At 73.0% G+C, this 52,479-nt stretch carries 64 protein-coding genes and 1 pseudogene (2 of these 65 only partly in view); 38 read left to right on the plus strand and 27 right to left on the minus strand.

What is annotated here, in order from left to right:
* Positions 1 to 771: the 3' portion of a spermidine synthase gene (locus ABTZ03_RS13710; protein WP_350513196.1), read on the plus strand. The gene continues 24 nt to the left of window position 1, outside the view; the window shows 771 of its 795 coding nt (coding positions 25-795); its start codon lies off the left edge, out of view; the stop codon is at positions 769 to 771.
* Positions 772 to 837: 66 nt separating this feature from the next.
* Here ABTZ03_RS13710 and ABTZ03_RS13715 read toward each other — a convergent pair whose 3' ends face one another.
* Positions 838 to 1,182 (minus strand): ArsR/SmtB family transcription factor, encoded by a 345-nt coding sequence (locus ABTZ03_RS13715; protein WP_350513105.1) that lies wholly within the window; start codon positions 1,180 to 1,182, stop codon positions 838 to 840.
* A 134-nt stretch (positions 1,183 to 1,316) separates the two neighbouring features.
* Between ABTZ03_RS13715 and ABTZ03_RS13720 the strand changes: the two genes are divergently transcribed.
* On the plus strand, positions 1,317 to 2,546 hold the full coding sequence (locus ABTZ03_RS13720) for an MFS transporter (RefSeq protein ID WP_350513106.1): 1,230 nt from the start codon (positions 1,317 to 1,319) through the stop codon (positions 2,544 to 2,546).
* A 44-nt stretch (positions 2,547 to 2,590) separates the two neighbouring features.
* Here ABTZ03_RS13720 and ABTZ03_RS13725 read toward each other — a convergent pair whose 3' ends face one another.
* Positions 2,591 to 3,418, minus strand: a complete 828-nt coding sequence (locus tag ABTZ03_RS13725) for an oxidoreductase (RefSeq protein ID WP_350513107.1) — start codon at positions 3,416 to 3,418, stop codon at positions 2,591 to 2,593.
* Positions 3,419 to 3,566: 148 nt separating this feature from the next.
* Here ABTZ03_RS13725 and ABTZ03_RS13730 point away from each other — a divergent pair, with 148 nt between their 5' ends.
* The 4 genes from ABTZ03_RS13730 (at position 3,567) to ABTZ03_RS13745 (ending at position 6,851) form a co-directional block, all read left to right on the plus strand.
* On the plus strand, positions 3,567 to 4,022 hold the full coding sequence (locus tag ABTZ03_RS13730; RefSeq protein WP_350513108.1) for a MerR family transcriptional regulator: 456 nt from the start codon (positions 3,567 to 3,569) through the stop codon (positions 4,020 to 4,022).
* Positions 4,023 to 4,179: 157 nt separating this feature from the next.
* The gene (locus tag ABTZ03_RS13735; protein ID WP_350513109.1) at positions 4,180 to 4,998 is read left to right on the plus strand and encodes a class I SAM-dependent methyltransferase; all 819 of its coding nucleotides are present in this window, start codon (positions 4,180 to 4,182) and stop codon (positions 4,996 to 4,998) included.
* A gap of 203 nt (positions 4,999 to 5,201) precedes the next feature.
* Positions 5,202 to 5,867, plus strand: coding sequence for a DedA family protein (locus ABTZ03_RS13740; RefSeq protein ID WP_350513110.1), 666 nt, complete (start codon positions 5,202 to 5,204; stop codon positions 5,865 to 5,867).
* 84 nt (positions 5,868 to 5,951) lie between these two features.
* On the plus strand, positions 5,952 to 6,851 hold the full coding sequence (locus tag ABTZ03_RS13745) for a Gfo/Idh/MocA family protein (RefSeq protein WP_350513111.1): 900 nt from the start codon (positions 5,952 to 5,954) through the stop codon (positions 6,849 to 6,851).
* A 97-nt stretch (positions 6,852 to 6,948) separates the two neighbouring features.
* On the opposite strand, the gene ABTZ03_RS13750 is transcribed toward ABTZ03_RS13745, so the two are convergent.
* Both ABTZ03_RS13750 and ABTZ03_RS13755 read right to left on the minus strand, forming a co-directional pair.
* Positions 6,949 to 7,455 (minus strand): GNAT family N-acetyltransferase, encoded by a 507-nt coding sequence (locus tag ABTZ03_RS13750; protein WP_350513112.1) that lies wholly within the window; start codon positions 7,453 to 7,455, stop codon positions 6,949 to 6,951.
* Positions 7,456 to 7,678: 223 nt separating this feature from the next.
* On the minus strand, positions 7,679 to 8,788 hold the full coding sequence (locus tag ABTZ03_RS13755) for a hypothetical protein (RefSeq protein WP_350513113.1): 1,110 nt from the start codon (positions 8,786 to 8,788) through the stop codon (positions 7,679 to 7,681).
* A gap of 209 nt (positions 8,789 to 8,997) precedes the next feature.
* Here ABTZ03_RS13755 and ABTZ03_RS13760 point away from each other — a divergent pair, with 209 nt between their 5' ends.
* A complete protein-coding gene (locus ABTZ03_RS13760; protein WP_350513114.1) occupies positions 8,998 to 11,079 on the plus strand; it encodes a transglycosylase domain-containing protein in 2,082 nt (693 codons plus the stop codon).
* Between the two features lie 52 nt (positions 11,080 to 11,131).
* Here the strand turns inward: ABTZ03_RS13760 and ABTZ03_RS13765 are convergent, their stop codons facing one another.
* The gene (locus ABTZ03_RS13765; RefSeq protein WP_350513115.1) at positions 11,132 to 11,581 is read right to left on the minus strand and encodes a MarR family winged helix-turn-helix transcriptional regulator; all 450 of its coding nucleotides are present in this window, start codon (positions 11,579 to 11,581) and stop codon (positions 11,132 to 11,134) included.
* 117 nt (positions 11,582 to 11,698) lie between these two features.
* On the opposite strand from ABTZ03_RS13765, the gene ABTZ03_RS13770 reads away from it, so the two are divergent.
* Positions 11,699 to 13,021, plus strand: coding sequence for an aldehyde dehydrogenase family protein (locus ABTZ03_RS13770; protein WP_350513116.1), 1,323 nt, complete (start codon positions 11,699 to 11,701; stop codon positions 13,019 to 13,021).
* 52 nt (positions 13,022 to 13,073) lie between these two features.
* Here ABTZ03_RS13770 and ABTZ03_RS13775 read toward each other — a convergent pair whose 3' ends face one another.
* From ABTZ03_RS13775 to ABTZ03_RS13790, 4 genes are all read right to left on the minus strand, one after another.
* Positions 13,074 to 14,288, minus strand: coding sequence for a polysaccharide deacetylase family protein (locus ABTZ03_RS13775; protein ID WP_350513117.1), 1,215 nt, complete (start codon positions 14,286 to 14,288; stop codon positions 13,074 to 13,076).
* A 138-nt stretch (positions 14,289 to 14,426) separates the two neighbouring features.
* Positions 14,427 to 15,017: a hypothetical protein gene (locus ABTZ03_RS13780; RefSeq protein WP_350513118.1), complete on the minus strand. Its 591-nt coding sequence runs from the start codon at positions 15,015 to 15,017 to the stop codon at positions 14,427 to 14,429.
* A gap of 282 nt (positions 15,018 to 15,299) precedes the next feature.
* Complete coding sequence (locus ABTZ03_RS13785; protein WP_350513119.1) at positions 15,300 to 15,680, minus strand: hypothetical protein; 381 nt, start codon at positions 15,678 to 15,680, stop codon at positions 15,300 to 15,302.
* Positions 15,677 to 16,024 (minus strand): recombinase family protein, encoded by a 348-nt coding sequence (locus ABTZ03_RS13790; RefSeq protein WP_350513120.1) that lies wholly within the window; start codon positions 16,022 to 16,024, stop codon positions 15,677 to 15,679. Before ABTZ03_RS13790 ends, ABTZ03_RS13785 begins: the two co-directional genes overlap by 4 nt.
* A gap of 106 nt (positions 16,025 to 16,130) precedes the next feature.
* On the opposite strand from ABTZ03_RS13790, the gene ABTZ03_RS13795 reads away from it, so the two are divergent.
* From ABTZ03_RS13795 to ABTZ03_RS13805, 3 genes are read left to right on the plus strand one after another with little or no spacing between them, the layout of a single operon-like run.
* Positions 16,131 to 16,955, plus strand: a complete 825-nt coding sequence (locus ABTZ03_RS13795; RefSeq protein ID WP_350513121.1) for a helix-turn-helix domain-containing protein — start codon at positions 16,131 to 16,133, stop codon at positions 16,953 to 16,955.
* A 3-nt stretch (positions 16,956 to 16,958) separates the two neighbouring features.
* A complete protein-coding gene (locus ABTZ03_RS13800) occupies positions 16,959 to 17,168 on the plus strand; it encodes a DUF397 domain-containing protein (RefSeq protein WP_350513122.1) in 210 nt (69 codons plus the stop codon).
* A gap of 51 nt (positions 17,169 to 17,219) precedes the next feature.
* Positions 17,220 to 17,492, plus strand: coding sequence for a DUF397 domain-containing protein (locus tag ABTZ03_RS13805; protein ID WP_350513123.1), 273 nt, complete (start codon positions 17,220 to 17,222; stop codon positions 17,490 to 17,492).
* A gap of 73 nt (positions 17,493 to 17,565) precedes the next feature.
* On the opposite strand, the gene ABTZ03_RS13810 is transcribed toward ABTZ03_RS13805, so the two are convergent.
* The gene (locus tag ABTZ03_RS13810) at positions 17,566 to 18,093 is read right to left on the minus strand and encodes a GNAT family N-acetyltransferase (RefSeq protein ID WP_350513124.1); all 528 of its coding nucleotides are present in this window, start codon (positions 18,091 to 18,093) and stop codon (positions 17,566 to 17,568) included.
* Positions 18,090 to 19,355, minus strand: a complete 1,266-nt coding sequence (locus tag ABTZ03_RS13815) for a helix-turn-helix domain-containing protein (protein ID WP_502894459.1) — start codon at positions 19,353 to 19,355, stop codon at positions 18,090 to 18,092. Before ABTZ03_RS13815 ends, ABTZ03_RS13810 begins: the two co-directional genes overlap by 4 nt.
* Before the next feature lie 224 nt (positions 19,356 to 19,579).
* Between ABTZ03_RS13815 and amcB the strand changes: the two genes are divergently transcribed.
* The 6 genes from amcB to ABTZ03_RS13845 all read left to right on the plus strand — a co-directional run bounded on the left by amcB (position 19,580) and on the right by ABTZ03_RS13845 (position 23,014).
* Entirely contained in the window at positions 19,580 to 20,722 is a 1,143-nt protein-coding gene (amcB, locus tag ABTZ03_RS13820) for a cyclophane-forming radical SAM peptide maturase AmcB (RefSeq protein WP_350513126.1), read from the plus strand.
* Positions 20,719 to 20,895, plus strand: a complete 177-nt coding sequence (gene amcA, locus ABTZ03_RS13825; RefSeq protein ID WP_350513127.1) for a multiple cyclophane-containing RiPP AmcA — start codon at positions 20,719 to 20,721, stop codon at positions 20,893 to 20,895. Before amcB ends, amcA begins: the two co-directional genes overlap by 4 nt.
* A 67-nt stretch (positions 20,896 to 20,962) precedes the next feature.
* Positions 20,963 to 21,652 carry a pentapeptide repeat-containing protein gene (locus tag ABTZ03_RS13830; RefSeq protein WP_350513128.1) on the plus strand — a complete coding sequence of 230 codons (690 nt, stop codon included), beginning with the start codon at positions 20,963 to 20,965 and terminating at the stop codon, positions 21,650 to 21,652.
* Between the two features lie 22 nt (positions 21,653 to 21,674).
* Complete coding sequence (locus tag ABTZ03_RS13835; RefSeq protein ID WP_350513129.1) at positions 21,675 to 22,391, plus strand: hypothetical protein; 717 nt, start codon at positions 21,675 to 21,677, stop codon at positions 22,389 to 22,391.
* 45 nt (positions 22,392 to 22,436) lie between these two features.
* Positions 22,437 to 22,583, plus strand: a complete 147-nt coding sequence (locus ABTZ03_RS13840) for a hypothetical protein (RefSeq protein ID WP_350513130.1) — start codon at positions 22,437 to 22,439, stop codon at positions 22,581 to 22,583.
* Positions 22,580 to 23,014, plus strand: a complete 435-nt coding sequence (locus ABTZ03_RS13845; protein WP_350513131.1) for an NUDIX domain-containing protein — start codon at positions 22,580 to 22,582, stop codon at positions 23,012 to 23,014. Before ABTZ03_RS13840 ends, ABTZ03_RS13845 begins: the two co-directional genes overlap by 4 nt.
* A gap of 156 nt (positions 23,015 to 23,170) precedes the next feature.
* Here the strand turns inward: ABTZ03_RS13845 and ABTZ03_RS13850 are convergent, their stop codons facing one another.
* Complete coding sequence (locus ABTZ03_RS13850; protein ID WP_350513132.1) at positions 23,171 to 23,788, minus strand: TetR family transcriptional regulator; 618 nt, start codon at positions 23,786 to 23,788, stop codon at positions 23,171 to 23,173.
* A gap of 154 nt (positions 23,789 to 23,942) precedes the next feature.
* Here ABTZ03_RS13850 and ABTZ03_RS13855 point away from each other — a divergent pair, with 154 nt between their 5' ends.
* The 3 genes from ABTZ03_RS13855 (at position 23,943) to ABTZ03_RS13865 (ending at position 27,201) form a co-directional block, all read left to right on the plus strand.
* Positions 23,943 to 24,803: an enoyl-CoA hydratase/isomerase family protein gene (locus ABTZ03_RS13855; RefSeq protein WP_350513133.1), complete on the plus strand. Its 861-nt coding sequence runs from the start codon at positions 23,943 to 23,945 to the stop codon at positions 24,801 to 24,803.
* 136 nt (positions 24,804 to 24,939) lie between these two features.
* On the plus strand, positions 24,940 to 25,968 hold the full coding sequence (locus tag ABTZ03_RS13860; RefSeq protein ID WP_350513134.1) for a phosphotransferase family protein: 1,029 nt from the start codon (positions 24,940 to 24,942) through the stop codon (positions 25,966 to 25,968).
* Between the two features lie 3 nt (positions 25,969 to 25,971).
* Positions 25,972 to 27,201 carry an acyl-CoA dehydrogenase family protein gene (locus ABTZ03_RS13865; protein WP_350513135.1) on the plus strand — a complete coding sequence of 410 codons (1,230 nt, stop codon included), beginning with the start codon at positions 25,972 to 25,974 and terminating at the stop codon, positions 27,199 to 27,201.
* On the opposite strand, the gene ABTZ03_RS13870 is transcribed toward ABTZ03_RS13865, so the two are convergent.
* Positions 27,185 to 28,048 (minus strand): nuclear transport factor 2 family protein, encoded by an 864-nt coding sequence (locus ABTZ03_RS13870; RefSeq protein WP_350513136.1) that lies wholly within the window; start codon positions 28,046 to 28,048, stop codon positions 27,185 to 27,187. The genes ABTZ03_RS13865 and ABTZ03_RS13870 overlap by 17 nt on opposite strands.
* A 345-nt stretch (positions 28,049 to 28,393) precedes the next feature.
* Between ABTZ03_RS13870 and ABTZ03_RS13875 the strand changes: the two genes are divergently transcribed.
* Complete coding sequence (locus ABTZ03_RS13875; RefSeq protein WP_350513137.1) at positions 28,394 to 28,807, plus strand: DUF2690 domain-containing protein; 414 nt, start codon at positions 28,394 to 28,396, stop codon at positions 28,805 to 28,807.
* A 71-nt stretch (positions 28,808 to 28,878) separates the two neighbouring features.
* On the opposite strand, the gene ABTZ03_RS13880 is transcribed toward ABTZ03_RS13875, so the two are convergent.
* The gene (locus ABTZ03_RS13880; RefSeq protein WP_350513138.1) at positions 28,879 to 29,451 is read right to left on the minus strand and encodes a TetR/AcrR family transcriptional regulator; all 573 of its coding nucleotides are present in this window, start codon (positions 29,449 to 29,451) and stop codon (positions 28,879 to 28,881) included.
* Positions 29,452 to 29,593: 142 nt separating this feature from the next.
* On the opposite strand from ABTZ03_RS13880, the gene ABTZ03_RS13885 reads away from it, so the two are divergent.
* The 3 genes from ABTZ03_RS13885 to ABTZ03_RS13895 all read left to right on the plus strand — a co-directional run bounded on the left by ABTZ03_RS13885 (position 29,594) and on the right by ABTZ03_RS13895 (position 32,720).
* Positions 29,594 to 30,331, plus strand: a complete 738-nt coding sequence (locus ABTZ03_RS13885) for an SDR family oxidoreductase (protein WP_350513139.1) — start codon at positions 29,594 to 29,596, stop codon at positions 30,329 to 30,331.
* Between the two features lie 113 nt (positions 30,332 to 30,444).
* On the plus strand, positions 30,445 to 31,671 hold the full coding sequence (locus tag ABTZ03_RS13890; protein ID WP_350513140.1) for an alpha/beta hydrolase family protein: 1,227 nt from the start codon (positions 30,445 to 30,447) through the stop codon (positions 31,669 to 31,671).
* A 56-nt stretch (positions 31,672 to 31,727) separates the two neighbouring features.
* Positions 31,728 to 32,720, plus strand: a complete 993-nt coding sequence (locus tag ABTZ03_RS13895; RefSeq protein ID WP_350513141.1) for a serine/threonine dehydratase — start codon at positions 31,728 to 31,730, stop codon at positions 32,718 to 32,720.
* Between the two features lie 67 nt (positions 32,721 to 32,787).
* On the opposite strand, the gene ABTZ03_RS13900 is transcribed toward ABTZ03_RS13895, so the two are convergent.
* Entirely contained in the window at positions 32,788 to 33,201 is a 414-nt protein-coding gene (locus tag ABTZ03_RS13900) for a winged helix-turn-helix transcriptional regulator (protein WP_350513142.1), read from the minus strand.
* 80 nt (positions 33,202 to 33,281) lie between these two features.
* Between ABTZ03_RS13900 and ABTZ03_RS13905 the strand changes: the two genes are divergently transcribed.
* Entirely contained in the window at positions 33,282 to 34,100 is an 819-nt protein-coding gene (locus tag ABTZ03_RS13905) for an NAD(P)H-binding protein (RefSeq protein ID WP_350513143.1), read from the plus strand.
* Between the two features lie 17 nt (positions 34,101 to 34,117).
* On the opposite strand, the gene ABTZ03_RS13910 is transcribed toward ABTZ03_RS13905, so the two are convergent.
* The 7 genes from ABTZ03_RS13910 to ABTZ03_RS13940 all read right to left on the minus strand — a co-directional run bounded on the left by ABTZ03_RS13910 (position 34,118) and on the right by ABTZ03_RS13940 (position 37,324).
* Positions 34,118 to 34,444: a hypothetical protein gene (locus tag ABTZ03_RS13910; protein WP_350513144.1), complete on the minus strand. Its 327-nt coding sequence runs from the start codon at positions 34,442 to 34,444 to the stop codon at positions 34,118 to 34,120.
* A gap of 94 nt (positions 34,445 to 34,538) precedes the next feature.
* Positions 34,539 to 34,850, minus strand: coding sequence for a hypothetical protein (locus tag ABTZ03_RS13915; protein WP_350513145.1), 312 nt, complete (start codon positions 34,848 to 34,850; stop codon positions 34,539 to 34,541).
* Between the two features lie 19 nt (positions 34,851 to 34,869).
* The gene (locus ABTZ03_RS13920; RefSeq protein WP_350513146.1) at positions 34,870 to 35,184 is read right to left on the minus strand and encodes a hypothetical protein; all 315 of its coding nucleotides are present in this window, start codon (positions 35,182 to 35,184) and stop codon (positions 34,870 to 34,872) included.
* A 73-nt stretch (positions 35,185 to 35,257) separates the two neighbouring features.
* Positions 35,258 to 35,593 carry a hypothetical protein gene (locus tag ABTZ03_RS13925; protein WP_350513147.1) on the minus strand — a complete coding sequence of 112 codons (336 nt, stop codon included), beginning with the start codon at positions 35,591 to 35,593 and terminating at the stop codon, positions 35,258 to 35,260.
* A 167-nt stretch (positions 35,594 to 35,760) separates the two neighbouring features.
* A complete protein-coding gene (locus tag ABTZ03_RS13930; protein WP_350513148.1) occupies positions 35,761 to 36,075 on the minus strand; it encodes a hypothetical protein in 315 nt (104 codons plus the stop codon).
* A gap of 192 nt (positions 36,076 to 36,267) precedes the next feature.
* On the minus strand, positions 36,268 to 36,579 hold the full coding sequence (locus ABTZ03_RS13935) for a hypothetical protein (RefSeq protein WP_350513149.1): 312 nt from the start codon (positions 36,577 to 36,579) through the stop codon (positions 36,268 to 36,270).
* 337 nt (positions 36,580 to 36,916) lie between these two features.
* A complete protein-coding gene (locus ABTZ03_RS13940) occupies positions 36,917 to 37,324 on the minus strand; it encodes a DUF3291 domain-containing protein (RefSeq protein WP_350513150.1) in 408 nt (135 codons plus the stop codon).
* Between the two features lie 103 nt (positions 37,325 to 37,427).
* On the opposite strand from ABTZ03_RS13940, the gene ABTZ03_RS13945 reads away from it, so the two are divergent.
* On the plus strand, positions 37,428 to 38,063 hold the full coding sequence (locus ABTZ03_RS13945; protein ID WP_350513151.1) for a MerR family transcriptional regulator: 636 nt from the start codon (positions 37,428 to 37,430) through the stop codon (positions 38,061 to 38,063).
* 45 nt (positions 38,064 to 38,108) lie between these two features.
* Here ABTZ03_RS13945 and ABTZ03_RS13950 read toward each other — a convergent pair whose 3' ends face one another.
* The 3 genes from ABTZ03_RS13950 to ABTZ03_RS13960 form a co-directional block, all read right to left on the minus strand.
* Entirely contained in the window at positions 38,109 to 39,092 is a 984-nt protein-coding gene (locus tag ABTZ03_RS13950; protein ID WP_350513152.1) for an NADPH:quinone oxidoreductase family protein, read from the minus strand.
* Positions 39,089 to 39,862: an SDR family NAD(P)-dependent oxidoreductase gene (locus ABTZ03_RS13955; protein WP_350513197.1), complete on the minus strand. Its 774-nt coding sequence runs from the start codon at positions 39,860 to 39,862 to the stop codon at positions 39,089 to 39,091. The genes ABTZ03_RS13950 and ABTZ03_RS13955 overlap by 4 nt, the downstream gene beginning before the upstream one ends.
* Positions 39,863 to 39,939: 77 nt before the next feature.
* The gene (locus ABTZ03_RS13960) at positions 39,940 to 40,698 is read right to left on the minus strand and encodes an SDR family oxidoreductase (protein WP_350513153.1); all 759 of its coding nucleotides are present in this window, start codon (positions 40,696 to 40,698) and stop codon (positions 39,940 to 39,942) included.
* 171 nt (positions 40,699 to 40,869) lie between these two features.
* On the opposite strand from ABTZ03_RS13960, the gene ABTZ03_RS13965 reads away from it, so the two are divergent.
* Complete coding sequence (locus ABTZ03_RS13965; RefSeq protein ID WP_350513154.1) at positions 40,870 to 41,496, plus strand: TetR/AcrR family transcriptional regulator; 627 nt, start codon at positions 40,870 to 40,872, stop codon at positions 41,494 to 41,496.
* A 29-nt stretch (positions 41,497 to 41,525) separates the two neighbouring features.
* Here ABTZ03_RS13965 and ABTZ03_RS13970 read toward each other — a convergent pair.
* Positions 41,526 to 41,843: pseudogene (locus ABTZ03_RS13970) on the minus strand (lysine transporter LysE); the annotation flags it as partial.
* Positions 41,844 to 41,903: 60 nt separating this feature from the next.
* On the opposite strand from ABTZ03_RS13970, the gene ABTZ03_RS13975 reads away from it, so the two are divergent.
* The 3 genes from ABTZ03_RS13975 (at position 41,904) to ABTZ03_RS13985 (ending at position 43,663) form a co-directional block, all read left to right on the plus strand.
* Complete coding sequence (locus ABTZ03_RS13975) at positions 41,904 to 42,533, plus strand: maleylpyruvate isomerase N-terminal domain-containing protein (RefSeq protein WP_350513155.1); 630 nt, start codon at positions 41,904 to 41,906, stop codon at positions 42,531 to 42,533.
* Positions 42,534 to 42,606: 73 nt separating this feature from the next.
* Positions 42,607 to 42,978: a hypothetical protein gene (locus ABTZ03_RS13980; protein ID WP_350513156.1), complete on the plus strand. Its 372-nt coding sequence runs from the start codon at positions 42,607 to 42,609 to the stop codon at positions 42,976 to 42,978.
* Positions 42,979 to 43,051: 73 nt separating this feature from the next.
* Positions 43,052 to 43,663 (plus strand): YbaK/EbsC family protein, encoded by a 612-nt coding sequence (locus tag ABTZ03_RS13985; RefSeq protein ID WP_350513157.1) that lies wholly within the window; start codon positions 43,052 to 43,054, stop codon positions 43,661 to 43,663.
* A 58-nt stretch (positions 43,664 to 43,721) separates the two neighbouring features.
* Here the strand turns inward: ABTZ03_RS13985 and ABTZ03_RS13990 are convergent, their stop codons facing one another.
* Entirely contained in the window at positions 43,722 to 44,582 is an 861-nt protein-coding gene (locus ABTZ03_RS13990; RefSeq protein WP_350513158.1) for a helix-turn-helix transcriptional regulator, read from the minus strand.
* Between the two features lie 513 nt (positions 44,583 to 45,095).
* On the opposite strand from ABTZ03_RS13990, the gene ABTZ03_RS13995 reads away from it, so the two are divergent.
* From ABTZ03_RS13995 to ABTZ03_RS14030, 8 genes are all read left to right on the plus strand, one after another.
* Complete coding sequence (locus ABTZ03_RS13995; protein ID WP_350513159.1) at positions 45,096 to 46,685, plus strand: nitroreductase family protein; 1,590 nt, start codon at positions 45,096 to 45,098, stop codon at positions 46,683 to 46,685.
* 117 nt (positions 46,686 to 46,802) lie between these two features.
* Positions 46,803 to 47,981: an acyl-CoA dehydrogenase family protein gene (locus ABTZ03_RS14000; RefSeq protein ID WP_350513160.1), complete on the plus strand. Its 1,179-nt coding sequence runs from the start codon at positions 46,803 to 46,805 to the stop codon at positions 47,979 to 47,981.
* A complete protein-coding gene (locus tag ABTZ03_RS14005; protein WP_350513161.1) occupies positions 47,974 to 49,491 on the plus strand; it encodes a class I adenylate-forming enzyme family protein in 1,518 nt (505 codons plus the stop codon). Before ABTZ03_RS14000 ends, ABTZ03_RS14005 begins: the two co-directional genes overlap by 8 nt.
* The gene (locus tag ABTZ03_RS14010) at positions 49,488 to 49,796 is read left to right on the plus strand and encodes a hypothetical protein (protein WP_350513162.1); all 309 of its coding nucleotides are present in this window, start codon (positions 49,488 to 49,490) and stop codon (positions 49,794 to 49,796) included. The genes ABTZ03_RS14005 and ABTZ03_RS14010 overlap by 4 nt, the downstream gene beginning before the upstream one ends.
* On the plus strand, positions 49,793 to 50,806 hold the full coding sequence (locus ABTZ03_RS14015) for a hypothetical protein (protein WP_350513163.1): 1,014 nt from the start codon (positions 49,793 to 49,795) through the stop codon (positions 50,804 to 50,806). Before ABTZ03_RS14010 ends, ABTZ03_RS14015 begins: the two co-directional genes overlap by 4 nt.
* Entirely contained in the window at positions 50,803 to 51,603 is an 801-nt protein-coding gene (locus ABTZ03_RS14020; protein WP_350513164.1) for a 4-hydroxy-tetrahydrodipicolinate reductase, read from the plus strand. The genes ABTZ03_RS14015 and ABTZ03_RS14020 overlap by 4 nt, the downstream gene beginning before the upstream one ends.
* A 5-nt stretch (positions 51,604 to 51,608) precedes the next feature.
* A complete protein-coding gene (locus ABTZ03_RS14025) occupies positions 51,609 to 52,301 on the plus strand; it encodes a 4'-phosphopantetheinyl transferase superfamily protein (protein WP_350513165.1) in 693 nt (230 codons plus the stop codon).
* A gap of 35 nt (positions 52,302 to 52,336) precedes the next feature.
* Positions 52,337 to 52,479, plus strand: the beginning of a protein-coding gene (locus ABTZ03_RS14030) for an AMP-binding protein (RefSeq protein WP_350513166.1). The gene runs 1,789 nt beyond the window's last position; 143 of the gene's 1,932 nt are visible here — the first part of the coding sequence; the start codon lies at positions 52,337 to 52,339; its stop codon lies off the right edge, out of view.

Below are 52,479 nucleotides of genomic sequence, written 5' to 3' on the forward strand. Positions count from 1 at the left end.
GGCTGGCTGCTCACCCTGGACGGCACCCCGCAGTCGTACGTCGACCTGGCCGACCCGACCCACCTGGAGTTCGAGTACACCCGCCGGCTCGGCCACCTGGCCGACGCCCTGGCCCCCGCCGGACGGCCGCTGGACGCCCTGCACCTGGGCGGGGGCGCGCTCACCATGCCGCGCTACCTGGCGGCCACCCGGCCCGGCTCCCGCCAGCGGGTGGTGGAGGTGGACGGGCCGCTGCTCGACCTGGTCGCCGGGCAGCTGCCCTGGCAGGGCCCCGGCGCGGACATCACCGCGACGGTCGGCGACGCCCGGGCGGCGCTGGCCGACGTCCCGGCCGGCTCGCAGGACCTGGTGATCGCGGACGTCTTCCACGGCTCCCGCACCCCGGCGCACCTGACCTCGGTGGAGTTCCTGCGGCTGGCCGCGCGCGCCCTGCGCCCCGGCGGCTGCTACGCCGCCAACCTGGCGGACGGCCCGCCGCTGGCCTTCGCCAAGGCGCAGGCGGCGACGGTGCGGGCGGTGTTCCCGTACGTCTGCCTGGTGGCGGAGGCGCCGGTGCTGCGTGGGCGCCGGTACGGCAATGTGCTGCTGGCCGGTTCGACGGCGCCGCTGCCGGTGGCGGAGCTGACCAGGCTGCTGGCGGGTGACATCTTCCCGGCCCGGCTCACCGCGGGCGAGGAACTGGCCGCCCTGGTGGGCCGCACCGCGCCGGTCACCGACGCGGAGGCCACCGACTCGCCGCCCCCGCCGGACGGGGCCTTCAGCGTCGGCTGAGCGGGGCGGAAGGCTACGGCGGGACGGCGGGAGTCACGGACGGCGGGAGTCGCGGACGGCGCGGCCTCAGGCGGCGCCGTTCGCGCCGTTCGCCTTGTCCACGCCGTCCACGTTGTCCAGCACCGCGCGGAGCAGCCCCGGGAACCGCTCGTCGAACTCCTCGGCGCGCAGCCGGGCGCTCTGCTGCTGCCCCTGATGGGTGCGCAGGATGAGGCCGCACTCGCGCAGCACCCGGAAGTGGTGGGAGGCGTTCGACTTGCTGATCCCGAGGGCGTTGTAGATCACCGAGCACTCGGTCTCGCCCTGGCGGGCCAGCAGGTCGACGATCCGCAGTCGCAGCGGGTCGCTGAGACCGTGCATGGCCGCGGCCAGGGTGACGGTCGCCAGTTCGGCGTGGAACGCATCGCGCATGCCCTGATTCTACTTTCCGTGGTGACGGAGGCTCCGGGCGCATGGATCCGTCGCCCCGGCACCGTGATGCTCCGTCATTTCCGTGTGGAGGAGAGCCCTTTCCAATGGTTCAACGGATGTTGTACCGTCGGACCATGAACCCACGGATCTACCTCCTGGCCCTCGGCACGTTCACCGTGGGCACCGAGGGCTATGTGATCGCCGGGGTGCTCCCGAGCGTGGCGCACGACATGCACACCTCGGTCTCCCTGTGCGGCCAGCTGGTCACGGTGTTCGCGCTGGTCTACGCCCTGGCCGGACCGCCGCTGATCGGCCTGTTCCACCAGGTCGAGCCCAGGCGGCTGCTGACCGGCGCCGCCCTGTTCTTCGCCGCCGCGAACGCCCTCGCCGCACTCGCCCCCGACTACGCCGTCCTGGTCGCGGCCCGGGTGCTCGCCGCCCTGGGGGCCGCCCTCTTCGCAGCCCCCGCCGCCGCCACCGCGGCCGCGCTCTGCGCGCCCGACGAACTGCCCAGGGCGATCTCGGTGACCGCCGGCGGCAACGCGGTGGCACTCACCCTGGGCGCCCCGATCGGCACCGTCATCGGCTCGGCCCTCGGCTGGCGCGCCTCGTTCTGGTTCGTGACACTCCTCGCGGTGGCCACCGCCGTCGCGGTCCGGACCGGCCTGCCCGCCGTCCCCGCGGGCGGCAACCCCGCCGCCGGGCGGCTCAACCTGCTGCACCGCACCCCGATCCGCTGGGGCCTGGCGACCACCTTCGGGCTCTTCCTGGCCGCCTACTGCGTCTACACCTACCTCGACCCGGTGGCCCACCGGGCGGCCGGGTTCGGCAGCACCGGGGTGGCCGCGCTGATGATCGTGTTCGGCGCCGGCGGCCTGCTCGCGGGCCGCGCCGTCAGCGGGCTGATCGCCCGCCACGGCCTCGCCCGGGTCCTGCGCGGCGCGCTCACCCTGATCGCCGGGCTGCTCACCGTGCTGGCCGCGCTCACCGCCACCCGCACGCCGCTGCTCGCCACGGCGGTCGCGTTCCCGCTGATGTTCACCTTCGGTGCGGCCTGGTGGTCCGGTGGCATCAGCCAGCAGACCCGGCTGGCCGGCCTGGCGCCCGCCCAGCGCGCCCAGGCCCTGGGACTGCACTTCTCGGCCCAGGCCCTGGGACTGCACTTCTCGGCCCAGTTCCTCGGGGTGGCGGTCGGCGGCGGACTCGGCGGCCTCGCACTGTCGGGCGTCGGACCGGCCGCCGTACCGGTGGTCGGTGCGGCCGTCGCGCTGCTCACCGTCCTGAGCATCCGCCGGGTCACCCCCGAGCCGGTGCCGGCACCGGGGTCGGAGCGGGAGCCCGCGGCGGCCGAGACGTCCGGGTGAGCGGCGAGACGTCCGGGTGAACGGCCGCGGTCCGAACTCGGGCCTCAGAGGGCGGTGGAGAGCGCCACCCCGCGCCACCGGTCGAGCTCCTGCCGGACGAACTCCAGCTTCGCCTCCACCCGTTCGACCGCGTCCGCGCCCAACTGCAGCCGCAGCGGCGGCTCGTCGACCTCGGTGATGTCGACGACGGCCCGGGCGGCCTTCGCCGGGTCTCCGGGCTGACGGCCGTCGAAGCCCGCCAGCGCCTCGCGCACCGGGCCCGCGCCGGCCGCGTAGTCGGCGATGACGGCCGGCTCGGCGCGCAGGCTGGAGCCGCTCAGGAAGTCGGTGCGGAAGCCGCCCGGTTCGACGACGGTGACCCGGACGCCGAGCGGGGCCAGTTCGCCGTGCAGGGCCTCGGAGATGCCCTCGACGGCGAACTTCGAGGCCCCGTACAGCCCGGTGGCCGGCGCGGTCGCGAACCCGGCCACCGAGCCGATGTTCAGTACGTGGCCGGACCGCTGGGCGCGCAGCGTCGGCAGGGTGGCCCGCAGGGTGTTGAGCACGCCGAACACATTGACGTCGAACTGCGCCCGGGCGGCCTCGTCCGAGACCTCCTCGATCGCGCCGACCACGCCGTAACCGGCGTTGTTGACCACCACGTCGATCCGGCCGAACCGCTCCAGCCCGGCCGCCACGGCGGCCGCCGACTGCGCCGGGTCGGTCACGTCCGCGGTCACCGCCAGCAGTTCGGCCGACCGCCGCGGATGCGCCGCGCGCACCGCCGTCACGTCCCGCGCGGTGGCGATCACCCGGTGGCCGCGCTCCAGCGCCTCGCGGGTGATCTCCGCGCCGAGCCCGCGCGACGCCCCGGTGACGAACCAAACGCCCATCTGCTCTCCTGCTTCCGCCAGTTGGGAGGGGCTGACCCGGTCGGATCGGCCGACGGCTCGACGGTAGGTCCTAGAGTCCTGTCTAGATCAACTGTCGGGATCGGTCGGGATCGGTCGGGATCGACGGTCGGACGAGGGAGGGGTGGTCATGGACCTGAGCATCGGTGAGGTGGCCCGGCGCAGCGGACTGAGCGTGCACGCCCTGCGCTTCTACGAGCGGGAGGGGCTGTTCGCCAACCCGGTGCGCCGGCTGTCCAACGGCCGCCGGGTCTACCACGAGGAGGACCTGGAGTGGCTGGCGATCTGCCTGCGGCTGCGCTCCTCCGGTATGTCGGTGGCGATGATCCGCGGCTACATCGACCTGGTCCGGGCGGGCACCGGCAACGAACGGGAGCGGCTGGAACTGCTGCGCCGGCACCAGGACGACGTCGCGGCGCAGATCCGGGACCTCCAGGTGACCCTGGAGGTGATGCGGGAGAAGGTGCGGGTCTACGAGGAGCACGTCGCCCGCGGTGAGGCCGACCGGCTGTGGAACCCGTCCCACCCGGACGGCGGCCGGGACTCGGCGGAAGTGATCCGGGTCTGCGAGGCCGCCTCGTCCTGAGCGCCGTCCCGTCCTGAGCGCCGTCCCGCCCGCCGGGGCGCCCGGGGCCCGCCGCGGCGCCCGGGAACCGGCGCGTCGGCGGGAGAGGGGGCGCGCGGCGGGTGTCAGAATCGGCGGGTTCATGCCGGAGCGCGGTGCACGTCCGAAGGAGTGAGCGATGAGCGGCGGGGAACGGCCGGAGCTGGGGCAGGTGCCGGAGACGGCGTTGTGGACGCTGTGGCACCGGGCGCTGGAGGCACGGCGGCCGGACACGGTGCTGCACGACCCGGTGGCGGTCGAGCTGGTGGAGCGGATCGACTTCCCGTTCGCGGAGCGGTTCGGGACGGCCGCGACGGTGGGCCAGCTGCAGGGGCTGCGGGCGGCCTGCTTCGACCGGGAGGTGGCGGACTTCCTGACCAGGTTCCCGCGCGCCACGGTGGTCGGGCTGGGGGACGGACTGGAGACCCAGTCCTGGCGGGTGGACAACGGACGGGCCGAGTGGCTGTCGGTGGACCTGCCGGAGACGGCCGGGCTGCGCGAGCGGCTGCTCCCGCCGGACGGGCGGCGCCGGATCCTGGCCTGCCTGGCCACCGACCTCCGCTGGACGGACGCGGTGGACCCGGACCCGGAGCGCGGGGTGCTGATCAGCACCGCCGGGCTGCTGATGTACCTGCGGCCGACCGAGGTCCGGGAGCTGATCGCGGCCTGCGCCGCACGCTTCCCGGGCGGGGCCATGGTGCTGGACGCGGTGCCGCGCTGGATGAGCCGGCGGGCCGTCGAGGGCAAGCTGCGGGACCGCCACTACCAGGCGCCGCCGATGCCGTTCGGGATGGACGCGGACGAGCTCGGCAAGCTGGCCGGCGCGCACCCGGCGGTCACCGGGATCCGGGAGGTCTACCCCGAGGGCGGCCGCGGTCTGCTGCGGGTGCTGCTGCCGGTCGTCCGCCGGATGAAGCAGAGGCCTTCGGTGGCCGCCCTGCGTTTTACCAATTCTTGAAGAAACGCCGGTCGGCCTGGAACTATTGGCGCGGGGGCGTACGTCGTAACCACGGGTGATCGGCCGGGGGACAGGCCCACCCGGCACGTTAGGCTGCGCCCCGGGGGAGCGGCCCGGGTGCCGCCATCGGATGACCGCCGGACCGCACGTCCGGCTCCACGGGGAGCCGGGCCCGGTTCCGACCTGCCACGGAGGTACTGGCCTTGCACATCGACGCCTGGATCGAGAGCGTTCCACCGACCGCGGTGTACGCCCTGATCGGCCTGATCATCGGCATCGAATCGCTGGGCATCCCGCTGCCCGGCGAGATCGCCCTGGTCACGGCGTCCCTGATGGCCGTCAAGGGCGTGGTGAGCCCGTGGGGGATCGCGGCCTGTGCGATCGCGGGCGCGATCATCGGCGACTCGATCGGCTACTCGATCGGCCGCAAGGGCGGCAAGCCGCTCTTCGAGAAGCTGGGGCGCAAGTTCCCCAAGCACTTCGGGCCCGCGCACCTGGCGACCGCCGAGCGCTCGTTCCAGAAGTGGGGCATGTGGGCGGTCTTCTTCGGCCGCTTCATCGCCCTGCTGCGGATCTTCGCCGGTCCGCTCGCGGGCGCGCTGAAGATGCCGTACTGGAAGTTCCTGATCGCCAACGTGCTGGGCGGCATCGTCTGGGCCGGCGGTACGACGCTGCTGGTCTACAAGGTCGGCAAGGCCATCGAACCGTGGCTGGCCCGGTTCTCCTGGGCGGGCCTGGCGGCGGCCGTGCTGATCGGGGCGATCTCGGCCTGGGTGATGAAGCGCCGCGCGGCGAAGACCCACGCGAAGATCGAGGCGGAGGAGGCGGCCAAGGCCGCCGCGGCAGCGAACGCCGCCACCGCGGAGTGACCTCCCTGCCCGGTCACGGAGCGTGACCGGGCAGTTCAGAGGTCGGCAGTGCAGAGGCCGGCGGTACAGAGGAACGGAGACATCGTGCGGATCGGACTGCTGGGCACCGGCACCTGGGCGGAGCGGGTGCACGCACCCGTGCTGGCCGAGCACCCCGGGGTGGAGTTCACCGGCGTCTGGGGCCGCCGCCCGGAGGCCGCCGAGGCACTGGGCGCGGCCCACGGCGTGCCCGGTCTCGCCGACCTCGACCGGCTGCTCGCCGAGGTGGACGCGGTCTCCATCGCCCTGCCGCCGTCCGTCCAGGCCGGGCTCGCGGTCCGGGCCGCCGAGGCCGGCTGCCACCTGCTGCTGGACAAGCCGGTCGCGTTCACCGTGCCGGACGCCCGCGCGGTGGCCGAGGCGGTGCGCGCCCACCGCCGCGCATCGGTGGTGTTCTTCACCGTCCGCTTCGGCGGCGAGCAGATCCCGTGGCTGGAACACCACGCCGAACTGGGCGGCTGGTTCACCGGCCGCTCCGACTGGCTCGGCTCGGTGTTCGCCCCGGGCAGCACCAGCCCGTACGCGGCCTCGGCCTGGCGCCAGGACAAGGGCGCGCTCTGGGACGTCGGCCCGCATGCGCTGTCCGTGCTGCTGCCGGTGCTGGGCGACGCGACCCGGGTCACCGCCGTCGCCGGACCGCTGGACACCGTCCACCTGGTGCTGCGCCACGCCGGCGGCGCCTCCAGCACGCTCGCGCTCAGCCTGACCGCCCCCCGGGCGGGCGGCGGCATCGCGATGGAACTGCGCGGCGAACACGGGGTGGCACAGCTGCCCGAGCGAGGCGAGGGCCCGACCGTCGCCCTCCACCGGGCGCTGGACGCCCTGCTGGCCTCCGCCGCCTCGGGCCGGCCGCACCCGTGCGACGCGGACTTCGGCCTGCGGGTGGTGGAGATCCTGGCGGCCGCCGAGCGCTCCCTCGCCGAGGGCACCGCGGTCGAGGTCTGAGCGGTCGAGGTCTGAGAGGTTGGGGCCTGACGGCGTTGACGGTCGAAAGTCGAAAGGGGCCGGGCGGGGCGGTCGACGCCCCGCCCGGCCCCGTCCGTCAGATGCCGAACGGTGCCGCGTAGCGGACGGTACCGGCGGGCAGCGGGTGCCCCGGGTCCAGGGCGAGGGCCATCAGGGCCTCGTCCGGGACCTCGATGCTCAGGCCGATGCCGTGGGTGGAGGCCCGGCCGAAGCCGAACCGGGGGTAGTAGTCCGGGTGCCCGAGGACGACCACGTACCGCTCGCCGAGGTCCGTCGCCGCTGCGAGGGCGGCGCGGATCGCGGCGGAGCCGGCGCCGGTGCGCTGGTACTCGGGGAGCACGGCGCAGGGGGCCAGGCACAGGGCCGGGACGTCGCCGATGTGGCAGCGGGTCAGCAGGGCGTGGCCGACGACGGTGCCGTGCTCGTCGGCCGAGAGGAGCGACAGACCCTCGATCCAGGCGGGGTCGGCCCGCAGGGCGTCGACGAGGTCGGCCTCCCCGGCGGTGTCGAAGGCGGCGAGGTTGATGTCGCGGACGGCGGGGATGTCGGCGCCGGTCTCGGCGCGCGTGGTCCAGTTGCGCATGGTGGACGGGATTCCGTTCCTGAAGGGGTACGTACGGTGCCCCGCGAGCTCACGCTCCCAGCGGGACGGGACAGGACGACGTCAGGCCGCGGCCCGGGACGTGAGGGAGACCCGGACGCTGCGCACGGCGGCCATGAGCGCGGTCATCAACCCCACCTCCCTCTTTCTCCACGGAACATCCTGTTTCGGCACGTACGATCCACCACCCTACCGGATCGGCCGGTCAGGCGTCCGGCGGGCCCGGGCGGAGGGCTTCCGGGCGGCGGTCGGTCGGGCGGGCCGGGGGGATGACCGGGGCGCGGAAGTCGCGGGGGCCGGTCCAGAGGGCGGGGACGGAGTCGCTGCGGCGGGCGAGTTCGTAGGCCAGGGCCTCGTAGTTGATCCGCCAGCCGTTGAAGTGCCGCCAGCCGTCCTCGACCGGGCGCTCGCGCGGGAAGCCCGCAGCGGTGATCATCGCGACCGCACCCAGGTACTCGGCGTAGGTGAGCCGGATCGGGGTGGTCGGGTCCGGGTCGGCGTCGAAGTCGATGCGCAGCGAGCGGGCGATGTCGCGCATCGCGGTGAAGCCGGCCCGGATCACCAGCCGGGCCTCGGGCGGGGCCGAGCGCGGGCAGAGGGCGAGGTGCAGGGCGGCCGCGTCCATCACCGCGATCAGCCCGACCACCCAGCTGCGGTTGGCCTGCGGGGAGCGGAAGGACAGCAGCACCGGGTAGTTGGAGTGGCTCTCGCCGATGTCGGCGGCCAGCCGCTCCCAGTCGCGGTAGAGCTGGGGGAGCGCGGTCTCGGTGTCGACCAGGGACTGTCGGGCGAGCAGCTCCGGGCCCCAGGCGGGCTCGCCGGCCCGGGACTGCAGCAGCGTCACCTCGGTCTCGCGCCGCTGGTAGGCGGCGTACAGGGTGGGCAGGTAGGCGATCTGCAGGGCGATCACCAGCGGGCCGCTGGCGGCGGCGAGGAAGTCGATCGCGGACAGCTGCAGCCGCTCCCCGCTGGCGAAGCCGAGGGTGAACAGGCTGGACCCGGCCTCCCGGACGGACACCGTCCAGCTGAGGTCCGAGGTGCCGTGCAGGATCAGTGAGTAGGCGAGCAGCATCCCGCTGAGCCACACCGCCAGCATGCCCAGCAGCACCAGCGGCGCCAGCCAGGTCAGCGCGCGGTCCTGCGCCCGGTAGGTGCCGAAGGGGGTGGCCCACAGCCGCAGCACGGTGCGCAGTACGGCCCACAGCCGGTACACCAGGGCGGAGTAGAGCCCGCGCGGGACGACCAGGGTGCGCAGGATGCTGCCCACGACGAGCAGGAGCAGCAGCACGCCGAGCAGGGTGTGGATCATCCTCATGGCGTCATTCTGGCGGTCCGCGGGGGCGGCCGCGGAGCGGGGAGGGCGTGACGGGTGCGTCCCATGAGGTCGCCGTGGGGTCCCGGTGGGGTCCCGGTGGGGTTCCCGCGTTTGCTATGACCATGATCACACCGGGTTCGGGCGCCCGTGGAACAGCCCGAACCGCATCTATCCCAGTGAGGGGGCCGTCCCAGGAGATCGGAGACCGGATGCGTGCTGCACGGCGGCAGGATGGGCAGGCCGAGGCCGAGGTCGAGGCCGGGGTCGAGGTCGAGGTCGAGGCCGGGGTCGAAGCCGAGGTCGAGGCCAGGGTCGAGGAGCGGGGGCCCGGGCGCCGCCGGTGGCGTCCGCTGCGGTGGATCGACTACCCGCGGCGCGGTCGGCGCGGGGTCCGCCGCTGGCTGCCGTCCTGGCGGCAGCTGCTGGTGGTCCTGGGGCTGCCGACGGTGGCGCTGACCGGCCTGGTGGCCTGGTTCTTCACGGTCACCAAGGTCCCGGCGGACCTCAACGCCTTCGCCACCCAGCAGAACAACGTCTACTACTGGGCGGACGGCACCGAGATGGCCCGGGTCGGCGAGACCAACCGGCAGGAGGTGCCGCTGGACCGGGTGCCCGAGCCGGTGCAGTGGGCGGTGCTGTCGGCCGAGAACGCGACGTTCTACTCGGACCCGGGGATCTCCGTCTCCGGCATCGGGCGCGCGGTCGTCGCGATGGCCACCGGCGGCGACACCCAGGGCGGCTCGACCATCACCCAGCAGTACGTCAAGAACATCTACCTCAACCAGCGCCAGGACATGTCCCGCAAGCTCAGCGAGATGGTCATCGCGATCAAGCTGGACCAACGGATGAGCAAGCAGGACATCCTGGCCGGCTACCTGAACACCAGCTGGTTCGGGCGCGGCAGTTACGGCATCGAGCGGGCCGCGGCCGCGTACTACGGCAAGGACGTGTCGCAGCTCAACCCGAGCGAAGGGGCCCTGCTGGCCGCCCTGTTGAAGGGCGCCGGGCAGTTCGACCCGGCGCTGAGCGCGGACAACCACCAGCGCGCCGAGGACCGGTGGGCCTGGATCCTGGACCGGATGGTCGACACCGGAAAGCTCTCCGCCGCCGAGCGCGCCACCTACACGGTGTTCCCCGAGCCTCGGCCGCAGCCGAAGGCGGCCGGGCTGAGCGGCCAGATCGGCTACCTGGTGGACATGGCCCGCGGCTACGTGGAGGGCCACAGCGATATCACCCCGGCCCAGTTCGACCTCGGCGGCCACCAGATCCACACCACCTTCGAGAAGACGAAGGTCGCCGCCCTCACGGCGGCGGTGCGGGACGCCACCCAGGGGATCGACCCCAACAGCCGGGAGGCCGACAAACTGCTCAAGGTCGGCGCGGCCTCGGTGGCCCCGGACGGGCGGATCGTCGCGCTCTACGGCGGTCCCGACTACCTGAAGCAGGGCTTCGACAACGCCAACACCTCGTCCGTGCCCATCGGTTCGGCCTTCACCCCGCTGGTGTACGCGGCCGGCCTCAGTCAGGGCGTGCAGCACAAGCGCGGCGGCGACCGGACCCCGGTGACGCCCGACACCGTCTATGACGGCGACAACGGGGTGAACGTGCTGACCCCGGAGGGCCCGTACTGGGGGCGGGACGGGAAGATCGTGAAGACCGCCAACGACGGCAAGCGGAACTGGGGCCGGGTCTCGCTGCGCAGCGCGGTGGAGCAGTCCGTCAACGGGCCGATGATGCAGCTCGGCATGGACGTCGGCCTGGACAAGGTCCAGCAGACCGCGGCGGCTCTGGGCCTGCTGCCCGACAGCTTGGGCGAGCTGGTGCCCGCCTTCGGGGTCGGCAACTCCAGGCCGAGCGCGATCCGGGCCGCCGACGCGTACGCCGCCTTCGCGGCCGGCGGCAGCCACACCGACCCGTACTCGGTGCTCCAGGTCACCCGCAACGGCGAGCCGCTCGCGCTGCGGCTGCCCACCGCCTCCCAGGCGCTGCCGGCGGGGGTGGCGCGGGACGTGGACGCGGCGCTCAAGGGGGCGGTGCGCGGCGGGAGCGCCAAGGCGCTGGCGGAGGCGGGCCCGGACGTGGCGGGCAAGTTCGGCACCACGCCGGACCGTACGGCCGGGTGGACGGTCGGCTACGACGGGCGGCTGGCGACGGCGGTCACGGTGTTCCGGGCGGACCTGAAGGACATGAAGCTGCTGTCGCTGGAGGGCCTCGGCGGGGCGTCGCCGGACACCCCGGACTCCGACCTGCCGGGGCGGATCTGGACGGCGTTCATGAAGGCGGCGGGGTAAGGGTTCGTGAAGGCGGCCGGGTAGGGGTTCGTGGAGGCGGCGGGGTGGCGCCCTACGCGGTCGGGGCGGTCGGGGCCGGGAAGACCCGGTCCAGCAGAGCCCCGAAGGTGCGGCGGTCGTCCTCGTCCAGTTGCTCCAGGGTGGTGGGGTCGGACAGCAGCTCGCTCCGGATCAGCCGTACGGTCCGTTCCCCCTCCTCGGTGAGGACCACGTTCTTGATCCGGCGGTCGGCGGGGTCGGTCTCGCGGCGGACCAGGTCGCGGGCCTCCAGGCGGTCCACGATGCCGGTGACGTTGGAGGCGTCGCAGCCGAGCAGGTCGGCGAGGGTGCGCATCGGGCGGGGGCCGCGGAGCAGGCTGAGCATCTTGCCCTGCATCAGGGTGAGCCCGTGCACGGTGGCCGCCGCGGCGAAGCGGCGGTAGTACGCCGCGGCCACCCGGGCGAGCTGGTCCATGAGATCGGCGGGGGTGGGGGAGGCGGGCGACTCGGACGTATCGGGCATGACACCAGCATAGGCGGAATGCTTGACATCTTCAATCATTGAGGTTTAGCGTCCATATTGCTTGAGGATATGAACCATCTACCTCTTCAAGTCATCCGGAAGGGACTGCACCACCTCATGACTCCGACCGACACCACGATGACCGTCGCGGACACCGTCGCCCGCCTGCGCGCCACCTTCGCCACCGGCCGTACCAAGCCGCTCGCCTGGCGCCGGGCCCAGCTGGCCGCCCTGCGCGCCCTGCTCACCGAGCAGACCGAGGCGCTCCAGCAGGCCCTGCACGCGGACCTGGGCAAGAGCCCGGCCGAGGCGTACCGCAGCGAGATCGGCTTCACGATCAACGAGCTCGACCACGCCGTGACGCACCTGGAGCAGTGGCTGAGCCCGAAGCCGGCCGCCGTGCCGGAGGCGTTCCGGCCCGCCGAGGCGAGCGTGGTGCGCGACCCGCTCGGCGTGGTGCTGGTCATCGCGCCGTGGAACTACCCGCTCCAGCTCGCCCTGGCCCCGGTGGTCGGCGCGCTGGCCGCCGGCAACGCGGTCGTGGTCAAGCCCAGCGAGCTCGCCCCCGCGACCTCCGCCGCGATCGCCCGCCTGCTGCCCGAGTACCTCGACCAGGAGGCGGTGGCGGTCGTCGAGGGCGCCGTCCCCGAGACCACCGCGCTGCTGGAGCAGCGCTTCGACCACATCTTCTACACCGGCAACGGCACGGTCGGGCGGATCGTCATGACCGCCGCCGCCCAGCACCTCACGCCGGTCACCCTGGAGCTCGGCGGCAAGAGCCCGGTCGTGGTCGAACCCGGCGCCGACCTGGCCGCCACCGCCCAGCGGATCGCCCGGGGCAAGTTCCAGAACGCCGGCCAGACCTGCGTCGCCCCGGACTACGTGCTCGCCATCGGCGACACGGCCGCCGCGCTGGAGGCCGAACTCGCCGCAGCAGTAGAGGAGTTGTACGGACCGGACCCGGCCGCCAGCGCGCTGTACGGGCGGATCGTCAACGAGCGTCACTTCGACCGCCTCGCCGCCCTGCTCGCCGACGGGCGGACCGTCACCGGCGGCGAACAGGACCGGTCGCAGCGCTACCTCGCCCCGACCGTCCTGGCCGACGTCTCCCCGGACGCCCCGGTGATGCGCGCGGAGATCTTCGGCCCGATCCTGCCGATCATCGCCGTGCCCGACCTGGACGCCGCGATCGCCTTCATCAACGAGCGGGACAAGCCGCTCGCGCTGTACGCCTTCACCGAGTCGGACGAGACCAAGCGGCGGCTGACCGAGGAGACCTCCTCGGGCGCGCTCTCCTTCGGCCTGCCGGTCTCCTACCTGGCCATGCCCGAGCTGCCGTTCGGCGGCGTCGGCGAGAGCGGCATGGGCCGCTACCACGGCGAGTACTCGATCGAGACGTTCAGCCACGCCAAGGCCGTCGTCCACAAGCCGCTCGCCTGAGGGCGCTACCGGCCCCCTGCCCGTCCTTCCGGGGACGGCAGGGGGCCGGCGGTCACTTCACCAGGCGGGACCAGTCGGCGGGCTGGCCCGGGTCGAGGGCGCGCAGCTTGTCCAGGACCTTCGGGTCCTGGACGTCCAGCCAGTCGGCGACCTGACGGAACGTCACACAGCGGACGCCGTCCCGGTGGCAGACGTCCTTCACCACGTCCTCGACGGCGTCCATGTAGATGCCGCCGTTCCAGTCCTCGAAGTGGTTGCCGATGAACAGCGGGGCCCGGCTGCCGTTGTAGACCCGCTCGAAGCCGGCCAGGTAGCTCTCCCGGGCCTCCTTCTCCCACATGTCGAACTTCTTCGGGTCGCCCTTGGTGCTGTTCCCGGACTGGCCGGCCAGGAAGTTGAAGTCCATCGACAGGCCCTGGCTCGACCTGGCGGGGAACGGCAGCATCTGGAGCGGGAAGTTCCAGATGCCCTCCTTGGTCTTGACCGGCCAGACCTGGAACTCCCCCGGGGAACTGGCGTCGTAGCGGAAGCCCGCCGCCTTCTCGGCCGGGAGCAGGTTCTTCTGCCCCTCCAGGCAGGGGGCCCGGCCGCCGACCAACTCCTTGGTGTAGTCGAAGGGGAGGGCCGGGAGGTCCTTGTAGCCGGTGTTGGTCTTCCAGTGGGTGACGAAGGAGACGGCCTGGTCGAGCTCGCTCTTCCACTCGTCCGTGCTCCAGTCGCCGCCGCCCTTCTTGCCGCAGAAGTGGCCGTTGAAGTGGGTGCCGATCTCGTTGCCGTCCAGCCAGGCCAGCCGCAGCTGTTCCAGGGTGTCCCTGATGTGGGGGTCGGTCGCGTAGTCGATCGAGGCGGCGCCCGGGTCGTGCTGGGGCGGGTGGTAGAGGGAGCGCTTGGCCTTGGGGAGGGTGTAGAGGCCGGAGAGGAAGTAGGTCATCTGGGCGTTGTTCTCCGCGCCGAGCTTTCGGAAGCGGGAGAACAGGTGGTCGTCGCCCTCCAGGCCGCCGTCCCAGGAGAAGACCACGAACTGGGGCGGTTTCTCCCCGGGTTTGAGCTTCTCGGGGGTGGGTTGTTTGGGCTGGGGGCCGGTGTAGGAGGTCGAGCCGTCGCCGATCAGCTTGACCTGGCCGTCCCAGGTGGGGGTGGGGGTGGGGGTGGGACTTGGTGTCGGGGCGGGTGTCGGGTCCGCTTCGGGGGCCGTGGGGTCGGGGGCGGCGGCGTGCGGTCTGCTCTCCGAGAAGGAGTCCCCCGTGGTGAGGGTGAGGGATGCCATGACCCCCACGGCCAACAGGACGGCTGCACTGCGAGCAGTCCGCACCGGGTCCCCTTCGTTCGGCCTACAGTTCGATCATTCAACTGATCGATGACTTGAGACCGTCGAAAGGTTGCGCGCCGTCGCGGATCGGTTCCGCTAGGCCCGATCCGTGGCAAGCCAAGTGCGCCAGACGCGGCGGGAGTTCGGGGTGTCGGGATGGTCGAGCATCCACTCCAGGTAGCCCGCATGGATCCGAGCCCACGGACTGTCGAATGCCGCGGCGGCCGCGATCCCGCGCCGGAGGTCCTCCCCGTCGACGGACCGGGCGAGGCGGACGAACTCGCGGTCCTTGCAGCGGTAGGGCCGTGCGACGACGATCCCGATGAGCTCGACGAGCTTCGCCCGCGTCCGCGCGTCGAGGCGGGCGGCGGCCAGGTCCCTGATCAGTCGTTGCTTCGTCCCCCAGGACTTGGCACCCCGGGTCCACTCCTCCGGGTACCGCGCCTCCCGTTCGAGGAAGAGCAGGGCGTAGGGCAGTCCCGGCCAGTCCGTCAGGTCTGCGGCGGCTGGGCGCCCCCACAGGCTGTCGGGGAAGGAGTGCGCCTGGCGGGCGCGCCAGAGGTCGTTCGCCTCCGCCGTCGCCGCATCGAGCTGCGGCCCGGCCGAGTGGCGGCCCAGGAGGAGAAGGTGGTTGTACGCGTCGAGCGCGGCCCGGACCAGGTCCTGCATCCTGGTCAGATGGGCCATGGCGGCTTCGCGCTCTTCGCGACGGTCGGAGATCAGACCGTGGGACCAACCCAGTCGGTCGTCCCAGGAACCGGCCCTCTGGTGCGGGGAATCCACTCGTCCACCTGCTCGAATTCGTTGTCGATGGCAGGGTAGTCGACTGCTCGTGGGTGTGGCTCCCCGCCCGCGCCTCGTCCTGGGCCGTGGAACGGCCGGCTCGGGCTCCGGTGCAGCATGGAGATGCCCCCGGAGTCGCGAATTCTCCGGGGGCGACATCACGCGGGGCCTTGAGCGGTTCGGCGATCAGCCGGCGGGGTGGGAGAGGTCCTGGCGGAAGGCCTCGGCGGCGGCGTGGGTGTAGAAGCGCCGGATGCGGAAGGAGGAGCCGGGGACGCGGAGGTACTCGTGGTGGTTGAGGTTCCAGATGCCCCAGGAGTCGAGCTGGAGGAAGTGCGGGCTGTGGGCGGCGATCAGGCGGACCTCGAACGCGGGCTGGGGCTCGTTCTTGCGGATCCAGGCCTCGGCGTGGGCGAAGGAGTAGAAGCGGAGCGGTTCGTCGGCCGGCGGCAGGGCCTTGACCAGGTGGCCGGAGTCGCGGTCGCGGACGACCCAGGCCTGGTAGGTGAAGCCGGGAGGGGGATCGGCCGGGACGATGGCGTACGGGGAGCAGGAGTCGTTCGTCATCGCCGGGTCGCCACCTGGATGAAGCCGGAGGCCTTCTCCACGCGTTCGGCGAACTCGTTGAACTCGCCGTCGATGGGGGAGATGGTCGCCTTGGTGGGGACGAGGATCGCGCCGGCCTGCCGGTCGGTGATCTGGCGAAGGGCGGCCTGCAGCATGGGGCGGTACTCCGGCCCGCGGACGTCGGCCTCGTCGTCGACGACGATGAGGGAGATGTCCCAGTTGAAGGCGGTGGCGTAGGCCTCGCAGAGGGCCAACTCGCGCTCGGGGAAGGCGGAGTCGCGCTTCGCCAGGTAGATGACCACCTGGAGGCGCTGCAAGGTCTCGGGAGCGGTGGGGCGGCTCAACGTACATCCCTCTCTGTAGCTGTACGACTACCGGGTGTGTCCACTGTGGGCTATGCTGGGGAATCGTTCAACTTGTCTGCACCGCAAGTGGAATTGAGCGTGAGTCATGAACCGCAAGGAACTTGACCCGACGGCATCCCCGCGCCACTCCTTCGGCGCACTGCTCCGCAGTTCGCGGGAGGCCCTGGGCTGGACCCAGGGGGAGTTGGGCGCCCTCATGGGGTACTCGGACAGCTACATCTCGGCGGTGGAAACCGGCCGCAAATCCACCAGCAGGGACTTCGCCAGGGCGGCCGACAAGGCGCTCGGGACGGGGCAGACGCTGGAGTTGATGTGGGTCGGGATGCGGAAGAAGGGCTTCTTGGAGGGCTTCCCCGAGCATGCTGCGCAGGAGGCGCGTGCGGCGAAGATCAGGATCTTCGAGCCGATCCTCATTCCAGGGCTCTTCCAGACCAAGGCCTACGCTGCTGCGCGAGAGGCGGCGGCCGTGCAGCGAGGAAGCAGCACGCAGGATCAGGCCGACGATCGAGTGCGCTTTCTCGTCGCGCGCCAGCGGCTCCTCAGGCGCGCGGACCCGCCCCTCATCCACGCAGTGATAGACGAGAGTGGCATCCGCCGCCCGGTCGGTGGCGCCGCGACGATGCGCGCGCAGCTCGACCATCTGGCGGAGCTCGCGACCAGGCCGAACGTGATCTTCCAGGTGGCCCCGTTCGGGATGGCTGAACATGCCCCGTTCCGATCCGTCGTCACTTTGCTGACGTTCGCTGACCGCTCCGTGGTCGGCTACACGGAGTCCGCCGAACAAGGCTTTGTCGTAAGGGAAGACAGGACTGTCAGAGCGTGGGAAAGGGCCTACGATCGGTTTCAGGTGGAAGCGCTGACCAGAGCTGCGACCCTCGACCTGCTTCACCGGGCCCGAAAGGAACTTTGACCCATGACCAGCCTCGATCTGTCCCGCGCTTCCTGGTTCAAGTCGTCGTACTCCGACAATGGTGGGACCTGCGTGGAGGTCTCGCCCGACTTCCCCGGCGTCGTTCCGGTCCGTGACTCGAAGGATGCGACGGGCCCGGCGCTGGTCTTCCCGGCCGACGCCTGGCAGTCCTTCATCGCCGCGACCGTCGCCGGCGAGTTCGGCGGCCACTGACGATGCCGCGCCCTCGCCATGATTCGCGAAGCCTGGAAGGGGACTTCGATCATGAGTCGTACGGAGCATCTGGATCTGACCGGCGCTACATGGATCAGGTCTAGCTATAGCGGCAACGGCGGGAGTTGCGTCGAGGTGGCGCGCTGGGTGAAGTCGAGCTATAGCGACAACGGCGGCTCCTGCGTTGAGGTAGCCCCAGGCCTTTCCGGCGTGAGGCCTGTCCGTGACTCGAAGGACCCTGAGGGGCCGGTGCTCCTCTTTCCCATCGCCGCCTGGCGATCCTTCGTCGCCGCGACCGTCGCTGGCGAGTTCGGTGAAGTCTGACCTCGGCATTTACTCGGGCGGAGTCGTTGCACTTGCCGTGTCCCACGCAGGTCGTGACGATCCGTTCGCTTGTTCAGATCGCGCGGATCATGGCGGTTAGTCGGGGCGAGTCGGGTGAGGGCTGCTGGCTGTTGATGGCCTGGTAGCCCCAGCTCTCGTACAGATCCTGGACCTTGCCGTCTCCGGCGAGCGGGTTGACCATGAGGGTGACTCGGTCTTCGGAGCGGTGGGCGAGGAGTTCGTCGTGGATGCGGCGGGCGGTGCCGGTGCCGCGCCAGGGGGTGCGGACGCCGATCTCCTTGATGACCAGCACGGGGGTGTCGGTGTAGCCGTCGGGCAGGGGTTCGGTCATGCGCTTCCAGTACCGGTCACCGGTGTCGGCGGTGTTGCCGTAGGCGTACCCGACCGGCACCTCGCCGTCGTAGCCGAGGACGAGTTCGAATCCGGGCTCGGTGGCGTGCCGGTCGACGCGTTCGGCGAACGTCTCGACGCGGTAGTTGACCAGGTGCAGTAGGGGCGCCCGGACGTCCGCGTAGACGTCGAGCAGGTCCTGGCGGGCCTGGTCGGTCAGGTCGGTGTGGTGGCGGAGCTCGACGGTCACGCGGTGGTCCTCCTGGTGTCACGGGCGTGCTGGGCCCAGGTGCGGGCCGGGTGGCTTCCGGCCGCGAGGTCGGTGAGCTTGGTGCCGAAAGCGGTCAGCATCCCGGTGACCCGCGGGTGTGCGGACACCTCGGTCGGCACCGACATGGCGGTGGCGATGGCGGGTTCGAGGGCGCCTTGGCCGAGCTGGGCGTGGGCGAGGCGGACGGTGGTGATCGCGTGCGAGCGCTGCATGGCGCCCCGGCGAAGGGCCATGCTGCGGTGTGCGTGGGCCTCGGCCTCCTCCCAGCTACCTGCCGACAGGTAGGCGGCCAGGGCCAGGGACTCGAGTTCCGACTGGTCGTAGAACGCGGTTATCCACAGTGGGCGGGAGGCGCCGGGGTCGGCCCGGTCGAGGGCGTCCTGCGCGTGGCCGAGCGAGCGGCGGACGGCGTTGGTGTCGCCGGTCAGGCCGTGGATGGCCGCGTGGCGGGCATGTCCGAGGGAGGCGAACAGCGAGTCGCGACGGGCGATAGGGAGGTTGCGGGCCACATCGTTGGCGGCGAGCGCGTCGCCGGGGCGGCCGAGGTGGCGGTACAGGCTGCCGGCGTGGGACCAGATGCGGAACTGGATGCCGCTGTCGCCGGACATCGCGGCCAGCGAGGCGGCCTTCTGGTGGTACTGGAGGGCGGCCTCGAAGCGGCGGCCGTCGATGGCAGCCCACATCGCGCTCGACATGAAGGAGGCCGCACTGGCGTACAGCTGGGCCCTGATCCGCTGAGTGGCGGTGCCGAGCTCCTGGAGGGCGAGGGCTTCGTCGGCGAGTTGGCCGGCGCGCGTCTCGATGCTGAGCCGCCCGCCGTGGCGGTGGTCGCTGGCGACGACCTCGGCAAAGCGGGCCTGCAACCGCTGCACGTCGCTGATCCCGATCCGACGCGGTCCGGCCGTGGCTGCGGTGCCGGTCAGCACGGCCACCGCCGTGCCTCCGGCAGTCGCTATGAAGTCGCGTCGCCTCACGTCTTCCTCCGTTGCGCTGCGGGTCCGCCCCGTGGGGGTGAAGCCCAGTTCCTCGGGCAGGCAGTCGAATACTGCCGTGAGCGCGAGGCGTATCTTCACCGGAGGCCAACGGGTCCGACCGGTCAGCCAGTTGTGCACTGTGCGCTCTGAAACCGTGCCGGGCTTCCCTGTGAGGATCTCGACCTCGGCGTTCACCTCGCGGGCTAACTCTGCCTTCGTCATGCGGCGTTCGGCCATCTGGAGGCGGAGTGCGACGTTGGCCACCATGCGATCAACGTAGCCGCGCTGTGACGTGGTGTGCAGGGGAACGGGTAATGGGGCGGTCAAGTTTTCCGGTTCGCTGCACAGTGCGAAGGCTCGCACTCTGCCTCACGGTCCGGTAGCTGACTGTCGTTCACTGGTTGCGTAACGTCGCCCTTCCTTCCCTGGGGCGGTGCCTGGCACCAGGCACCGGGAGCCGAATCCCTCTGACCGAGCGAGGAGCCAGCACGATGCACACCCTGGCCCGCTACCGCCGCCGCGTCGCCCGCCGCCCCAAGACGGTGGTCGCCCAGCCCGACTCGATCTGCAACCTCGACTGCACTTACTGCTATCTGCCCGCCCGCAAGCGGCGGACCCCAATGCCGGTAGCCGTCGCCGAAGCCGTGGCGGCCTCGATCGCCGAGTTCGCCGACACCACATCCCCGGAACCGGTCGAGGTCGTCTGGCACGCCGGCGAGCCGCTGGCGGTCGGTCGTAACCGCCTCGCCGAGCTGCTGGCCCCGTTCGAGCCGTTGCGGCAGGCTGGGCTCGTTGAGCACTCGGTGCAGACCAACGGCGTGCTCATCACCCCGGCCTGGTGCGACTTCCTGGCCGAGTACGGGTTCCGGGTCGGGGTGAGCATCGACGGCCCGGTCGCCCTCAACCGCCAGCGTGTGGACTGGGGCGGGCGCCCGGCCTTCGATCGAATCATGAAGGGAATCGGCCGGCTGCGTGAGCACGGCACCAGGTTCTCGGTCATCTCCGTCGTCAGTGCGGAGAGCATCGGCGAGCCCGAGAACCTGCTCGACTTCACCGCCGAGCTCGGCTGCCACACCGTGGGGTTGAGCATGGAAGAGGCCGAGGGTGCCAACACCGAGCGCGCTGTTCCGACCGTCGAGCAGGCCCGCGAGTTCTGGCGCCGCACCATCGCCTGGTCCCGTACCAACCCGGGCCTGACCATCCGCGAGATCGACCGGCTCGGCGGCTACCTGCGGGCGGTCCGCGCCGGGCGGCACACCGCCTGGGACCAGGCCCTGATCGACCCCATCCCGACCGTCGCCTCCAACGGCGATGTCGTCCTGCTCTCGCCCGAACTCGCCGGGATCACCGACCCGGCCTACGAGGACTTCCGGGCCGGGAACGTCCTGGAGCAGACCATCGGCTCCATGCTGGACCGCGCCCACCACCTCCGGTACGTGCGCGAGTTCCTGACCGGCCTGGACGAGTGCGAGGCCACCTGCGAGTTCTTCGGCTTCTGCCGGGGAGCCCAGGCCGGCAATCGCTACTTCGAGAACGGTCGCCTGGACACCACCGAGACGAACTACTGCCGCGTGTCCCGGCAGGCCCTGGTCACCGCCCTGTCCGATACCGTCCGAGAGGAGCAAGCCGCATGACCCTGCTCGAACTGCTGGCCGTCAGCGACACCCCCGTGATCACCGACCTCACCACCGGCACCGGCACCGAGGTCGCTGTCGCGAAGTTCGACAACCGACCCACCTGGGACAACCCGGCGCCCAAGTTCGACAACCGTCCCACCTGGGACAACTGGAACAACAAGGGCAAATAGCGTCACCCGAACCAGCCGGGCCCGCACCTGCGGTGCGGGCCCGGCCCACCAAGAGAGCGGAGCCCCCGTGGACAGCATCACCTTCGGCCGCGTCACCGTCGCCCTGCCCCGCCTGGACGAGCCCGGCCTCTACCTGTCCAATGTCACCACCCTGGACTCCGCCCGGGGCATCGTCCAGGACTTCCAGTACGGCGACGCCGACCTGCGCGACCTTGACCTCGCCGAGACCAGCCTCATCACCGGCCGCGTCAGCGCTCTGCGGGCCGACCGCGTTCAGCTCGACAAGGTTCGCCTCGACTCCGTCGAGTTCGACACCTGCGACCTGGCCACCGCCCGCATCACCGACAGCAAGCTGACCCGCGTGTTCTTCCGCAACTGCAAGCTCATGGGCGGCAACCTGACCGGCCTGAACCTGGACAACGTGCTCTTCGAGAACTGCAAGTTCGACTACGCGAGCTTCGATCAGGTCCGGGCCACCGGCCCGGTCGTGTTCTCCAAGTGCGTGCTCACCGAGGCGACCTTCACCGGCTGTGACCTCGGCGGGGCGGTCCTGGACGCGTGCACGCTGCGGCTGACCGAGTTCGCCCGGGGCAAGTACAAGGACCTCGACCTGCGCGGCAACGACCTGACCTCGCTGCGAGGGGTGTCCAGCCTCGGCAAGGTGATCATCGACCGCGCCCAGCAGGCCGAACTCGCCGAAGCCCTGATCGGCGAGCTGGACGTGACCTTCGGCGACACGCTCCACGAGCGCCGGTGACCCGACCCGGGAGGAGCCCGGATTGAACCTTGCCGTAGCCCACACCGATCCTGCCGCCCTGATCAGCCGGTGCGAGACCGCCGGGGTCCGCACTGTCCTCAACGAGGCGGACTACGAGTCAGGGGCGGTCCTGCCCGCCGGCCCCTGGCAGCCCCTGGCCACCGAGCTGGCCGCACGCCTCAAGCCGGATGCCACCACTGCGGACGACACGCTGGTGGAGCTGGTCAAGCTTCCTGATGGCCCGGCGCCGGTCAGCCTGGCGGCTCTGGCGGACCCGCTCGGCGACCCGGACGCCGTCCACCTCGGCCAGGCCGCCAGCCCCGCCAAGGCCCTGACCACCACCCCCAACTACCAGGACGGGCGCCGCATCGGGCTGCACGTCGACAACTGGGACCGGCTCGATTACGACAGCAAGGACACCGGCCGTCGGCGCCTGTGCTTCAACCTCGGCCCGGGAGCCTGCTACCTTCTGCTCGCTGACCTCGATATCCGCACGATCTGCCGCACGCTCTACAGCGACCCGGGCAGCCGCTACCCGCACACTGACGACCTGCGGGCCTACGTCGCCAGCCACCGGTCCCTGCGAGTCCTCCGCATCCGGCTGGACCCCGGCGAGGGCTACATCGCTCCCACCGAGCTGTTGCCCCACGACGGCTCGACCGAGGGTCAGAGCGAGCCGTCCACCGCGGCGTTCTGGCTCGGCCACTGGCCGCGCGGCGTCCTGCCGGCCCTGGTCTGACCGGCGGCAACCCGAAACGCACGGCGCCCGGCACCGCCAGAAGCGGTGCCGGGTGACTTCCCCGTCGCCGAGTACGCCCACCACCACATGATCAAGCTCCCGGTCTGGCATCGTGAGCAGGATCTCGAACTGGCCGAGCAGTACGTTCGCGCGGCCATCAAGATCAGCGACCATCACGAGGAGCTGCAGTGACCGTCACCTCCCCCGAGTTCGTGGCCGGCCTGGCGGCCGATGCCGAAGCTGCCGGCATCACCGGCTTCGTCGCCGCCGCCGTGATCGACCACGACGGGCGGGTCCTGCTCGTGCGTCGCAACCCCGACGACTACATGGGCGGGATGTGGGAGATCCCCTCCGGAACAGTCGAGGCCGGGGAGACCATCCTGGACGCCCTGCACAGGGAGACCGCCGAGGAGACCGGCCTGACCATCGGCCAGATCACCGGCTACATCGGACACTTCGACTACCGGAACAGCCGCGGCGGCACCACCCGCCAGTTCAACTTCGCCGTCACCGTGGAGAAGACCGAGCCGGTCGTCCTCACCGAACACGACGCGCACCAGTGGGCGCTCCCCGGCGAGCTGCCCGAGGTCAGCGACGCGGTCCGCAAGCTGATCGCCCGCTGAGGCGGCGCGGGTGTGGCGGGGCCCTCGGATTCCACGAGGGCCCCGCCACACTGCGGTCGAGATGACCTGGTGCGGCTCAAGGGAGTGACTGCCGATGGGCTGCCGAGCTCCTGCCTGGCCTGGTCCGACTCCAGCGACAGCTCCACGGCGAGCTCCTTACAACGGAGCGTCCGTCTGCCGGCATGCCGGGGTCGAGAAGGCGGCGAACGCAGTATCCAGCAGTTCGCCGAGGTCCTCTCGGCCGTCGCTCGCACTCCATTGCCCGAGGACGATCCACAGGACTTCGAGCGCCGCCGCTACCCGAACGTTGGCGATGACCGATGATCCGTCGGTCGAGGAGGTCGTCTTCTGCAGGCGGGCGACGATCTCCGGTCGCCATTCAGCCTGCTTCTCGCGGAGGCGTGCGCACAGGGCCGGGGTCTGCTCGATGAGGCCGAGGATCGTCACGAGTTCCTGAACGTCGCCCACGAGGAACCTCACGGCTGCCTCCAGGACGTTGCGCAGCCTGCTCCAGTCGTCCTGGTCAGCCGGCTCGGCATCGAGCGCGTCGGTGATGACGCCACCGACGGGGTCGAAGACGAACAGGACCACGTCTTCCTTGGTGCCGAAGTAGCGCAGGAAGGTGCTCCGCGACACTCCGGCGGCTTCGGAGAGGTCGGCGAAGGTGACCTGGTCGAAGCCGGTGAGGCAGAACCGGTTGAACGCGACGCGGGCCAGCTCTGCTCGTACCGCGTGGCGGCTGATCTCACGGGTACCGACTGGCGCTGCACTCATGGGGACGAGTGTACTCCGACACACTCGTTTGCTTCTTCGGATACAGGTTCCTAATCTGATACTCAGTGTCAGCCGCGATGCTGAGATTCGCGACCCTGTCCCCAGCCGACGGCCCGGTCACGGACCGTCGCCTACCGCGATACGGAGCCACCTCATGAGCTACGAAGACCTTCCCGGCCTGACGATCGACGTCTCGGACGGGGTCGCGACAGTGACGATCGATCACCCGCCGCTCAATCTGATGGACGCGGTCCTCCTGCCGTCACTCCGGGCATTCGTCGCACGTGTGCGGGACGACGCCGACGTCCGCGTCATCGTCTTCGAGAGCGCTGACCCGGAGTTCTTCGTTGCGCACGGTGACATGGCGTACCTCACCGACCCTGACGCGCTGCCTGCGGCCACTCGCGCTGCGATCGCGGCCGCGCCGGGCTCGACCGTCCCGGAAGGCCTGAACATCCTCCAGGCGATGAGCGAGGAGGTCCGCTCGCTGCCGCAGGTCACCATCGGCAAGCTGGCGGGCTTCGCGCGCGGCGCGGGCAACGAGTTCTTCATGTACCTGGACATGCGATTCGCGGCGATCGGCAAGTCGGGGCAGGGGCAGCCGGAGTCCTTGATGGGGATCCTCCCCGGAGGCGGCGGCACGGTGAACATGACGCGTCTGGCGGGAAGGGCCCGCGCGCTGGAGCTCATCCTCGGCGCCGAACTCGTGGGTGCGGAGCTCGCGGAACGGTACGGCCTGATCAACCGTGCCCTGCCCGCCGCGGAACTCGATTCCTTCGTCGACACCCTCGCCCGACGGATCGCCGGCCTCCGGCCGGAGGTGATCTCCATAACGAAGGCCGCGATCGACGCGGTCGCGCAGCCGATTCCGCGTGCGGCGTACGCCGTCGAGAACGAGGGCCTGTTCGCGGCGTTCGGCGATGAGGTCACCGAGCTCGCCCACAAGCTGCTCGCCGCCGGTATCCAGACCCGCGAGGGCGAACGGGACCACGAGCGCATCGCCAACAGCATCTGAGCGCCCGAGCTCTCACACCCGCGAGCCCCCGGACCGGTTGGTCCGGGGGCTCGCGGCATTGACAGGGCCCCTCCTCCAGATGAATGCTAAGCAAGCGCTTAGTCAATGATCCACTGCTGTTCCGAGGAGCCGCTCGATGGTCGACACCCCCGCTGACCCGCCTGGCCTGGATCTGGCCCGCCTCCGCGCCCACCTGGAACGGGAGCTGCCCGACACCGTCCAGGGGCCGTTGCGGGCCGACCTCATCGAGGGGGGCCGCTCCAACCTCACCTATCTGCTCACGGACGGTGTCGGCACCTGGGTCCTCCGCCGTCCGCCGCTCGGGCACGTCCTGGCCACCGCGCACGACATGGGGCGTGAGCACCGGGTGATGTCGGCCCTGCACGGCACCGACGTCCCCGTCCCGAGGATGCTGCTGATCGACCACGGGACCGACGTGCTCGGGGCGCCCTGGTACCTCATGGAGTACGTTTCCGGTGTTGCTCACCGTGACCGCGCCGCCCTGGCCGCCCTCGGGGAGGAGCGGGTCCGGGCCCTCGGGCGCCGCCTGGTGGAGACCATGGCCGCGCTGCACCGGATCGACCCGGCCGCCGTCGGCCTCGAAGACTTCGGACGGCCGGAGGGCTACCTCGGACGCCAGCTGAGCCGCTGGTCCAAGCAACTCGCAGCCTCCCGCAGCCGCGACCTGCCCGATCTCGACCGGCTGCACGCCCTCCTCGTCGACCGGCTGCCGGTCTCGCCCGCCCCCGCGCTCGTGCACGGTGACTACCGGCTGGACAACGTGCTGGTGGATGAGGGTGACACCATCACCGCCGTCCTCGACTGGGAGATGTCCACCCTCGGCGACCCGCTCACCGACATCGGCCTGCTGGTGATGTACACCGAACTCGCCGGCGTCGGCGGCGGCATCATCCCCTCCGCCATGACCGCCCCCGGCTTCCCCAAGGCCGACGAACTGGTCTCCCACTACGCCGAGTTGACCGGACGCCAAGCCGCCGACCTCGACTGGTACGTCGCCTTCGCCTCCTTCAAGCTCGCCGCCGTCGCGGAGGGCATCTTCTACCGCTTCCAGCAGGGCCGCACCCTGGGCGCCGGATTCGAGCGCGCGGGTGAGATGGCCCCGATCCTCGCCCGGCACGGCCTGAGCACCCTCAAGGAGAACTGACCGATGGACTTCGCGTACGACGCCCGGACTGATGAACTCCGTGCGCAGCTGACGGCGTTCATGGCCGAGCACGTCTACCCCGCCGAGACCACTCTCGCGCAGCAGCTCGCCGACCCCGCCCGCACCCCCTGGACCGTCCCGCCCGTCGTCGCCGACCTCCAGGCCGAGGCCCGCAAGCAGGGCCTGTGGAACCTGTTCTTCGTAGACAAGCACAGCATTCCGGGCGAGCACGGCGCCGGCCTGACCAACCTCCAGTACGCCCCGCTGGCCGAGATCACCGGCCGCAGTATCCAGTTGGCCCCGCCGGCCCTCAACTGCGCCGCCCCCGACACCGGCAACATGGAGCTGCTCGCCCAGTTCGGCAGCGCCGAGCAGAAGGAGCGCTGGCTGCGCCCCCTGCTGGACGCCGAGATCCGCTCCGCCTTCGCGATGACCGAGCCGGAGGTCGCCTCCTCGGACGCCACCAACATCGCCACCCGGATCGAGCGCGTCGGCGACGAGTACGTCGTCAACGGCCGCAAGTGGTACATCACCGGCGCGATGAACCCGGACTGCAAGCTGTTCATCGTGATGGGCAAGACCGACCCCGCCGCCGAGCCGCACCGCCAGCAGAGCATGGTGATCGTCCCGCGCGACACGCCCGGCGTGACCGTCAAGCGCGGCATGACGGTCTTCGGCTACGACGACGCCGACCACGGCGGCCACGCCGAGGTGCTGTTCGAGGACGTCCGCGTCCCGGCCGGGAACCTGATCGGCGAGGAGGGCACCGGCTTCGCCATCGCCCAGGCCCGGCTGGGCCCCGGCCGGATCCACCACTGCATGCGCGCCATCGGCCTGGCCGAGCGCGCGTTGGAGCTGATGTGCCGCCGGGCGAGCGAGCGGGTGGCCTTCGGCCGTCCGCTGGCCGAGCAGGGTGTGGTGCAGGACTGGATCGCCGAATCGCGGGTCCGCATCGAGCAGTTGCGGCTGCTGGTGCTCAAGACCGCCTGGCTGATGGACACCGTCGGCAACCGTGGCGCGCACACCGAGATCCAGGCCATCAAGATCGCCACGCCGCGCACCGTCGAGTGGATCCTCGACAAGGCCGTCCAGGCGCACGGCGCGGCCGGGGTCAGCCAGGACACCCCGCTCGCCCAACTCTGGGCGGGCAACCGCACCTTGCGCCTGGCCGACGGCCCGGACGAGGTGCACAAGCGCTCGCTGGCCCGCCGGGAGCTCAGGCAGTACCGCTGAGCCCCGGCGTGCCCGCATCGAGGGTCACGCCGTTCAGCGGAAGCCGCCGGGCCGTCACCTTCCGGTGCCGGATTCGCCAGCCGTCGCCGGTGCGCACCACGATGTCGTCGTAGCTGACCGATCCGCAGGTCCCGTCCGCTCTGATGCCCAAGCCCTTGGAGCGGACGGGGACCTGCCCGCCCTCGGGCACCCCGATGACGACATTGGTGACGTGGTGCGCGACCGGATTGGCGTCGCCCAGCGCCAGGGCGGCCGCCTTGACGGCGGCCACTCCGGTGAGCACGCCCTGCCCGTAGTCGGTCAGGTCGTAGCCGACGTCGGCGGTGAACAGCCGCTCCAGCCCGTCCAGTTCGCCGTCGTCGACCAGGTGCCCGTGCAGCGCGATCAGTTCGGTGACGGCCAGCCGGTCGGCGGTGGTGAGCTCCATGGAACGTCCTCCTCGGTGATTCCCACACCTCAACGGTGTACGGCGGTCGTACGATCCATCCGGGCCAGCTTCGCGGGGTTGCGCACCGCGTACAGCCCGGTGACGAGGCCGTCGTCGATCCGCAGGGCGAGCACGGTGTCGAGTCCGCCGCCGAGGTCGACGACCAGCGCCGGGCAGCCGTTGACGGCGGCGGCCCAGCGCGCGCAGCCGGGCGAGCGCCTGGCGGGTGGTGATCCGGACCAGGTAGGCGCGGTGGTCGCGGACGGCGGAGAGGTCCACGCCCGTCCACCGCAGCCAGGTCTCCTGGAGGACGTCCTCGGCGTCGGCGGCCGAGCCGAGCAGCTCGTAGGTGACGGTGAACAGCAGGTTGCGGTGGGCGACGAACGCCTCGGTGGCGGGGTCCGCGGGGTGTCCGCTCATGGTCGGCTCCTGCCTGTCGTCGGTTCTCGGATGTCCCGTCCACGAGATGCCGGCGCGTACCGTTCCGTGACACCCGCAGCCGGTGGCGTAGGTCACACCGACGCGCCGTCACGGGGCGGGGCCCGTCGGCATCTTGTGTCCGGCCGGTGCGACCACGCCCGGCGCCGCACGAGAGGACCCGACTGAGCCCGGGGCCCGCCCGGCCGACCCACGGGCCGACCCACCGGCGGCTTCCCGGGACGGGCCGGGACGTCCCCGGGACGGCGGGACGGTGGAGGGACGATGCGGCGGGGCCCGAGAGTGATCGCGTTCATCCATCACTCCCGTACCCATTCGGAGGACCCCGTGCGTTCCCTCACCCGCAAGGCCGCCACCGTCGGTGCCACCCTGGCCCTGGCGATGTCCGGAGCGGTGCTCGCCGCCGCCCCGGCCTCCGCCGCCACCAGCTGCTACGCGAGCAGCTGCACCGGGCTGGACCCGGCCACCACCACCTGCGCCAACGACGCCGTCACCGTCTCCACCGACGGCAACCTGGAGCTGCGCTACAGCCCGTCCTGCCGGGCCGCCTGGGCGCGGGACAAGTACGCCGTCGTCGGCGAGTCCGTGTCGGTCCGCAACCACCAGGGCGACTCCTGGGACTACTCCACCGTCACGTACTCGGGCGGCAGCATCTGGTCCGCGATGGTCAACGACAAGGACATCCAGTCGCAGGCCCACTCCAGCGGCACCAACGGCAGCCACCAGACCGGCTGGTACTAGCCGACCGCAGCGCGGCCCCCGTCGAGCGATCCGCCCGACGGGGGCCGCGCCGTGTGCGGGCGGCGGTGCCGTCAGCGGCGGGCCGTCAGGCCGTCCAGGACGAGGTCGAGCAGGCGTTCCGCCTGGGCCCGTTGGTCGGGGTGGGCCGAGGTGAGGGCGATGCCTTCGAGGGCGACGCCGAGGTCGGCGGGGCCGAGGTCGGTGCGGATCGTGCCGGCGGCCGCGCAGGCGTCCATGAGGGTGGTGAGGGCGGCCCGGATCAGCTCCCGGCTGTGCCCGTACGGGTTGTCGCCCGTCGCGGCGATGGCGCGCAGGGCGTCGATCATGCCGTACTTGGTGGTCACGTAGTCCAGGAAGAGGTGGGCCCAGGCGCGCAGGGCGTCCAGTGGCGGCCGGGCCGCCAGCAGGGCGGGTGCCGCGTCGCACAGCTGGGCCAGCTCGTTGCGGTAGACGGCCTCGACCAGGGCCTCGCGGGTGGGGAAGTTGCGGTACAGCGTGGCGCTGCCCACCCCGGCCTCCTTGGCGATGCGTTCCAGGTGGGCGGTGAGTCCCTCCGTCGCGAACACGTGCGCCGCGACGGTGAGGATCTTCTCCCGGTTGCGGCGCGCGTCGGCCCGCAGCGGGCGGTGCGGTTCCTCGGGCATCGGCGTCGGCCCTCCCTTTCCGGCTCTGGTGCCTGCTTGCTAACCGGGGGCGCCTCCACTTAGCCTGGGGTCAAGTGGGGGTGCCTCCGGTTTCACTCTAGGCCACCGGTCCGCCCCTCATGCCCCTCGTGAAGGCAGGAACATGACAGGCATCAAGGACAAGGTGATCGCGATCACCGGCGCCAGCAGCGGCATCGGCGAGGCCACGGCGATCCACCTCGCCGAACGCGGGGCCCACCTGGTGCTCGGCGCCCGTCGGGAGGACCGGCTGAACGCGGTGGTGGCCCGGATCACGGCGCAGGGCGGCTCGGCCGTCGGGGTCGTCGTCGACGTCACCCGACGCGAGGACCTCCAGCGCCTGACCGGTACGGCCGTCGACCGCTTCGGCCGGCTCGACGTCCTGGTCTCCAATGCCGGCACCATGGCGGTCTCGCCGTTCGACGACCTGCGCCAGGACGACTGGGACGCCATGGTCGCCACCCATGTCACCGGCCTGCTGAACGGCATCGGGGCGGCATTGCCGGTCTTCCGGCGGCAGCGCTCCGGGCACTTCGTCAACGTCGCCTCCACCGCGGCCTACGTGGTCAAGTCCCCGCAGGGCGTCTACGCGGCCACCAAGGCGGCGGTCAAGGTGCTCACCGAGGGCCTGCGCCAGGAATCCGGGCCGGACCTGCGCGTCACCCTGGTCTCGCCCGGCTTCACCCACACCGAGGGCGTCGGCAAGGGGGCCGGCCCCGAGGTCGCGGCGGCGATGATCCGGCAGCGGGACGAGATCGCCATGCCGCCCTCGGCGATCGCCGCCGCCATCGGCTACGCCGTCGAACAGCCCGACGGCATCGACGTCAGCGAGATCGTCGTCCGGCCCACCGCCCAGGCCTGACCGCACCAAGGCACTCCCCGAGAGAGTAATACCCCGGTATTCAGGGGGAGTTGGCCCCCCGGTATGACGGCCCGGGCCCGCGCCGCCCGTAGCGTCTCCGTCGTGACCGATCGGTGCGGGGAGACGGCGATGGGCGGGCTGCTGGTGGACGTGGCGGCGCCGATCGGGGACGGCGGCAGGCAACGGCCCGGCTGCCGCGGCCGAGCGGGCCGTACCCGATCGGGACCACCGCGCTGCACCTGACCGACGCCGGGCGGGAGGACCCGTGGCGGCCCGGGCACCGGCGCGAACTGATGGTCAGCCTCTGGTACCCGACCGGCCGCCCCGCCACCGGCGAGGAGCGGGCCCGCTACATGACGCCCGCCGCCGGGGCGCACTTCGGCGGCGACGACGGCGCGGCGAGGCTCAACTACGGTGTGCGGCCCGGCAGTACGGACTGGGCGGCGATCCGCACCCACGCCCGCCAGGACGCCCCGGCCCGGCCCGGCGGCCCCCGCCCGGTGGTGCTGTACTCGCCCGGGTCGGGCGACCCGCGCAGCTGGGGGACGGCGCTGGTCGAGGACCTCGCCTCGCGCGGCTACGTGGTCGTCACCGTCGACCACACCCACGAGGCCTCCGAAGTCGCCTTCCCGGACGGCCGCCTGGCCACCTCGGTGTTCCCCGCGCTGCTGCGGCGGCCCGGACTGGACCTCGGCGCGCTGCTGCGCCGGTCGCTGCGCACCCGGGTGGACGACACCCGCTTCGTGCTGGACGAGCTCTCCGGCCTGCGCCGCCGACCGGGCCTGCCGACCGGCCTGGGCGGCTCGCCGGACCTCGACCGGGTCGGCATGGTCGGCCACTCGGCGGGCGGCTCCACCGCCCTGCAGACCATGCACGACGACCCGCGGATCGCGGCCGGGATCAACCTGGACGGCCGACTGCACCTCCCCGGCCCGGACGGGCGGACCGGCGTCCTCCTGCCCGGCCTCGCCCGGGACGGCCTGGACCGCCCCTTCCTGCTGATGGGCAGCCGGAGCCCGGACTCCGGCAGCCACCACCGGCAGCCCGGCCGGGACGCCCTCCGGCGGCACAGCACCGGCTGGTGCGCGGACCTCACCCTGGAGGGCTCCCGGCACGGCTCCCACACCGACGCCTCGTCGCTGCTCCCGCAGCTCGCCCGGCAGGGCGCGATCGGCGCCGACGCGCTGGCCCGGGACCTCGGCGACGTCCACCCGGACCGCGCCCAACTCGCCACCCGCTGCTACGTCGCCTCCTTCTTCGACCGCTGGCTGCGCGGTCACGACGACCACCTGCTGGACGGGCCCTCGGCGCGCTTCCCGGAGATGACCTACGAACGTTAGGGTCCGTGAACGAGGGCCCGTGCGGGCCCGGAGACCCCCGAGTCAGGAGTGACCCCGTGCCGCAGCTCTCCTACGGTGACGTCAAGGCCGCCGCCGACCGGATCGCCGGACACGTCCGGCCCGTGGCCCTGGCCGAGGCCGACCCCGGCACGGGGCTCTGGCTGGCACTGGAACTCCTGCAGCACACCGGCAGCTTCAAGGCCCGGGGCGCGCAGAACTTCCTCCAGGCGCACCGGGAGGCCGGCACCCTGCCCGACACCGGCGTGACCATCGCCTCCGGTGGCAACGCCGGCCTGGCCTGCGCCTGGGCGGCCCGGCAGCAGGGCGTGCGGGCCACCGTGTTCGTGCCCACCACCGCGCCCGCCGTCAAGGTGGCCAAGCTGCGCGGCTACGGCGCCGAGGTGCGGCAGGCCGGTTCGGAGTACGCCGAAGCCCTGGCCGCCTGCGAGGAGTTCGCCGCCACCAGCGGCGCGCTGGCCGCCCACGCCTACGACCACCCGCTGATCGCCGCCGGGGCGGGCACCCTGCTGACGGAGATCCACCGTCAACTCCCGGGCCTGGACACGGTGGTGGTCGCGGTCGGCGGCGGCGGACTCCTCGCCGGGGTCGCCACCGCCGCCCGGCACCACGGCATCCGCACCGTCGCGGTGGAGCCCGAGCACAGCCGGGCCTTCCACGCGGCGGTCGAGGCGGGCCACCCGGTGGACGTGCCGGTGGACTCGGTCGCGGCCGACGCCCTGGGCGCCCGCCGGGCCACCCCGCTGGCCCTCGCGGCCGCGCGGGACGGCGACGTCCGCTCCGTGCTGGTTCCGGACGCGGCGATCGTGCGGGCCCGCCGGGGGCTCTGGGACGACCGTCGGCTGGCCGTCGAGCACGCCGCCGCCACCGCGCTGGCGGCGCTCGAAGCGGGGGCGGGCGAAGGGGCGGGCGAAGCGGCAGGCGAGGGCGGAGGCTACGGCTACCGGCCCGAGCCCGGAGAGCGGGTCTGCGTGGTGCTCTGCGGCGCCAACACCGACCCGACGGACCTGGCGGCGCCGGCCGGCCGGTAGCGCACCCCCGGCCGCGAGCCGCGACGGCGTACCCGCGCGGACGGACGGCCGCCCGTGCCCGCAGGGCTCAGCGGATCTCCGAGCCCGGATTGGCCGCGTCCCACTCCTGCCGGGAGGCGACGATCGCGTCGTGGTGGGAGTAGGACCAGTCCACCATCGCCCGCACCAGGTGGGTCAGGCTGTGGCCGAGCGGGGTCAGCTCGTACTCCACCTGCGGCGGGACGGTCGGGTGGACCGTCCGGGACACCAGGCCGTCGCGCTCCAGCCGGCGCACGGTGAGGGTCAGCATCCGCTGCGAGATCCCCGGCAGGGCGCGCTGCAGCTCCCTGAACCGCCGTACGCCCTGGGCGAGTTCGACCACGGCCAGGACGGACCACTTGTCGCCGAGCCGGTTCAGCAGGTCGCGGATCCCGCAGTCCACGTCGTCCTCGCACCAGACCACCGGGCGGGGGGTGGTTACCGCGGTGTGCCCTACGGACATGGAAGTGCCTCCTTATGCCGGACGGCCGGATTGCCGAGGATGGTCGCGAAGTCGACGACCGATCATCCCAGGAGAACGTCATGCTGCTCGTCACCGGTGTCAACGGAGGCCTCGGCTCCCTCGTCCTCGAAGCTCTCGCCGGGCGCGCCGACGTTCTGGCCGGGAGCCGGACACCCGACCGGGTGCGCACCGAACTGCCCGTCCGGCTGGTGGACTTCGACCGGCCGGAGACGCTGGCGGAGGCGTTCGCCGGGGTGCGGACCCTGCTGCTGATCTCCGCGGGCGCCGCCGAGGACGACGTGGTGACCGCCCGGCACGGCGCGGCGATCGAGGCGGCGGAACGGGCCGGCATCGAGCACGTGGTCTACACCAGCCTGTCCGGCGACGGGGACCACCTGCCGTACGCGCTGGCGCACCGCTGGACCGAGCGCCGGCTGCGCGCCTCCGCGTCGTTGCGCTGGACGGTGCTGCGCAACGGCCTCTACGCGGAACTGCTGGGTGCGATCGCCGCGCCGGGCCCGGACGGGGTGGTCACCGCGCCGCTCGGCGACGGGCGGCTGGCCGCGGTGGCCCGGGCGGACCTGGCCGAGGCGGCGGTGAAGGTCGCCCTGGCGCCGGCGGAGCACGCGGGCCGGACGTACGAGCTGGTGGGGGAGCGGGCGGTGGGCGGAGCGGAGGTGGCCGAGGCGCTCGGCGCCCCGTACCGTCCGGGACGGCTCGGCGAGGCCCGGACCGCGGTGGCGGCCTCGGACGCCTTCGACTTCCAGGTGCCGATGGTGGTGGGCACCTACTCGGCGATCGCGCACGGCTTCCTGGCCGGCCCGGGCGGGCCGCGCGACCTGGCGGCCCTGCTCGGCCGCCCGCCGCGCCCGGCCCTGGAGGTCATCGCGGGGCGGTAGCCGTGGGTCGGTCGTCGCTAGCGCTGGGGTGCCTTGGCGGTGAACCGGACGCTCCGCGCGTCGAGGTGCGGGGCGTACTGACCGGGGGTGAGGGTGTTGGTGTTCCCCCGGCACGCGGTGGAGGGATAGAGCACGGCGTAGCGGTTGGTCGCGTTGTCGATCGGGCCGTAGGTGTCGATGTTGTAGCAGCGCTCGTCGTCCGGGTTGACCAGGGAGGCCGAGGCCCCGTCCGGCAGGACGTACTGGAAGGTGCCGGTGGCGGCGTACGCGAGGGCGGGGGCGGTGAGGGCGAGCAGGGCGGCCCCGGCGAGGGCTGCCGTGCGGGTGAGGGCGCGGCGCTTCAAGACGATCACTCCTTGCCGGACGAACGGCGGTCGGGCCCCGGGCCTCGACCGGTGGGAGCCCTCCGGCCGCGTCGGGGGAACGCGGCCGGAGGAGTCAGCGGACGAACTTGACGCTCTGGGCGTTGAGCAGCGAGGAGCCGGCGCCCGCCCTGACCGTGGTCGCGTTGCCCCGGCAGTTCGTGGCGGGGTAGAAGACGGCCCGGCGGTTGGTCCCGTTCCGGTAGGGGCCGTAGGCGTTGATGTTGTAGCAGATGTCGTCGGTCGGGTTGTAGAGCTCGGTCTCGACGCCGTCCGGCGTGGTGAACCGGAAGACGCCGGTGGAGGCGTAGGACTGGGCCGGGGCGGCGAGGGCGAGCAGGGCGGCCCCGGCGAGGACGGCCGCGCGGGTGAGGCTGCGACGCTTCATGACGATCACTCCTGGCAGGTCAGGGCCGAGGGAAGACGACGCTCCGGGCGTTCACGGACTCGGCGTTCCCACCCGGGTCGAGGCGGGTCTCGTCGCCCTGGCAGTGGGTTCCGGTGTAGAGGAAGGCGGTGTGGTCGGTCCCGTTCCGGACCGGGCCGACGGCGTCGATGTTGTAGCAGGTGTCGTCCTGCGGATTGACGTACTGCTCGTGGACGCCGTCCGGGGTGGTGAACTCGAACAGGCCGGTGGCGGCGTGCGCCGGGGTGGGGGCGGTGAGGGCGAGCAGGGCGGCCCCGGCGAGGGTGCCCGCGCGCGTGAGCATGCGGTGCTTCACGACGAATACTCCTTGCGGAACGGCACGACGGGTCGGGCGTGGGCGGCGGGCCGGCCGCCCACCCCCCCAGGCGTCAGCGGATGAACATGACGCTCTTGGCGTCCACGTACGAGCCGTTCTGACCCTTGATGATCGTGGTGTAGGTGCCCCGGCAGCCGGTGCCCGGGTAGAGCCGGGCGTCGCGGTTGGTCCCGTTCTGGACCGGGCCGGCGACATCGGCGTTGTAGCAGGTGTCGTCCTGCGGGTTGAAGATCTGCTCCTGGACGCCGCCCGGGGTGGTGAACCCGAAGGTGCCGGTGGCCCAGGTGGCGGGGCCCCCGGTGGCGGCGAACGCCAGGGCCGGGGCGGTGAGCGCGAGCAGCACGGCACCGGAAAGGGTGCCGACGCGGGTGAGGGCGCGACATTTCATGACGATCACTCCTTGCGGAACGAAGAATGAATCGGGTGGCACCGGGAAAGGCACGGCGGAACCCGGGAGGAATCCTTCGGTCGTTGCGCGGGAATTCGACCGAAAGTGAAATGGGCGCGGAAATCCCTACGGTCCGCGATTTCGATGGAGCAGGGTCGGTCCAGGTGTCAGCGGATGAACTTGACGCTCTGGGCGTCCACGAACCTGGCGTGCTGACCCGCGTAGAGCGTGGTGCGGTTGGCACCGTGACAGTCGGCGTCGTCGAAGAGCACCGCGTCGCGGTTGGTCCGGTTCTCCACCGGGCCGTAGGCATCGACGTTGAGGCAGGCGTTGTCGCCCGGGTTGATGATCTGTTCCTGGGTGCCGTCCGGGGTCTCGAAGGCGAAGGTGCCGGTGGCGGCGAAGGCCAGGACGGGGGCGGTCAGCGCGAGCAACGCGGCGCCGGCGAGGGTGCCCGCGCGGGCGAGGGTACGACGCTTCATTTCGATCACTCCTTGCGATGCGGACGGCGGCTCGGGCCGCTCCCAGGGAGGGCCGGGGCGAGGACTGCGGTAGCCCTCGGGCCGCATCGGGGGATGCGGCCCGAGGCGAAGATCCCGCCGCCGTACCGCAGTTGGGCGGCACGGGGCGGTCAGTAGGCCGGGGCGGCAGGCCTACCGCCCCGGCCCGGTGCGTCAGCGGACGAACTTGACGCTCTTGGCGTCCACGTGACCGCCGGCCTCCCCGGCGTTGAGCGTGGTGAAGCCGCCCCGGCAGCCGGCGCCGGCGTAGAGCTGGGCGTCCCGGTTGGTCTGGTTGTCGGCCGGGCCGGAGGCGTCGATGGTGTAGCAGGTCTCGTCGTTCGGGTTGACGAGCTGCTCCGTGACGCCGCCCGGCGTCTGGAAGGTGAAGAGGCCGGTGGCGGCGTGCGCCAGGGCGGGGGCGGTCAGCGCGAGCAGGGCGGCACCGGCGAAGGTGGCCGCGCGGGTGAGGATGCGACGCTGCATTTCGATCACTCCTTGTAATCGGGCTGGAGCACCAGGTTATATCAAGCGAGCACGAACTACCCAGGGGAATGTGCGGCGTCCGGTAGTGCTGGACGGCGCACGAACAATCTCCGCGTGCGCTCCCCGGATGGATATGTGTGTATAGCTGAGTGCGCCTCCGAAGATCGTCGAAATATCCGATGTCTGGGGCCAAGAATGGCGCCGGGGAGATCGCGCATGATGAACGAATGGAGATCGTGGCGAAGATGCCGGGTGTGCGGCGGGTGGCCGGAAAGGCCGACGGCACCCGGGAGGGTCTCCCGGGTGCCGTCGCGACGCTTCTGTCGGCCGTGTGGCGTCAGGGTGCGTCGGCCCCCGCGCGCTGGGCGTCGATCCGGGCGTGGGCGTCCGGCCAGGGGATCGGGAGCCGCTCGACCGGGGTGTCCCAGAAGGTGAAGGTGGACTCCCGCATGGTGGTGCGCAGTCCGGTCATGGTGGAGCGGTGGGGCTCGGCGGCCGCGAAGGCGTTCAGGGCCTCGCGGCTCTCCCAGGCGGACAGCGTCCAGAACGTCCGGCGCAGCGGGCGGGCGATCAGTGAGGCGCCCAACACGCCTGGCGTGCTGCGGAGTTGGCGCCAGACGGCGAGCGACCGGAGGAAGAAGCGCGGGACGTCGGCGAGCGAGCGCACCTCGAAGCGGGAGGCCATGACGACCGCCCGGGTGCCGGGGGTGGGGGGATTCGGGGTGATCCAGGGCAGCGTGGGCATGGCTGACTCTCCTCGTCGGTGGAGGACGCCACATTGGGTAGTGGCACTATCTATGTTAGACAGTGCTGGTATCCGAAGGCCAGACGAAAGGGGGAAGCGGTCCGTGCGCATCTCCGAACTGAGCCGCCGCAGCGCGGTCCCGACCGCGACCATCAAGTACTACCTGCGCGAGGGCCTGCTGCCGCCCGGCCGGGCCACCGCCGCCACCCAGGCCGAGTACGACGAGAGCCACCTGCGCCGGCTGCGGCTGGTGCGCGCCCTGATCGGGGTCCGGGGGCTGAGCGTCAACGACACCCGGGAGGTGCTCGGCGCGGTGGCGGAGCACGCGGGGGAGCGGCACCAGGTGCTCGGCCTGGTGCTCGGGGCCCGGCCGGTGGAGGAGACGGTGGAGGAAGCGGAGACGGAGGCGGCGGCGCCGGAGCCCGGCGCCGCCGAGGTGGACGCGCTGATCGGCGAACTCGGCTGGGAGGTCTCCGAGTACGCTCCGGCCCGCGCGGTGCTCGGCGAGACCCTGGAGACCCTGCGCTCGCTCGGCGCCGGACTCGACCGCGCCGCCCTGCGCGGCTACGCCGAACTGGCCGAGCGCACCGCCGTCCTCGACCTCGACCAACTCGACCCGGAGGCCGACCCGTTGGAGCAGGCCGAGCGGGCCCTGCTGTGCACCGTCCTGATGGAGCCGGCGCTGCTCGCGCTGCGCCGGCTCGCCCAGGAGAACGAGTCCGCCCGCCGGGAGGGCTGAAGCCCGGCCGGCGGGCGGCACCAGGTCACGCCCCCGGAGCGGGGGTCAGTCGCCCAGGACGACGATCCGCCCGGTGCTGTGCCCGTCGGCGACCGCCTGGACGGCCTTTGCGGCCCGGTCCAGCGGGACCCGGGCGCTGACCAGCGGCCGGACGGCGCCCTGTGCGGCGAGCTCGGTCAGTTCGTCGTGGGCGGCGCGTACGGCCTGCGGGTCATGGGTGTTGTACAGGCCCCAGTGCAGGCCGAGGATCGAGTAGTTCTTCACCAGGGCGTGGTTGAGCGGCGGTGCCGGGATCTGCCCGGCGGCGAAGCCCACCACCACGATCCGGCCCTCGAAGGCCACGCACTTGGTGGAGCCGGTGTAGGCCGCGCCGCCGACCGGGTCGAACACCACGTCCGCGCCGCGTCCACCGGTGAACTCCTTGACGGCGGCGACGAAGTCCCCGGCCGCCCCGTCGGCCCTGCGGTCCACCACCAGGTCGGCGCCGAGCGCCCGGGCCGTCTCGGCCTTCGCGGCCCCGCCGACCACGGCGACCACCCGGGCCCCGGCGGCCCGGCCGACCTGGACGGCCGCGCTGCCGACGCCGCCGGCCGCCGCATGCACCAGCAGGGTCTCCCCGGGCTGCAGCCGGGCCCGGCGGTGCAGGGCGAACCAGGCGGTCTGGTAGCCGATGTGCAGGGTCGCCGCCTCGGCGTCGTCCAGCGCCTCGGGGGCCGGGAACGCGGCCCCGGCGTCCAGCAGCGCGTACTCGGCGAAGGAGCCGTGCGGCAGCACCGGGTTGCCGATCACCCGCTCACCGCGCCGGGGGCCGTCCACGACCTCGCCGCACAGCTCCAGACCCGGGGTGAACGGCAGCGGCGGGCGGACCTGGTACTGCCCGCGCGCCATCAGCGCGTCCGCGAAGTTCACCGCCGCCGCCCGGACCCGGACCAGCAGCTGGCCCGGCCCCGGTACCGGTCGCGCGACGTCCTCGGCCAGCCGCATCACCGCGCTCGGCTCGCCGAGCTCACCCACCTGCCAGGCCCTCACAGCAACTCGCTCCTCTCCAGCCCCTGCTGGAGCCGGTTCATACCGGCGATCCAGCGGTCCGGGTCGGTGGCCCGGACACGGTAGTACTCGGCGACCTCCGGGTGCGGCAGGATCAGGAAGCGCTCCTCGCGCACCCCGGCCAGCGCCGCTTCGGCGACCTCCGCCGGCTCCAGCGCGGTGGGCGCCAGCAGCGCCTCGCCGACCGCGCCGGTCCCGGCCAGCATGTCGGTGCGCACGCCCTGCGGGCAGAGCGCGTGCACCCGGATGCCGCGGTGGCGGTAGGTGGCGGAGAGCCACTCGGCGAAGGCCAGCGCGCCGTGCTTGGTGACGGCGTACGGGGCCGAGCCCAGCATGGTGAGCAGCCCGGCGGCGGAGACGGTGGCCAGGAAGCGGCCCTCGCCGCGCTCCAGCCAGCGGGGCAGCAGCAGCTCGGCGGCCCGGGCGTGTGCCAGCACGTTGACCTCCCAGGCGCTGGTCCAGGCCGCGGCCGGTGCGTCGGCGCCGCCGATTGGGGCGACGCCCGCGTTGGCGCACCAGACGTCGATCTCGCCGAGCTCCGCGCGGGAGCGGTCGACCAGGGCGGCCAGGCCGTCGGCGGAGGCGGCGTCCCCGGGCAGGGCGGTCCCGCCGCAGTCCTCGGCGACGGCGTGGGCGGCCCCGGCGTCCAGATCGTTGACCACCACCCGGGCCCCGGCCGCGGCGAAGGCCCGGGCCAGCGCGGCGCCGATGCCCCGCCCGGCGCCGGTCACCACCACGCCCCGGCCGTTCAGGTCGGCGACCGGGCCCCGGCCGTTCGGGTCGCCCGTCGCGTCCGGGCCGCTCGGGTCGCCCGTCGCGTCCGGGCCGTTCACAGGCCACCGCCGAGGGTGACCCCGCCGTCCACCACCAGGGTCTGGCCGGTGATCCAGGCGGACTCCGGGGAGAGCAGGAAGGCGACCGCGCCCGCGACGTCCTCGGGGACGCCGAGCCGGCCCAGCGGGTAGGCCTTGGCGACCTGCTCCTCCCGGCCCTCGTACAGCGCCTCGGCGAACCTGGTCTTCACCACGGCGGGGGCGACGGCGTTGACCCGGATGCCCTGCGGGCCCAGTTCGGCGCCGAGCTCGGTGGTGAGCCGGATCAGCGCGGCCTTGCTGATGCCGTACATGCCGATGCCGAGCGAGGCGCGGATGCCGGCGATCGAGGCGACGTTGACGACCGAGCCGCCGTGCTCGCCCATCCAGGCGGCGTGCGCCCGGCGGGTCCAGGCCAGCGGGCCGAGCACGTTGACCGCGAAGATCTTGGCGGCGGCGGCCTCGTCGGTCTCCAGCACCGGCCCGTAGACCGGGTTGATGCCGGTGTTGTTGACCAGGTGGTCGAGACGCCCGAAGGCCTCCAGGGTGCGGGCCACCGCCTCCTCCTGGTGGGCCGGGTCGTCGGCCTTGCCCGCCACCGCGATCGCGTTCTCCGGGCCGCCCAGGTCGCGGACGGCCTCGGCGAGCGGCTCGGCGTTGCGGGCGGTGAGGCAGACCTTGGCGCCGCGTTCGACCAGTTCGCGCGCGATGCCGAGGCCGATGCCGCGGCTCGATCCGGTCACGACGGCCACCCGGCCCTTGAAGGAGTGCGCCACGGAGGGTCCTGCCTTTCCCGCGAGGATCTTGAGTTCTGCGGCGCCCGTCCTACTGCCCTGACTAAGCGCTTGCTCAGCATGGTGTCGGTGCGGGAGCCTGTCAACAGTCCGCCGGACCGCACCCGGCGGTCGACGGGAATGCCTGTACGACGACTCTGCGAGGATGGCGCCATGACCAGCACGCCCATCGCCGACCTCTGGCCCACCCTGCCGGGCGCCGACACCCGCCCCGAGGCGGCGTACCGGCTGCTCCAAGCGGCCGTCGAGTCGTTCGCGGAGCGCGGCTTCCACGCCACCACCACCCGGGACATCGCCACCGCGGCCGGGATGAGCCCCGCCGCGCTGTACATCCACTACGAGTCCAAGGCCGCCCTGCTCGCCGAGATCAGCCGCGCCGGACACGCCGCCACCCTCGCCCTGGTGCGGGAGGCGGCGGCCGGGGACGGCGGCCCGGCGGAGCGGATGCGGCGGCTGGTCGAGCAGTTCACCGCCTGGCACGCCCGGGCCCGGACCGTCGGGCGGGTGGTCAACTACGAGCTGCACGCGCTGCCCGAGGACGCGTACACCCAGGTCGCGGCGCTGCGCCTGGACATCGAGCGGGAGGTCAGCGCCCTGATCGAGGAGGGGGTGGCGGCCGGGGAGTTCGAGGTGTCCGAGGTGCGCACGGCGGCCCGTGCGGTCACCTCGCTCGGCATCGACGTCTCCCGCTGGTACACCGAGCGCTCCTCCGAGACGCCCGGCGAACTCGGCCGCCGCTACGGTGAGTTGGTGCTTCGGATGCTCGGCTCCCGGGTCTGAGGACGGCGCCCGGCGGGCCGCTGCCGGCTTCATCCGAGCAGCAGCCGCAGGGCGAGCCGGCCGACCAGGGCGGCCGAGCCGAGCGCGGTCAGCAGCCGGCCGCGGGGGCCGGTCAGGGCCCGGCCGAGCAGCGCGCCGCCGGAGGCGAGCAGCAGTTGCCAGCTCGCGGACGCGGCGAACGCGGCGAGCGCGAAGGCCGCCCGGTCCAGCGGGCCCGAGGCGCCGCCGGCCCGGCCGCCGCCCAGCACCAGGGCGGCGAAGCAGAGCACCGTGAGCGGGTTGAGCAGGGTGATCCCGAGCAGGGTGAGGAAGGCCCGGGCGGGCCCGGGCCGCCGGGGGTGCAACCGCTTTGTCGGTGGCGGCGGGTAGCGTGGGGGCTCCGGTGGAGGAGCGACGAGGAGAAGCCCATGGGAAGTCAGAACACCGTTGTGCGTGAGCTGTTGACCGAGGCCTGGCTGTCCTGGGCGGACCGCGGTGCGGCGCTCGGCGAGGCAGACTGGGACCGGCCCACCCGGCTCTCCGAGTGGACGGTGCGGGACTTGTACGCGCACGTGGCGCCGGCGCCGGAGCAGCTCTCCGGGCTGCCCGCGATGGTGATCGACGGTCCGGCCGGGCTGGCCCGCGGGGCCGACGTCCTGCGGACCTTCAACCGGCCGGGCGGGCTCGCGCACACCGCCGCCGGGCAGGTCGCCGAGCTGGCCAAGGAGACCGCCAGGGCGACCGAACCGGCCGTCCTGATCGCCCGGTTCGGCGTCGAGGGCCCGGCGGCCCTGGCCGGGATCGCCGACCTCGCGCCCGACACGGTGGTGGCGCACCAGCTGCTCGGCCCGGTGACGGTGGGGGCGCTCGCCGAGGTGGCGCTGATGGAGGCGACCGTCCACCTGCTCGACCTGATCGCGGCGGTCGGCGGGCCGCCGCCGGCCGAGGGGGCGCTGCACTTCACCAGGGCGCTGCTGGCCGAGGCCACCGACCCGATCGCCTTCATCGAGGCGGCGGCGGGCCGCGGTTCGGAGCCCGTGATGCCCATCATCCGCTGACCCGGGCGGGGCTGTTCACGCTGGTCGGTCGTATGATGCGGATCAGCGGAACGGTACGGCTGGGGGGACGTCGATGGACTCGTTGTGGAACCTGTGGTGGTTGATACCCGCCGTCCTCTACGGCGGCGGGAACATCGCCAACCGGGTGCGCCGGGACATCCGGGAGCGGCACGAGCGCAAGCTCGAACTGCTCGACGCCCAGCACCAGCAGCGCCTCGCCCTGGAGGAGTCCCACCGGCCGCCCGAGCCGGTCTGCGGCTGCACCCACCACCTGGCCAAGCACGACAAGCAGGGCCGCTGCCACGAGGTGGTCGAGACTCCCACCGAGTGGGACGCCGAGCGGCGCCCGGCGCGGTACGAGCCGAAGCAGTGCACCTGCCAGCAGTACGTGGGGCCGGAACCGCTGGGCACGGTGTTCGCGCCGGAGTTGGTCGATCCGCGCTGAGGCCCGGCACTCCGGGCAGGCGACGGCGCGGGTTCGGCGGGTGCGGGCGGCGGGGCTTCGCTAGGGTGCTGTCATGAGCGACCACGTGACGCCCCCCTTCGGGAAGTTTCCGACCGTCCGCCCGGCCCTCGACCTCCGGGACGAGCTGGTCGGCCCGGTGGCCGAGGCCCTGGGGAGATGGGACGCGCCGGAGGCGGCCGGGTCGGTGCTGTACGTGGAGACGGATCCGGAGAAGGCCGACACGGCGGTGTTCTGCGAGACCTACGAGGCGCCGCTGGAGTACTCCGCGAACTGCGTGGTGGTCGCCGCCAAGCGGGGCGGGGAGACCACGCTGGCCGCGTGCGTCGTCCTGGCCACGACCCGGCTGGACGTCAACCAGGCGGTCCGCAAGCACCTCGGGGCGCGCAAGGCCTCGTTCGCGCCGATGGACGCCGCGGTCGAGGAGACCGGCATGGAGTACGGCGGTATCACCCCGGTGGGACTGCCGGCCGGGTGGCCGCTGCTGATCGACGAGCAGGTGGCCGCCGCGCCGCACGTGCTGATCGGCAGCGGGCGTCGCCGCGGGAAGCTGATCCTCCCCGGGGCGGCGTTGGCCGCCCTGCCCGGCGCCGAGGTCGTCCCGGGCCTGGCCGTCGCGGTGGTGGAGTCCACGGCGACGGCGGAGCCCACCGCGGTCGAGGCCTGACGACGGAGCCCGGACGACGACGCCGACCGGGCGGCGGAGCCCGGGCGGCGGCCGGCCGTCAGGGGTAGCCGTTCCGGGAGCGCGGCGGGATCAGCCAGCCGCGCGCCTGGGCGGCGATACCCGCGCTGAACCGGCCGGTGGCGTCGAGCTGTTCGAAGAGTTCCCGGACGATCCGCCGCATGGTGCGGGAGGAGACGCCGATCTCCCGGGCGATCGCCTCGTCCTTGTACCCCAGCTGCATCAGCCGCAGGACCTGGTACTGGCGGGTGGTGGGCCCGGGGCGCTGGCGCGGGGGCCGGTCGACCTCGACCGGGGAGGCGTCCTGCCAGCAGTACTCGAAGGTCTGCACGAAGAGGCTGACCAGGTCGGGGTTGCGGACCACCACCATGGCGGGTTCGGGGTCGTCGCCGGAGTTCGGCGGCGGGACGAAGGCCAGCGCGGCGTCCAGCACGATCAGCCGGTACGGCAGGGTGGCGGAGGTGCGGATCTGGGCGCCGGCCTTGGTCAGCGCCGTCATGTGGGCCCGGCCGCGCGGGACCCGGAGCATGGACTCGCTGTGGATGGTCCGGATGGACACGCCCCGGCCGAGCACCTCCTCGTCCCGGCGCCGGTCGGCGACCAGGAACGCCGCCGGCGGCGGTGTGCCGGGGCACAGGCTGAGCACCTGGCCGGTCACGGCCGCGGCGGAGTCCTCCAGCAGCCGCGCCACGTCGGCCGCGCCGCGGAAGACCTCCACCCCGTGGCCGCCCAGGCGGTCCAGGTGGGCGGGGATCGCGTCGGTGTGGATCGCGGCCAGTTCGCGGTCCAACTCCTCGACCTTGCCCGCGAGTTCGCCGATGACCCGGCGGGCCGAGGCGAGGATCCGGCCCATCTGGGCCTCGGGTAGAGACGGCTGGCGCCGGTCGGAGTGCACCTGCATGAGCGGCCCCCAGTGTTCTCGACACCCCACAGCGCCCCCGGCCGGTGCGTGAGCCCGTGGGGGCGGGTACGGGGTCGCACGGTCAGTCGTGCCGCGTGCACGAACGGCAACCATGCTGCGGCATATGCCGTCCGTCGATCAAGACCGCATCTCGGCGACCGGACGTGATCGCGCCACGGCCCTCCCCGGTCGCCGCCCCGGTTCCGGATCTTGCGCCGACGGCCGGTCGAGGCCATGGCCGGACTGAGCCATCGGCCATCGCTGGACATCCTCGGCGCTCGGCTGATTGGTTTGCGAGTGGCCACTGAATGATCGGCTCCGTCTCAAATCCCCAGACGGGCCGGGGCGTTCACCACCCGGTGAGGGTTCTTCCAGGGCTTTCCTCCACTGTGCCGTGCCGCGATCCGGCAGGTCGGCGCCGGCCGACCGGGCGGCCCGGAGCGCTGGTCCGATCCGGCATTGATCCCGTTGCGCGAGGTGCTGCACCCCTGACCCGAGAACGCGAGAGGACCTATGGGCGTCGAAGAGTTGACCAATCCGCTGCTGGCCGGGTTCTGGAACGAGACGCGCCTGCGTTCGAGTCTGGAGACGCTCTCCCCGGCCACCGACCAACCGGACCCGGGGATGAGCGTCCAGTGGACGCGGATCGCCGAGGCGCTCGGACTGGGGTACGGCGAGCGTTCGGGCGCGGTGATCACCAAGGGGAAGACCCTGATGCGGGCCCGGACCACGCCGTCCGCCGGGGCGCTCTACCCCTTCGAGGTCCTGGTGGCCTTCCAGGACGGCCCCGACTACGCGCTCTACCACTACGAGGCGGCCGGCTGCAGCCTGCGCAGACTGGCCGCCGTCGGCCGCCGTGAGATGGCCGACATCCTGACCGCCGCGCCACCGACCGACCCGCTGACGGCAGGCCCGTTGAGGTCCGCCCCGTCGACGGCCGGCCCGGCCGACGGCGCCGAGCCGCCCGCCGCCGTGGTGGCCGTGGTGGCCCGGCCCTGGCACGCGATGCGCAAGTATGGCCGACGCGGCTACCTCTACACCCACCTGGACAGCGCCCACGCCGCCACCAACATCGCGCTGGCCGCCGCCGACGCGGGCTTCGCCCCGACGGTCCGGCTGCGCTTCGACCGCCGAGCCCTCTCCCGGCTGTTCGGCCTGGAGAACCTGTGCCGGGAGCCCCACGCCCTGGTCACCCTGGCCGCCCCCACCGAGGGTCGGCCGACCGGGACCGGCAGCCGACCGGCCAACCCCTTCGCCGTGCCGATCTGGTGGCACGACGGCGGACGCGGCCTGGAACAGCCCGACGGCCCCGAACGCGAGGCCTGGGAGCTGGTCAGCCCGGTCAGCACCTTCCACCAGCCCCGGGACCTGCGGCTGCGGTTCGGCACCACCGCCTCGGTCCGACCGGCCGACACCGACACCCCGGCCGACACCGACACCCGCGCCGGCGCGGCCGCCCCGGTGGCGCTGGCCGGCCGGGACGAGACCGCCCCCGCCGACCTCGGGCCCGCCGTGCTCGCCCGGCAGTCCGCCAAGGGCTTCCTGACCAAGCCGGTCGGGGCCGACGCGCTCGGCCGGGCGCTGACCGCCGTCCGCGGCGGCATCGCCGTCGACTGTGCGGACGGCCCGCTGGCCGGCCTGCGGGTGCTGGTCCGCAACGTCGACGGACTGTCCCCGGGCGCGTACGAGTACGACCCGGCCGGCCACCGGCTGCTGCCGGTCGGCGGCGACGGCGGGTCGGAGGAGGCGGTGGTCGCGGCCTGCATGAACCAGGGCGTCGCGGCCGGCTGCGCCGCGCTGGTCGCGCTGCACGCGCCGGTGCGCCAACTGCTCGGCGAGCGCGGCCAGCAGGGCCTGGCCGAACTCCACTTCCACGCGGCGAGCGCCGGGCAGCGGCTGTGCCTCGGGGCGGCCGAGCAACGCCTCGGCATCACCTGCCTGGGCGGGTTCGACGCCGGCCGGATCGCCGAACTGGCGCTGCTGGCCGACGAGGAGGAGGTCATCTACGTCATCGCGGTCGGCGTCGCCGACGAGAACGCCGTCAAGTGGGACCGGGCGCCGATCGCCTACAGCCACGGACGGGACCCGCAACAGCCGATCTGACCCGCAGCAGCCGACCCTGACCCGCAACAGCCGACCCGACCCGGAACGGACCCCGCGGCAGCCGAGCCGACCTCGGAACCGAGGCTCGATCAGAGAGAGCAGTGTGTGGCTTCCATGTTGAGCAATAGCATCCTGTCCGCGCAGCTGACGGACGGTCACCGCGAGCTGCGGTCCCGGGCGGCGGACCACTTCACCCCGCAGTGGCTCGACAAGTGGCGCACCGCGCCCGACGGGCACCTGCGCCGGGAGACCTGGCGGGACCTGGCGGCGAACGGCTTCCTGGGCGTGTCGCTGCCGCGCGAACTCGGCGGCCAGGGCCTGGGCCTGCTGGGCGCGCTGGTCCTCGGCGAGGCGCTGGCCGGCGCCCGCGACGGCGGCATCGCGCTCGCGATGCACGTCCAGAACGAGATCGCCTGCGAGTGGCTGCTGTCCGCCCGGGACCGGGCGCTGCGCGACCGCTACCTGCCCGGGCTGCTCGCCGGCGAGCTGGTGGCCTGCCAGTGCGACACCGACCCGTCCCCGGAGGAGCCCACCACGGCCACCACCGAGGGCGACCGGATCGTCCTCCACGGCCGCAAGAAGTTCGTGATCAACGGCGCCACCGCCGACCTGTGCTTCGTCAGCGCCGTCCTGGACGGCGCCCCCGCGATCGTCGCGGTGGAGAAGTCCACCCCGGGCGTGCGGGTCACCGAGGTGTACGACAAGTTCGGCACCCGCAGCGTCGACTCCGCGCTGGTGGAGTTCGACGGCGTCCGGGTCGCCGCCGACCAGGTGGTCTCGCGCAGCGGCATCAGCCAACTGATGCGCTGGAACCGGGTGATGTCCCGGATGCGCCTGCTGATCGCCGCCGACGCCTACTTCACCCACCACGCGCTGCTGGAGCACATCACCGGCCACGTGCGGCGGCGCACCCTCGGCGGCCGCCCGCTCGGCGCCTGGCCGGTCAACGCCCACGCGCTGGCCCGGGCCCGCGCCCACCAGGAGCTGATGGAGGCGGGCATCGCCGACGCCTACCTGCGGGTCACCGCCGGTGGCAGCACCGTGCCCGAGATCGCCGAACTCAAGTGGTTCTGCGTGGAGAAGGCCAACGAACTGGCGGTCCTCGCCACCGACCTGGAGGGCGGCGCCGGCTACATGTGGGACAGCCCCTCGCTGCGGGCCCACGCCCAGCTGCGCGGCTTCCGGATGTCCGGCGGCAGCCAGACCACCATGCTGACCATCGCCAACCACAGCATGGCCTGCCGGGCCGAACTCGACCTCGCGCCGGCCGGCGGGGACGGGGCCCGCCGTGGCTGACGGACAGCGGCTCGGCGCCGCCTTCCTGGCCGCCTGCGCCGAGCACGGCGAGCGGCGGGCCGTGGTGGCCGGCGGCGAGGAGCTGAGCTACGCCCGGTTCGCCGCCCTGGTCCGGGAACGCGCCCGCACCCTGGACGCGCTGCTCGGACCGGACCTGGTCAACGTCGGCCTGCACGCCGCCAACAGCATCGACTACCTGCTCTGCTACTACGCGCTGCTGGTGGCCGGCCGGCTCCCGTTCCTGATCGACGCGACCTTCGGGGCCGCCGAACTGGAGGGCATCCGGACCAGCTGCGGTGTTCCGGCGTTCCTGTTCGACGGCGCGGAGCCGTTCCCGCTCGGCGGCGAGGCCCGGGCCGTCCCGGACAGCGCGCTGACGCTGGCCGTGCCGCCCGCCCCGGCCGGAGCACCCGAGTCCGGAGTGCCCGTTCCCGGGGCGCCCGAGCCCGGGGCGTCCACCGCCACCTGCCGGTTCACCTCCGGCACCACCGGCGCCCCCAAGTGCCTGGAGTTCACCGCCGACGCGGTGATCGCCGCCGCGCGCACCTGGGCGGCCGGCACCGGCCTCGGCCCCGACGACCGGGTGCTCTGCCTGGCCGGCTTCACCAACGGCCTGGCGTTCAACACCTCGCTGCTGCCGGTCTTCACGGTCGGCGCCGAACTCCACCTCTACCAGGGCCTGCCCACCTCCGGCGGCATCTCCCGGGCCGTCACCCGGGCCGCCGCGACCCGGCTGGTGGCCTTCCCGCTGGCCTACCGGCTGCTCGCCGCCGCACCCCGGCCGGACGTCGGGGCGTTCGCCGGCGTCACCCGGGCCGTCTCCGCGGCCGCCGTCCTCGACCCCGAGGTCCGGCGCGGCTTCGAGTCCCGGTACGGCGTGCGGATCGCCGACTACTACGGCATCGCCGAGACCGGCCCGTGCACCTACGAACGCGAACCCGACCGCTCCGAAGGACTCGGCACCGCACTGCCCGGCGTGTCCGTCAAGGTCGTCGAACTGCCCACCGGCGAGAGCGAGGTGAGGGTCCGCACCGACTCGATGGCGGCCGGCTACCTGAACGCCCCCGGCGCCCTCGCCGAACGGCTCGACCCCGACGGCTACTACCGCACCGGCGACCTCGGACACCTGGCCGACGGGCGGCTGTTCGTCACCGGCCGGCTCGGCGGACCGATCAACCTGGCCGGCCGGAAGATCGACCCGGCCGAGATCGAACGCACCCTGCTCGCGCTCGACGGCGTCACCGACGCCGCCGTGTTCGCCGACACCGACGCCAACGGCGAGACCGTCCTGCACGCCGCCCTGGCCGGCAGCGGACGGATCGGCCGCGCCGAGGTCGTCGACGCCTGCCGCGCCCGCCTCGCGCCGTTCAAGGTGCCCGGCCGGGTGACCTTCCTCCCCGCCATTCCCCGATCGACCGTCGGCAAGGCCCGGATGACCGAGCTGCGCCGCCTGGTCCGGGACACCCGCGCCGCCGACGGCACTCCCCAGGAACTGGAGAAGAAAGCATGAGCACAGCCAACGAGGCGGCCCGCACCGACACCGGGATCCCCGGCGACGCCGAACTCCGTACGGAGATCGAGCTGCTCGTGGAGACCGCCACCGGACGGGTGGTCACCGTCGCCGACCTGCGCGCCGCGGACGGCGAACTCGACCGGGCCGGCGTCAACTCCATCGGCTACATCAACCTGATGGAGGTGCTGGAGCAGCGCTACGACGCGGTGATCGACCCCGAGGCCGACCCGGAGCACCTGTACTCCGTCGACTCGATCGTCCGGTTCGTCCGCGCCCGGCTCACCGAGGGGGGCCGGGCATGACCGCCGCCGCCCCCGACCGGGCCGTCAGTGTGCTGCACGAGTTGCTGACCCGCCGAGGACTCGAACCCGGCGACGCGACGCCGGGTGAGGCGTCGGACCAGGCGCTCGGGCAGGCGCTGGACCGGGTCTGGGAGACCCGGCCGTTCGCCGTCGCCGCCGCGCTGACCGAGCAGCTCCACGGCGTGCTGCCGCTGCTGGACGCCTTCGACGCGGACGCCCCGCTGCTCGACGAGGTCCGGGCGGGCCGGGTCGCCGCCTCGCTGGGGCTGTTCACCCCCAACGCCCTGCTCAGCCTCACCGCCCCCGCCGTCCGGGCCGACCGGGACGGCGACCGGACGGTGCTGCACGGCCGCTACCGCTACGCCGTCCGGGAGGCCGGGGCGTCGGTGGTCCCGGTCCGTACGGACGGCGGGACCAGGCTGGCGCTGGTCCGGCACGACGCCCCCGGCGTCCGGCTGCACGGGGCCGGCCGGGCGGCCGGCTGGGGCTGGGCCGAACTCGACGGGGCCCCCGCCGCCGCGCTCTCCCGCCCGGTCGACTGGACCCCCGGGGGAGCGCTGACCGCCGCCCTGGACGGCTACGCCTGGGCGTTCGTCCGCGGCGCCCTGGCCTGGCCCGCCCGGGTCGTCGCCGACCTGCGCCGGACCCTGGCCGGAGCCGGTGCGGGCGTCGAGGCGCTGTCCACCTCCCAGTACCTGGCCCATGAACTCAGCAAGCTGGAGATCGAGATCTCGCTGGCCTCGGCCGCCGCCCGGTTCGGGGCGGGGTTCAAGGCCGAGGCCCCCGGCGGGCAGGCCGCCCTCGCGACCCTGCTGAGCTGCGTCGACCTGCTCCAGCGGACGGCCCGGACCGCCGAGGACATGGCCACCGAGCTGGGCCTGGAGCACTCCCCGGCGGACGCCGCCGACTGGCCCGTCGCCGTCCTCCAGGCCTGCTTCGGCGGCCGGCGCGTGGTCGAGAACGAACTCGCCCGCCGGATGGGCCTGGTCGTGGAGGCGATCGGCACATGACCGTCCCCGTCCCCGTCGCCGTCTGCGGGCTGACCGGCCGGATGGCGGGCGTCGTGCGGCAGGCCGTGCTGGCCGCCCCCGACCTCGCGCTGTCCGCCCGGCTCAGCCTCCGGCCCCCGCCGCCCGGCCGGGCCGAGGCCGGTCCGTCCGAGGCCGGTCCGTCCGAAGTCGGCCGGGCCGAGCCCGGTTCAGCGGTGCCGGTGGTGCACCGGCTCGCCGACCTCCCGGAGCCGCACCCGGTGATCGTCGACTTCACCGCCGAGGAGGCCACCGCCGACCTGCTCGACCAGGCCCGCACGGTGCCCTGCGCGCTGGTCATCGGCACCAGCGGCCTCGGCGACCGGCACCGGGCCCTGCTGGCCGAGGTCGGCCGGAGCCGCCCGGTGGTGGTCGCCGCCAACTACAGCCTCGCCCTGCTCGCCGTCACCCGGTTCGTCCAGGACCTCGCCGCCCGGTCCGACGACAGCTGGCAGGCGGGCGTCGGCGACCTGCACTTCGCCGGCAAGCGCGACCGCCCCAGCAGCACCGCCCGCCACCTCGCCGCCGCCTGGCAGGACGCCCGCGGCCCCGGCGCGCCCGCCCCCGACATCACCTCCTTCCGCCTCGGCGACGCCCTCAGCGAGCACCGGGTGGTCGCGGCGGGCACCGGCGAGCACGTCGAGGTGCTGCACCGGATGGCCGACCGCCGCGCGTTCCTGCCCGGCGTGCTGCGCGCGATCCGGTACGCGGCCACCGCCGGGCCGGGCGTGCGCAGCCTGGCGGACGTGGTGGACGCCCCCGTCCCCGGACCGAGGTGACCGCCGTGCGGCTGCTCTGGGACGACGTCCGGCGCGGTGCGGCGCGGGCCGCGCGGCTGCACGGCGGGCACACCGCCGCCGCCCGGCAGGACCAGTGGTACGCCGCCCGGCACACCCTGAAGACCGGGCTGGTCCGGCTCGGCCTGGTGCCCGACCTGCCCGACGCCCACCGGCGGATCGGACTGGCCGGCCCGGGCGCCGTCCGCCGGATCAGCTGGGACGGCGCCGACCTGCGGCCCGCCGTCCAGTTCTCCCTCGCGCACACCGCCGAGCAGGTGGTGGTGGCCCTGCGGCGGGAACCGGCCGACGGCACGGCGCCGAGCGGGCTGGGTGTCGACGCGGAGACCGAGTGGGCCACCGCCGAGCGCAACCTGCACCGGTTCGGCACTGCGGCCGAGCTCGACGCGCTGCGCCGGGCCTGCGGCCCGGTCCGGCCGCTGCACCTCTGGTGCGTCAAGGAGGCGCTGGCGAAGGCCTCCGGCCTGGGCTTCCGGATCCCGCCCCGGCGCTACCGCCTGCACCCCGCCGCCGACGACGGAGCCGGCGCCGCACCGCACCGCCTGACCGTCGAGATCGCCGGAGCCGGAGCCGGACCGCCGGGCCACGGCCCCCGCACCGCCCGGGTCCGCCTCGGCACCCGGACCGCCGCCGGCCGGCCGCCCACCGCGTGGGCGGTGGCCGAGCTGCCGACGCGCTGAACCCCCGCCCAACGACGCCGACATGGGAGATGACCGTGACCGAGGACGCACCGATCACCGGCATCGGCCGACTGATCGCCGACCGGGCCGATGCCCAGCCGGACGCCGACGCCCTCCTCGCCCCCGACCGGACCCCGCTCACCTACCGGGCGCTCGCACTCCGGATCGAGGAGATCGG

Origin of the sequence: Kitasatospora sp. NPDC096077 (assembly GCF_040303245.1) — a bacterium.
GTDB lineage: Bacteria > Actinomycetota > Actinomycetes > Streptomycetales > Streptomycetaceae > Kitasatospora.

Excerpts from the sequence above, each read along its gene's own strand:
- ABTZ03_RS13715 (WP_350513105.1), bottom strand. The coding sequence starts at position 1,182 with ATGCGCGATGCGTTCCACGCCGAACTGGCGACCGTCACCCTGGCCGCG.
- ABTZ03_RS13720 (WP_350513106.1), top strand. The coding sequence starts at position 1,317 with ATGAACCCACGGATCTACCTCCTGGCCCTCGGCACGTTCACCGTGGGC.
- ABTZ03_RS13725 (WP_350513107.1), bottom strand. The coding sequence starts at position 3,418 with ATGGGCGTTTGGTTCGTCACCGGGGCGTCGCGCGGGCTCGGCGCGGAG.
- ABTZ03_RS13730 (WP_350513108.1), top strand. The coding sequence starts at position 3,567 with ATGGACCTGAGCATCGGTGAGGTGGCCCGGCGCAGCGGACTGAGCGTG.
- ABTZ03_RS13735 (WP_350513109.1), top strand. The coding sequence starts at position 4,180 with ATGAGCGGCGGGGAACGGCCGGAGCTGGGGCAGGTGCCGGAGACGGCG.
- ABTZ03_RS13750 (WP_350513112.1), bottom strand. The coding sequence starts at position 7,455 with ATGCGCAACTGGACCACGCGCGCCGAGACCGGCGCCGACATCCCCGCC.
- ABTZ03_RS13755 (WP_350513113.1), bottom strand. The coding sequence starts at position 8,788 with ATGAGGATGATCCACACCCTGCTCGGCGTGCTGCTGCTCCTGCTCGTC.
- ABTZ03_RS13760 (WP_350513114.1), top strand. The coding sequence starts at position 8,998 with ATGCGTGCTGCACGGCGGCAGGATGGGCAGGCCGAGGCCGAGGTCGAG.
- ABTZ03_RS13765 (WP_350513115.1), bottom strand. The coding sequence starts at position 11,581 with ATGCCCGATACGTCCGAGTCGCCCGCCTCCCCCACCCCCGCCGATCTC.
- ABTZ03_RS13770 (WP_350513116.1), top strand. The coding sequence starts at position 11,699 with ATGACTCCGACCGACACCACGATGACCGTCGCGGACACCGTCGCCCGC.
- ABTZ03_RS13775 (WP_350513117.1), bottom strand. The coding sequence starts at position 14,288 with ATGGCATCCCTCACCCTCACCACGGGGGACTCCTTCTCGGAGAGCAGA.
- ABTZ03_RS13780 (WP_350513118.1), bottom strand. The coding sequence starts at position 15,017 with ATGGCCCATCTGACCAGGATGCAGGACCTGGTCCGGGCCGCGCTCGAC.
- ABTZ03_RS13785 (WP_350513119.1), bottom strand. The coding sequence starts at position 15,680 with ATGACGAACGACTCCTGCTCCCCGTACGCCATCGTCCCGGCCGATCCC.
- ABTZ03_RS13795 (WP_350513121.1), top strand. The coding sequence starts at position 16,131 with ATGAACCGCAAGGAACTTGACCCGACGGCATCCCCGCGCCACTCCTTC.
- ABTZ03_RS13800 (WP_350513122.1), top strand. The coding sequence starts at position 16,959 with ATGACCAGCCTCGATCTGTCCCGCGCTTCCTGGTTCAAGTCGTCGTAC.
- ABTZ03_RS13805 (WP_350513123.1), top strand. The coding sequence starts at position 17,220 with ATGAGTCGTACGGAGCATCTGGATCTGACCGGCGCTACATGGATCAGG.
- ABTZ03_RS13815 (WP_502894459.1), bottom strand. The coding sequence starts at position 19,355 with ATGGTGGCCAACGTCGCACTCCGCCTCCAGATGGCCGAACGCCGCATG.
- amcB (WP_350513126.1), top strand. The coding sequence starts at position 19,580 with ATGCACACCCTGGCCCGCTACCGCCGCCGCGTCGCCCGCCGCCCCAAG.
- amcA (WP_350513127.1), top strand. The coding sequence starts at position 20,719 with ATGACCCTGCTCGAACTGCTGGCCGTCAGCGACACCCCCGTGATCACC.
- ABTZ03_RS13850 (WP_350513132.1), bottom strand. The coding sequence starts at position 23,788 with ATGAGTGCAGCGCCAGTCGGTACCCGTGAGATCAGCCGCCACGCGGTA.
- ABTZ03_RS13855 (WP_350513133.1), top strand. The coding sequence starts at position 23,943 with ATGAGCTACGAAGACCTTCCCGGCCTGACGATCGACGTCTCGGACGGG.
- ABTZ03_RS13860 (WP_350513134.1), top strand. The coding sequence starts at position 24,940 with ATGGTCGACACCCCCGCTGACCCGCCTGGCCTGGATCTGGCCCGCCTC.
- ABTZ03_RS13865 (WP_350513135.1), top strand. The coding sequence starts at position 25,972 with ATGGACTTCGCGTACGACGCCCGGACTGATGAACTCCGTGCGCAGCTG.
- ABTZ03_RS13870 (WP_350513136.1), bottom strand. The coding sequence starts at position 28,048 with ATGAGCGGACACCCCGCGGACCCCGCCACCGAGGCGTTCGTCGCCCAC.
- ABTZ03_RS13880 (WP_350513138.1), bottom strand. The coding sequence starts at position 29,451 with ATGCCCGAGGAACCGCACCGCCCGCTGCGGGCCGACGCGCGCCGCAAC.
- ABTZ03_RS13885 (WP_350513139.1), top strand. The coding sequence starts at position 29,594 with ATGACAGGCATCAAGGACAAGGTGATCGCGATCACCGGCGCCAGCAGC.
- ABTZ03_RS13900 (WP_350513142.1), bottom strand. The coding sequence starts at position 33,201 with ATGTCCGTAGGGCACACCGCGGTAACCACCCCCCGCCCGGTGGTCTGG.
- ABTZ03_RS13905 (WP_350513143.1), top strand. The coding sequence starts at position 33,282 with ATGCTGCTCGTCACCGGTGTCAACGGAGGCCTCGGCTCCCTCGTCCTC.
- ABTZ03_RS13915 (WP_350513145.1), bottom strand. The coding sequence starts at position 34,850 with ATGAAGCGTCGCAGCCTCACCCGCGCGGCCGTCCTCGCCGGGGCCGCC.
- ABTZ03_RS13925 (WP_350513147.1), bottom strand. The coding sequence starts at position 35,593 with ATGAAATGTCGCGCCCTCACCCGCGTCGGCACCCTTTCCGGTGCCGTG.
- ABTZ03_RS13930 (WP_350513148.1), bottom strand. The coding sequence starts at position 36,075 with ATGAAGCGTCGTACCCTCGCCCGCGCGGGCACCCTCGCCGGCGCCGCG.
- ABTZ03_RS13935 (WP_350513149.1), bottom strand. The coding sequence starts at position 36,579 with ATGCAGCGTCGCATCCTCACCCGCGCGGCCACCTTCGCCGGTGCCGCC.
- ABTZ03_RS13940 (WP_350513150.1), bottom strand. The coding sequence starts at position 37,324 with ATGCCCACGCTGCCCTGGATCACCCCGAATCCCCCCACCCCCGGCACC.
- ABTZ03_RS13965 (WP_350513154.1), top strand. The coding sequence starts at position 40,870 with ATGACCAGCACGCCCATCGCCGACCTCTGGCCCACCCTGCCGGGCGCC.
- ABTZ03_RS13975 (WP_350513155.1), top strand. The coding sequence starts at position 41,904 with ATGGGAAGTCAGAACACCGTTGTGCGTGAGCTGTTGACCGAGGCCTGG.
- ABTZ03_RS13980 (WP_350513156.1), top strand. The coding sequence starts at position 42,607 with ATGGACTCGTTGTGGAACCTGTGGTGGTTGATACCCGCCGTCCTCTAC.
- ABTZ03_RS13985 (WP_350513157.1), top strand. The coding sequence starts at position 43,052 with ATGAGCGACCACGTGACGCCCCCCTTCGGGAAGTTTCCGACCGTCCGC.
- ABTZ03_RS13990 (WP_350513158.1), bottom strand. The coding sequence starts at position 44,582 with ATGCAGGTGCACTCCGACCGGCGCCAGCCGTCTCTACCCGAGGCCCAG.
- ABTZ03_RS13995 (WP_350513159.1), top strand. The coding sequence starts at position 45,096 with ATGGGCGTCGAAGAGTTGACCAATCCGCTGCTGGCCGGGTTCTGGAAC.
- ABTZ03_RS14010 (WP_350513162.1), top strand. The coding sequence starts at position 49,488 with ATGAGCACAGCCAACGAGGCGGCCCGCACCGACACCGGGATCCCCGGC.
- ABTZ03_RS14015 (WP_350513163.1), top strand. The coding sequence starts at position 49,793 with ATGACCGCCGCCGCCCCCGACCGGGCCGTCAGTGTGCTGCACGAGTTG.
- ABTZ03_RS14020 (WP_350513164.1), top strand. The coding sequence starts at position 50,803 with ATGACCGTCCCCGTCCCCGTCGCCGTCTGCGGGCTGACCGGCCGGATG.